The sequence below is a fragment of the Micromonospora sp. NPDC049051 genome (assembly GCF_043197575.1).
Lineage (GTDB): Bacteria > Actinomycetota > Actinomycetes > Mycobacteriales > Micromonosporaceae > Micromonospora.
In genome coordinates, this window is the sequence record NZ_JBICTL010000001.1 from 350162 (window position 1) to 406324 (window position 56163).

The 56163-nt window shown below is 73.5% G+C and carries 52 protein-coding genes and 2 pseudogenes (1 of these 54 running past the window's edge); 31 read left to right on the top strand and 23 right to left on the bottom strand.

Annotation, left to right across the window (positions count from 1 at the left end; genetic code table 11):
* The 6 genes and pseudogenes from ACGFIR_RS01675 to ACGFIR_RS01700 all read right to left on the bottom strand — a co-directional run.
* A pseudogene (locus ACGFIR_RS01675) lies at nt 1–421 on the bottom strand (hypothetical protein); the annotation flags it as partial.
* A gap of 342 nt (nt 422–763) precedes the next feature.
* A complete protein-coding gene (locus tag ACGFIR_RS01680) occupies nt 764–901 on the bottom strand; it encodes a hypothetical protein (protein WP_167180486.1) in 138 nt (45 codons plus the stop codon).
* 219 nt (nt 902–1120) lie between these two features.
* Complete coding sequence (locus ACGFIR_RS01685) at nt 1121–2581, bottom strand: dihydrolipoamide acetyltransferase family protein (protein WP_393143702.1); 1461 nt, start codon at nt 2579–2581, stop codon at nt 1121–1123.
* A 5-nt stretch (nt 2582–2586) separates the two neighbouring features.
* On the bottom strand, nt 2587–3576 hold the full coding sequence (locus tag ACGFIR_RS01690; protein ID WP_393142650.1) for an alpha-ketoacid dehydrogenase subunit beta: 990 nt from the start codon (nt 3574–3576) through the stop codon (nt 2587–2589).
* Nucleotides 3576–4751 (bottom strand): pyruvate dehydrogenase (acetyl-transferring) E1 component subunit alpha, encoded by a 1176-nt coding sequence (gene pdhA / locus ACGFIR_RS01695; RefSeq protein ID WP_393142652.1) that lies wholly within the window; start codon nt 4749–4751, stop codon nt 3576–3578. The genes ACGFIR_RS01690 and pdhA overlap by 1 nt, the downstream gene beginning before the upstream one ends.
* A 674-nt stretch (nt 4752–5425) precedes the next feature.
* Entirely contained in the window at nt 5426–5968 is a 543-nt protein-coding gene (locus ACGFIR_RS01700) for a hypothetical protein (RefSeq protein WP_393142654.1), read from the bottom strand.
* Nucleotides 5969–6374: 406 nt separating this feature from the next.
* On the opposite strand from ACGFIR_RS01700, the gene ACGFIR_RS01705 reads away from it, so the two are divergent.
* Nucleotides 6375–6929 (top strand): phosphatase PAP2 family protein, encoded by a 555-nt coding sequence (locus ACGFIR_RS01705; RefSeq protein WP_393004968.1) that lies wholly within the window; start codon nt 6375–6377, stop codon nt 6927–6929.
* 118 nt (nt 6930–7047) lie between these two features.
* Here the strand turns inward: ACGFIR_RS01705 and ACGFIR_RS01710 are convergent, their stop codons facing one another.
* The 3 genes from ACGFIR_RS01710 to ACGFIR_RS01720 all read right to left on the bottom strand — a co-directional run bounded on the left by ACGFIR_RS01710 (nt 7048) and on the right by ACGFIR_RS01720 (nt 11930).
* Nucleotides 7048–8271, bottom strand: a complete 1224-nt coding sequence (locus ACGFIR_RS01710) for a hypothetical protein (RefSeq protein ID WP_393004966.1) — start codon at nt 8269–8271, stop codon at nt 7048–7050.
* A gap of 135 nt (nt 8272–8406) precedes the next feature.
* Nucleotides 8407–10092 (bottom strand): GTPase, encoded by a 1686-nt coding sequence (locus ACGFIR_RS01715; RefSeq protein ID WP_393142656.1) that lies wholly within the window; start codon nt 10090–10092, stop codon nt 8407–8409.
* Entirely contained in the window at nt 10089–11930 is a 1842-nt protein-coding gene (locus ACGFIR_RS01720) for an ABC transporter (RefSeq protein ID WP_393142658.1), read from the bottom strand. The genes ACGFIR_RS01715 and ACGFIR_RS01720 overlap by 4 nt, the downstream gene beginning before the upstream one ends.
* 224 nt (nt 11931–12154) lie before the next feature.
* Between ACGFIR_RS01720 and dnaK the strand changes: the two genes are divergently transcribed.
* The 5 genes from dnaK (at nt 12155) to ACGFIR_RS01745 (ending at nt 17042) form a co-directional block, all read left to right on the top strand.
* On the top strand, nt 12155–14023 hold the full coding sequence (gene dnaK, locus ACGFIR_RS01725; protein WP_393142660.1) for a molecular chaperone DnaK: 1869 nt from the start codon (nt 12155–12157) through the stop codon (nt 14021–14023).
* 44 nt (nt 14024–14067) lie between these two features.
* On the top strand, nt 14068–14796 hold the full coding sequence (grpE, locus tag ACGFIR_RS01730) for a nucleotide exchange factor GrpE (protein ID WP_393142662.1): 729 nt from the start codon (nt 14068–14070) through the stop codon (nt 14794–14796).
* Between the two features lie 84 nt (nt 14797–14880).
* Entirely contained in the window at nt 14881–16074 is a 1194-nt protein-coding gene (dnaJ, locus tag ACGFIR_RS01735) for a molecular chaperone DnaJ (RefSeq protein WP_393142664.1), read from the top strand.
* Nucleotides 16075–16120: 46 nt separating this feature from the next.
* A complete protein-coding gene (locus ACGFIR_RS01740) occupies nt 16121–16558 on the top strand; it encodes a heat shock protein transcriptional repressor HspR (RefSeq protein ID WP_393004954.1) in 438 nt (145 codons plus the stop codon).
* A gap of 286 nt (nt 16559–16844) precedes the next feature.
* Entirely contained in the window at nt 16845–17042 is a 198-nt protein-coding gene (locus ACGFIR_RS01745; RefSeq protein WP_393004952.1) for a hypothetical protein, read from the top strand.
* A gap of 113 nt (nt 17043–17155) precedes the next feature.
* Here ACGFIR_RS01745 and ACGFIR_RS01750 read toward each other — a convergent pair whose 3' ends face one another.
* From ACGFIR_RS01750 to ACGFIR_RS01765, 4 genes are all read right to left on the bottom strand, one after another.
* A complete protein-coding gene (locus ACGFIR_RS01750) occupies nt 17156–17587 on the bottom strand; it encodes a hypothetical protein (protein WP_393004950.1) in 432 nt (143 codons plus the stop codon).
* Between the two features lie 174 nt (nt 17588–17761).
* Entirely contained in the window at nt 17762–18967 is a 1206-nt protein-coding gene (locus tag ACGFIR_RS01755) for a cation:proton antiporter (protein ID WP_393004948.1), read from the bottom strand.
* A gap of 7 nt (nt 18968–18974) precedes the next feature.
* Nucleotides 18975–19475 (bottom strand): cation:proton antiporter regulatory subunit, encoded by a 501-nt coding sequence (locus ACGFIR_RS01760; protein WP_121397280.1) that lies wholly within the window; start codon nt 19473–19475, stop codon nt 18975–18977.
* 69 nt (nt 19476–19544) lie between these two features.
* Nucleotides 19545–19763 carry a winged helix-turn-helix domain-containing protein gene (locus ACGFIR_RS01765; protein ID WP_393004946.1) on the bottom strand — a complete coding sequence of 73 codons (219 nt, stop codon included), beginning with the start codon at nt 19761–19763 and terminating at the stop codon, nt 19545–19547.
* Between the two features lie 325 nt (nt 19764–20088).
* On the opposite strand from ACGFIR_RS01765, the gene ACGFIR_RS01770 reads away from it, so the two are divergent.
* From ACGFIR_RS01770 to ACGFIR_RS01835, 14 genes are all read left to right on the top strand, one after another.
* On the top strand, nt 20089–20352 hold the full coding sequence (locus tag ACGFIR_RS01770; protein WP_393143704.1) for a hypothetical protein: 264 nt from the start codon (nt 20089–20091) through the stop codon (nt 20350–20352).
* Between the two features lie 105 nt (nt 20353–20457).
* Nucleotides 20458–23049, top strand: coding sequence for an ATP-dependent chaperone ClpB (gene clpB, locus ACGFIR_RS01775; protein ID WP_393142666.1), 2592 nt, complete (start codon nt 20458–20460; stop codon nt 23047–23049).
* 153 nt (nt 23050–23202) lie between these two features.
* The gene (locus ACGFIR_RS01780) at nt 23203–23583 is read left to right on the top strand and encodes a hypothetical protein (RefSeq protein WP_393142668.1); all 381 of its coding nucleotides are present in this window, start codon (nt 23203–23205) and stop codon (nt 23581–23583) included.
* A gap of 143 nt (nt 23584–23726) precedes the next feature.
* A complete protein-coding gene (locus tag ACGFIR_RS01785; RefSeq protein WP_393004940.1) occupies nt 23727–24353 on the top strand; it encodes a DUF4178 domain-containing protein in 627 nt (208 codons plus the stop codon).
* Nucleotides 24353–24859, top strand: coding sequence for a DUF2617 family protein (locus ACGFIR_RS01790; RefSeq protein WP_393142670.1), 507 nt, complete (start codon nt 24353–24355; stop codon nt 24857–24859). Before ACGFIR_RS01785 ends, ACGFIR_RS01790 begins: the two co-directional genes overlap by 1 nt.
* Complete coding sequence (locus ACGFIR_RS01795) at nt 24856–25281, top strand: DUF4247 domain-containing protein (RefSeq protein WP_393004936.1); 426 nt, start codon at nt 24856–24858, stop codon at nt 25279–25281. Before ACGFIR_RS01790 ends, ACGFIR_RS01795 begins: the two co-directional genes overlap by 4 nt.
* A 32-nt stretch (nt 25282–25313) precedes the next feature.
* On the top strand, nt 25314–25736 hold the full coding sequence (locus tag ACGFIR_RS01800) for a DUF350 domain-containing protein (protein WP_393142672.1): 423 nt from the start codon (nt 25314–25316) through the stop codon (nt 25734–25736).
* Entirely contained in the window at nt 25736–26539 is an 804-nt protein-coding gene (locus ACGFIR_RS01805) for a hypothetical protein (RefSeq protein ID WP_393142674.1), read from the top strand. Before ACGFIR_RS01800 ends, ACGFIR_RS01805 begins: the two co-directional genes overlap by 1 nt.
* On the top strand, nt 26536–28107 hold the full coding sequence (locus tag ACGFIR_RS01810; RefSeq protein WP_393142676.1) for a polyamine aminopropyltransferase: 1572 nt from the start codon (nt 26536–26538) through the stop codon (nt 28105–28107). Before ACGFIR_RS01805 ends, ACGFIR_RS01810 begins: the two co-directional genes overlap by 4 nt.
* Nucleotides 28108–28219: 112 nt before the next feature.
* Nucleotides 28220–29128, top strand: a complete 909-nt coding sequence (locus ACGFIR_RS01815; RefSeq protein ID WP_393142678.1) for a hypothetical protein — start codon at nt 28220–28222, stop codon at nt 29126–29128.
* Nucleotides 29129–29200: 72 nt separating this feature from the next.
* Complete coding sequence (locus ACGFIR_RS01820; protein ID WP_393142680.1) at nt 29201–29896, top strand: hypothetical protein; 696 nt, start codon at nt 29201–29203, stop codon at nt 29894–29896.
* A 9-nt stretch (nt 29897–29905) separates the two neighbouring features.
* Complete coding sequence (locus ACGFIR_RS01825; RefSeq protein WP_393142682.1) at nt 29906–30715, top strand: SDR family NAD(P)-dependent oxidoreductase; 810 nt, start codon at nt 29906–29908, stop codon at nt 30713–30715.
* Between the two features lie 169 nt (nt 30716–30884).
* Nucleotides 30885–31424, top strand: a complete 540-nt coding sequence (gene pyrE, locus ACGFIR_RS01830) for an orotate phosphoribosyltransferase (RefSeq protein WP_393004923.1) — start codon at nt 30885–30887, stop codon at nt 31422–31424.
* A gap of 57 nt (nt 31425–31481) precedes the next feature.
* Nucleotides 31482–31859: a helix-turn-helix transcriptional regulator gene (locus ACGFIR_RS01835; RefSeq protein WP_007073957.1), complete on the top strand. Its 378-nt coding sequence runs from the start codon at nt 31482–31484 to the stop codon at nt 31857–31859.
* Between the two features lie 58 nt (nt 31860–31917).
* Here ACGFIR_RS01835 and ACGFIR_RS01840 read toward each other — a convergent pair whose 3' ends face one another.
* The 5 genes from ACGFIR_RS01840 to ACGFIR_RS01860 form a co-directional block, all read right to left on the bottom strand.
* Nucleotides 31918–32631, bottom strand: a complete 714-nt coding sequence (locus ACGFIR_RS01840) for a DedA family protein (RefSeq protein ID WP_393142684.1) — start codon at nt 32629–32631, stop codon at nt 31918–31920.
* 150 nt (nt 32632–32781) lie between these two features.
* Complete coding sequence (locus ACGFIR_RS01845; RefSeq protein ID WP_393004919.1) at nt 32782–33567, bottom strand: thioesterase family protein; 786 nt, start codon at nt 33565–33567, stop codon at nt 32782–32784.
* A gap of 51 nt (nt 33568–33618) precedes the next feature.
* Nucleotides 33619–36144: a polynucleotide kinase-phosphatase gene (locus tag ACGFIR_RS01850; RefSeq protein WP_393142686.1), complete on the bottom strand. Its 2526-nt coding sequence runs from the start codon at nt 36142–36144 to the stop codon at nt 33619–33621.
* On the bottom strand, nt 36141–37625 hold the full coding sequence (locus ACGFIR_RS01855; RefSeq protein WP_393142688.1) for a 3' terminal RNA ribose 2'-O-methyltransferase Hen1: 1485 nt from the start codon (nt 37623–37625) through the stop codon (nt 36141–36143). Before ACGFIR_RS01855 ends, ACGFIR_RS01850 begins: the two co-directional genes overlap by 4 nt.
* Before the next feature lie 355 nt (nt 37626–37980).
* On the bottom strand, nt 37981–39540 hold the full coding sequence (locus ACGFIR_RS01860) for an LPXTG cell wall anchor domain-containing protein (protein WP_393142690.1): 1560 nt from the start codon (nt 39538–39540) through the stop codon (nt 37981–37983).
* A 177-nt stretch (nt 39541–39717) separates the two neighbouring features.
* On the opposite strand from ACGFIR_RS01860, the gene ACGFIR_RS01865 reads away from it, so the two are divergent.
* Nucleotides 39718–40203 carry a SigE family RNA polymerase sigma factor gene (locus ACGFIR_RS01865; protein ID WP_393142692.1) on the top strand — a complete coding sequence of 162 codons (486 nt, stop codon included), beginning with the start codon at nt 39718–39720 and terminating at the stop codon, nt 40201–40203.
* A complete protein-coding gene (locus tag ACGFIR_RS01870) occupies nt 40200–41261 on the top strand; it encodes an LCP family protein (RefSeq protein ID WP_393142694.1) in 1062 nt (353 codons plus the stop codon). The genes ACGFIR_RS01865 and ACGFIR_RS01870 overlap by 4 nt, the downstream gene beginning before the upstream one ends.
* 45 nt (nt 41262–41306) lie before the next feature.
* Here ACGFIR_RS01870 and ACGFIR_RS01875 read toward each other — a convergent pair whose 3' ends face one another.
* Nucleotides 41307–41519, bottom strand: coding sequence for a hypothetical protein (locus ACGFIR_RS01875; protein WP_393142696.1), 213 nt, complete (start codon nt 41517–41519; stop codon nt 41307–41309).
* 128 nt (nt 41520–41647) lie between these two features.
* Here ACGFIR_RS01875 and ACGFIR_RS01880 point away from each other — a divergent pair, with 128 nt between their 5' ends.
* Nucleotides 41648–42031, top strand: coding sequence for a phage holin family protein (locus ACGFIR_RS01880; RefSeq protein ID WP_393004905.1), 384 nt, complete (start codon nt 41648–41650; stop codon nt 42029–42031).
* A 151-nt stretch (nt 42032–42182) separates the two neighbouring features.
* Nucleotides 42183–43208 carry a class II fructose-bisphosphate aldolase gene (gene fbaA / locus ACGFIR_RS01885; protein ID WP_393004903.1) on the top strand — a complete coding sequence of 342 codons (1026 nt, stop codon included), beginning with the start codon at nt 42183–42185 and terminating at the stop codon, nt 43206–43208.
* A gap of 74 nt (nt 43209–43282) precedes the next feature.
* Here fbaA and ACGFIR_RS01890 read toward each other — a convergent pair whose 3' ends face one another.
* Entirely contained in the window at nt 43283–44536 is a 1254-nt protein-coding gene (locus tag ACGFIR_RS01890; RefSeq protein ID WP_393142698.1) for an LOG family protein, read from the bottom strand.
* 261 nt (nt 44537–44797) lie between these two features.
* Here ACGFIR_RS01890 and ACGFIR_RS01895 point away from each other — a divergent pair, with 261 nt between their 5' ends.
* On the top strand, nt 44798–45226 hold the full coding sequence (locus tag ACGFIR_RS01895) for a DUF3151 domain-containing protein (RefSeq protein ID WP_393004899.1): 429 nt from the start codon (nt 44798–44800) through the stop codon (nt 45224–45226).
* A gap of 72 nt (nt 45227–45298) precedes the next feature.
* Here the strand turns inward: ACGFIR_RS01895 and ACGFIR_RS01900 are convergent, their stop codons facing one another.
* Entirely contained in the window at nt 45299–46942 is a 1644-nt protein-coding gene (locus ACGFIR_RS01900; RefSeq protein WP_393142700.1) for a chromosome partitioning protein, read from the bottom strand.
* Nucleotides 46943–47084: 142 nt separating this feature from the next.
* On the opposite strand from ACGFIR_RS01900, the gene ACGFIR_RS01905 reads away from it, so the two are divergent.
* Entirely contained in the window at nt 47085–47294 is a 210-nt protein-coding gene (locus ACGFIR_RS01905) for a hypothetical protein (protein ID WP_393142702.1), read from the top strand.
* 894 nt (nt 47295–48188) lie between these two features.
* Here the strand turns inward: ACGFIR_RS01905 and ACGFIR_RS01910 are convergent.
* Nucleotides 48189–49280 carry a hypothetical protein gene (locus tag ACGFIR_RS01910; protein ID WP_393142704.1) on the bottom strand — a complete coding sequence of 364 codons (1092 nt, stop codon included), beginning with the start codon at nt 49278–49280 and terminating at the stop codon, nt 48189–48191.
* Between the two features lie 121 nt (nt 49281–49401).
* Between ACGFIR_RS01910 and ACGFIR_RS01915 the strand changes: the two genes are divergently transcribed.
* The 5 genes from ACGFIR_RS01915 (at nt 49402) to ACGFIR_RS01935 (ending at nt 54561) form a co-directional block, all read left to right on the top strand.
* Nucleotides 49402–50691 (top strand): adenylosuccinate synthase, encoded by a 1290-nt coding sequence (locus tag ACGFIR_RS01915; protein ID WP_393004895.1) that lies wholly within the window; start codon nt 49402–49404, stop codon nt 50689–50691.
* A 224-nt stretch (nt 50692–50915) separates the two neighbouring features.
* Complete coding sequence (locus ACGFIR_RS01920) at nt 50916–51881, top strand: type IV toxin-antitoxin system AbiEi family antitoxin domain-containing protein (RefSeq protein WP_393143706.1); 966 nt, start codon at nt 50916–50918, stop codon at nt 51879–51881.
* 9 nt (nt 51882–51890) lie between these two features.
* Nucleotides 51891–53138 carry a phosphoribosylamine--glycine ligase gene (purD, locus tag ACGFIR_RS01925; RefSeq protein WP_393142706.1) on the top strand — a complete coding sequence of 416 codons (1248 nt, stop codon included), beginning with the start codon at nt 51891–51893 and terminating at the stop codon, nt 53136–53138.
* 60 nt (nt 53139–53198) lie between these two features.
* A complete protein-coding gene (locus tag ACGFIR_RS01930) occupies nt 53199–53717 on the top strand; it encodes a SigE family RNA polymerase sigma factor (RefSeq protein ID WP_393004889.1) in 519 nt (172 codons plus the stop codon).
* Entirely contained in the window at nt 53710–54561 is an 852-nt protein-coding gene (locus tag ACGFIR_RS01935; protein WP_393142708.1) for a hypothetical protein, read from the top strand. Before ACGFIR_RS01930 ends, ACGFIR_RS01935 begins: the two co-directional genes overlap by 8 nt.
* A gap of 230 nt (nt 54562–54791) precedes the next feature.
* Here the strand turns inward: ACGFIR_RS01935 and ACGFIR_RS01940 are convergent.
* A pseudogene (locus ACGFIR_RS01940) lies at nt 54792–56163 on the bottom strand (MFS transporter); its annotated part runs 2 nt beyond the window's last position; the annotation flags it as partial.

Consider the following 56163-nt stretch of genomic DNA (forward strand, 5'->3'; position numbering starts at 1 on the left):
GTGCCCAGGCGGGCGACGCCTGCTCGGCCGGCCCCCAGTTGGGCTGCTCCGGGGCGGGGTGCGGCTGTTGCGGCGGCTGCGGGGCGGCGGCGGCCCAGGCCGGCCCGGACTGCTCCTGCGCACCCGGCCACGCCGGCTGCGGCGATCCGCCGGCCGGCCCCCACTGGCCAGGCTGGGCCGGGTCGGTCTGCTGCGGTGCCTGGGCGGCCCACGCGGGGGCCGGCTGCTCACCCTGCGCGCCCCAGGCGGGCGGGTTCGGTCGCGCCGGCGGGGGCGGGGGCGCCCAACCCAGGTCGGGGGCGCCGGTGCCGTATCCACTGTCCTGCTGCGCCGGGCGGTCGCCGTACGGCGCCGGTCCGCCGGCGCCCGGCGACACCTCGTCCGGCTGCTGGCCGGGGTGGTGCGTGCCCTCGGACGTCATGCGTGCGCCTCCTCCATCACCTGTCGGCCGCCGCTGCCGATCGGTCTGCTCGGCAGGGTGGCCGGCGTCGCCGGTGTACCCGCCGTGCCGGCTCCCCGCACCGTATCCGGTGACCGCCGGAGGGCGTCCGGGGAGCACAGTCGTCACTCCCCGTGGCCGGACGGTATCGAGCGGCTCTTGTCGACTCGATTGATCCGGCCGGTGGGCGACGACCGAAGCCCACCGTACCGGGCGCTGGAGCGAGGTGGAATCCCGGTGTCAGCCGCTGCGAAACGCCGATGACCCGCCCGGGGCAACCGGACGGGTCATCGATCTGGAGGAGTTGAGGAAGGCTTTGGGGCGTCAGCTCATGTGACGCTGGGCGATGGCGAGGATCTCGTCGCGGACCGCGGGCGAGTTGGCGGAGCGCAGCGCGTGCTCGATGGCACGGGCGCGGCGGTTGGCGTCGCGGCGGTTGCGGATTCGCTCGATCATGCTCATGGGTCTCTCCTCCTGGCTATTCGGTTGTCAGCCCCTTGATGTCTCTATTGAACACCAAGACGACCCGAACTTCCATCGATTGTTAGGTGAGCTGGGACACCAGCCTAACGATCGAAGGTGGAGGGTGTTGGTGACCGACGTTTCCTTCCCCAACGGAAACGGCCGGTGTGCCGGGCGTCAACCCGTGGCACACCGGCCGTTCGGCTGGCGTCAGGACCGTCAGGTCCAGGCGAGCAGAGCCGCCTCCGGATCGGCCAGGAACTCCCCGATGTCGCGCAGGAACTTCGAGCCGAGCTCACCGTCGATGATCCGGTGGTCGAAGGAGAGACCCAGCGTGGTGACCTGACGCGGCTTGACCTTGCCCTTGTGCACCCAGGGCATTTCGCGGACCGCGCCGAAGGCCAGGATCGCCGACTCGCCCGGGGGCAGGATCGGCGTACCGGTGTCCACTCCGAACACGCCGACGTTGGTGATCGTCAGCGTGCCGCCGGACATGTCGGCCGGCGAGGTCTTCCCGGCCTTGGCCGTCTGCACCAGGGCGGTCATCGCGTCCGCCAGCTCGCGCAGCGAGAGCCGGCCGGCGTCCTTGATGTTCGGCACGATCAGCCCGCGTCCGGTGGCCGCCGCGATGCCCAGGTTGACGTAGTCCTTGACGACGATCTCGTCGCCGGCCCAGGTCGAGTTGACCATCGGGTGGCGCTTGACCGCCAGCAGCACCGCCTTGGCCACCAACAGCAGCGGCGAGACCCGCACGTCGCGCCACTCCCGCCGGTTGCGGAGCCGCTCCAGGGCCTTCATCGCCCGGGTCACGTCGACGGTCAGGAACTCCGTGACGTGCGGCGCGGTGAACGCCGAGCGGGACATGTTCTCGGCGGTGAGCTTGCGTACCCCCTTGACGGGGATGCGCTGCTCGCGGTCCGCGCCGAAGCTCGCGGCCACCGTGGCCGGAGCCGACACCGCGAGCGGCTCGGCCGCCGCCGTGGCCGCGCTCGCCGCCCGCTGTACGTCCTCCCGGGTGACCGAGCCCAGCGGGCCCGACCCGGTCAGCGTGGACAGGTCGACGCCGAGATCCTTGGCGAGCTTGCGTACGGGCGGCTTGGCCAGCACCGGCCCGCCGGCCGGTGCGTGACCGTTCGACGGCGCGGCGACCACCGGGGCCGGCGGCGCCGGTGCGACCGGCGCAGCGGCCTGGGCCGGCACCTGGGCCGGCGCCGGGGTGTCGCCCCTGCGGGGGCGGCGCTTGGCCGTCGTGCTCCGCGGGCCGTAGCCGACCAGCACGGCGGTACGCCCACCCGGGGCAGGGCCGCCGATCAGGCCCGGCTCGACCGCACCCTCCGCCGGTGCCACCTGGACCGCGGCCAGCGACGCCGCCGACGGGGTGGGCAGGGCGGCGTCCGGGGCACCGGTCGTCGACGCCTCGATCGGGCCCGCGCCCGGGTCGGTGTCGATCGCGATGATCGGCGTGCCGACCTCGACCGTGCTCCCCTCCGGGTGGAAGATCGCCTGCACCTGGCCGGCCCACTTGGCCGGGATCTCGACGGCCGCCTTGGCCGTCTCCACCTCGACGATCGGCTGGTTCAGCTCGATGACGTCACCGACCTTGACCAGCCAGGCGAGGATCTCCCCCTCGGTCAGGCCCTCGCCCAGGTCGGGCAGGTTGAACTCCTTGATCCGCGACATGCCGCTCACCAGCCGAAGGTGCGGTCGACGGCGTCGAGCACCCGGTCGAGATCGGGCAGGTACTCCTCCTCCACCCGGGCGGCCGGGTAGGGGGTGTCGAAGCCGGTCACCCGCAGCACCGGGGACTCCAGGGAGTAGAAGCACTCCTCGGTGACCCGGGCCGCGATCTCCGAGCCCAGGCCCAGGTTGCCCGGGGCCTCGTGCACGACCACGCAGCGGCCGGTGCGCTTCACCGACCCGTACACGGCGGTCAGGTCCAACGGGGACAGCGAGCGCAGGTCGATGACCTCCAGCTCCCGGCCGTCCTCGGCGGCGGCGGTCGCCGCGTCCAGGCAGGTCCGCACCATCGGCCCGTACGCCAGGATCGTGGCGTCCGTGCCGGGCCGGACGACCCGGGAGGAGTGCAGCGGGTACGCGTCGGACAGCGGGGCGTCCAACTCGACCGGGCCCTTCTCCCAGTAGCGCCGCTTCGGCTCCAGGAAGACGATCGGGTCGTCCGAGGCGATGGCCTGCTGGATCATCGTGTACGCGTCCTGCGGGTTGGCGCACGACACGACCTTCAGGCCGGCGGTGTGGGCGAAGTACGCCTCCGGCGACTCCGAGTGGTGCTCGACCGCGCCGATGCCGCCGCCGAACGGGATCCGGATGACCATCGGGATCCGCACCTTGCCCTGCGAGCGGTAGTGCATCTTCGCCACCTGCGACACGATCTGGTCGTACGCGGGGTAGACGAAGCCGTCGAACTGGATCTCGCAGACCGGCCGGAAGCCGCGGATGGCCAGGCCGACCGCGGTGCCGATGATGCCGGACTCGGCGAGCGGGGTGTCGATCACCCGCTGGTCGCCGAAGTCCTTCTGGAGGCCGTCGGTGATCCGGAAGACGCCGCCGAGCTTGCCGACGTCCTCGCCCATGATGACGACCTTCGGGTCGTTCTCCAGGGCCTTGCGCAGACCGGTGTTGAGGGCCTTGCCGAGGGTGAGCGTCTCCGTGGCCATCAGTGCGCGCTCCCCTCGAACGACTCCAGGTAGCTGGTGAACTGCGCCCGCTGCTCGTCGAGCTCGGGGGAACCGTGCGGGTAGACGTGGTCGAACATCGTCACCGGCTCCGGGTCGGGCATGGCGAGCACCCGCTCGCGCAGGTGCACCGACTCCGTGCGGGCCTGCTCGTCGACGGCCGCGAAGAAGTCCGCGTCGGCGAGCTGCTGCCGGGTCAGGAACGCCTTCATCCGGGCGATCGGGTCCTTCGCCTGCCAGGCCTCGACCTCGCTGGCGATCCGGTAGCGGGTCGGGTCGTCGGAGGTGGTGTGCGCGCCCATCCGGTAGGTGTAGGCCTCGATCAGGCTGGGGCCCTGGCCGAGCCGGGCGTTGTCCAGCGCGTGCCGGGTCACCGCGTACGACGCGAGCACGTCGTTGCCGTCCACCCGGGTTCCGGGGAAGCCGAAGCCGCCCGCCCGCTGGTAGAGCGGCACCCGGGTCTGGCGCTCCAGCGGCTGCGAGATGGCGTACTGGTTGTTCTGGCAGAAGAACACCAGCGGGGCGTTGAAGACGCTGGCCCAGACGAACGACTCGTTGACGTCGCCCTGGCTGCTGGCGCCGTCGCCGAAGTAGGCGATCACCGCCTCGCCGTCCTCGGTCCCGGTCTTGCCGTCCATGTGGACGCCCATGGCGTACCCGGTCGCGTGCAGGGTCTGCGCCCCGATGACGATCGTGTACATGTTGAACTTGAACTCGTTCGGGTCCCAGCCGCCCTGGTCGACTCCCCGGAACAGGCCGAGCGGCATGATCGGGTCGATGCCCCGGCAGTAGAGGACGCCGTGCTCGCGGTAGGTCGGGAAGGCCATGTCCTGCGTACGCAGCGCGCGTCCCGAGCCCACCTGCGCGGCCTCCTGGCCCAGCAGGCTGGCCCACAGGCCCAGCTCGCCCTGGCGCTGCAGCGCGGTGGCCTCGGCGTCGAGCTTGCGGACCAGCACGAGGTCGCGGTAGAGCCCGCGGTACTCCTCGTCGGTGAAGTCGACGCGGTACTCGGTCCCGTCCGGGCCGGTCGCGCTCTCGATCCGCTCACCCTCCGGAGTGAGCAGCTGCACCAGCTGCGGGTCGCCGGTCGCACCCTTCTTGGAGCGGGGTGCGGCTCGTCGGCCGCGACTGGAGACCCCGGGGTCGCCCTTTGCCATCCGTCTCTCCCTGTCTGTCTGCGTCGGCGACGGGGGGTCACCCGGCCGCGCAACTCGTGCGCCTGCCCGGCTGGTGCCGGGCGGGTTCCTGGCGGCCGCGCCTAGCCCCGGTGGGGGTTGCCGCGCGGCGCGAGCCGGATTCTGGCCGAACCCGGTTCGGGAGCGCCGGCCCCCAGCCACGCCTGCCGCGAAGGGTGCGCGGAGGTCGTGGCTGCGTTGCCGTCGTGGTCCATATTCGCATCACACGTGAGCGCCCCCACAGTGCGCCTTCCCCGGGCCGTGGCGCGGACCCGCTTCGTCACCTGCGGCGCCCGGTGTCCGGTGCATCGACGCCCGGCCGATCCGGTGCTGGTTCGTCACTGTTCGGACACATACGCGTGTCGACACGCTGTGCAGGGTTGGCTGCCCAGCGTCACTGGTCCAGGCTGATTGGCGCGGGATCGCCCCGCGTCGGGCGGTTTGCCGCTTCCTCGTGTCCGGGCGGTGCCCCGGGTACTCGGGTCGGTCGCCGTACCGGGCCCGTCCGCCGTCCGAGCCGACGAAGGGAAGTGCGTGGTGTCCGAGCCAGGTCCAGATCCCGCCACCGCCCTGCTCGGCCGGCACCGCGCCGCCGGTGGCTACCGCCGGCTGGTCGGCGCGCACCGGGCCCCCGCGTCGGGCGGCCCGTCCCGGGGCTACCTGCTCACCGTGGCGCTGCTCGCTGGAACCGCGACGATGCCGGTCCTCGCCGCGATCAGCACCGGCTCCGCCACCGTCGGCAGCACCGCACTGCCCGACAGCGGCACCCCGTTCCTCCCGACCCCCTCGGTGGGCCCCGTGGTGATCCCGGCACCGGCGACGAGCCGGCCGCCGGCTGTCCCGTCGACCCCGTCCCCCTCCGTGGCGGCCCCGGACGTGTGGTGGACCCTCGCGCCCTTCCCGCGTACGCCGGTCGTCGCGGCGCCGGCCCCGCCACCGCCGCCGCACGGGCCGGTGGCGCGTCCGAAGCCGCCACCGCCGCCCCGGCCCGGCGGCCGACCGGTCCCGTCGCCGCCCCCGGCGACCCCGAGGCCGTCCCCGTCCCCGTCTCCCTCGCCCAGCCCCAGCCCGAGCCCGGCGCCCACGCCGACCGGCGAACCGACCTCGGCGGAGCCGACGAGCACCCGCTCGCCCGAGCCCACGGCGACCTCGGAGCCCAGCGACTCCCCGTCACCGGACGACCCGCCCGCCACCGCCACCAGCGACCCTGCCCCGACCGCCGCAGACCCCGATCCGACGACCGCCCACCCCGATCCGACCGCCAGCGACCGTGGCCCGGCAGGCGGGCCCGGCCGGAGCGGGCACCCGGACGGCCGGCCACGGGTACGGTGACGGTCGACGGCAGCGTGACGGCCGGGTGATCGAGTTCGTCGAGGTCCACCAGGTGATCCACGGCGGGGTCCCGGCCCCGGTCGGAGCGCCGGGGTACGGGCGGTTCCGGGCGGTGTCCCGGGGCGGAGCAGAGGCGGGGCGCTGAGCGGATCGGGCGGTTCGGGCGCTGGTGGCCGGCCGGCGCGGCGGGCAGGGTCAGCCCGGGGCGCGGGACCCCGGACCCCTCCGACCGCCGTACCGCGACCCGGCTGGACGCTGTGGCTCGCCCGGGTCGTGACCGAGCTGACCGCGCCCGCCATCCTGGTCTCGGGCCTGACGCTGACGGTCGGCTGGCACAGCACCCGGGGCGGCGCGCACGGGCTGGCCTGGGGACTGCTGGCCGCGCTCTTCGTCAGCGGCATCCCGTTCGCGTACATCCTCGGTGGGGTGTGGCGGGGTCGGCTCACCGACCATCACGTGGGGGTCCGTGAGCAGCGCCGCGTGCCGCTGCTGTTCGGGCTCTGCTCGGTCGCCGCCGGGCTGGCCCTGCTCGCGGTGCTCGGCGCGCCGCGCCCGGTGCTGGCCCTGGCCGCCGCCGGGCTCGTCGGCCTGGTGGTCGCCGTGACGGTGAGTCACTGGTGGAAGGTCTCCATCCACTCGGCCGTGGCCGCGGGGACGGTGGTCGTGCTGGTGCTCACGTTCGGTGCCGGGTTGCTGGCGACGGCGCCGCTGCTCGTGCTGGTCGGGTGGTCCCGGGTGCGCCTGCGCGACCACACGGTGCCCCAGGTGCTCGCGGGGCTGGCCCTGGGCGCCCTGGTCGCGGCCCTGACCATCGCCCCCCTCCGCTGACCACCCCACCCCGGACGCGGTCGATCATGCAGTTGTGGTGCCCCGCAAAGGGCATGGAAAGCCGCTTTCCGCCCACCACAACTGCATGATCGACACCAGCAGGGGGAGGGAGCGTGGGTCAGGCGGGGTCGTCCGTCAGGCGGTGGCGGTTGGCCTCGATCCAGGCGTCGAGGGCGGCCGGGTCGTCGGGGTCGACGCCGTCGGCCATCAGCTGCGCCACGGCGGCCGTGGCGGGGCTGCGGCGTTCGCCGGTGCTGTAGAGGCGGGCGAACTCCGGCACCATCTCCTCGATGGCCGTGTCGGTCTGGGCCACCGCGCGCTCGGGCAGGCCGCGTTTGCGGGCCGCGTACCCGGCCCAGGCGCGCAGCACCCGGGGCAGCAGGGCGGCGTCGTCCATGTCCAGCACCGCCCGCCGGTGCACCCAGTCGAGCAGGAACAGCCCGGCCACCGTGGGGCTCCACCGCAGCGGGTCGGCGTCCGGGAAACCGGCCGCGTGGTCCAGCAGCAGGCTGAGGCAGAAGTGCAGCGAGGCCAGTTCCGCCCCGTCGATGGCGTCCAGGCCGAAGCGGGCCGCCTCGGGCGAGGCGAGGAACCGGCGCACCAGTTCCGTACGCTCGGCGGCGGAGAGCGGCTCGGCGGCCGGCGCGGGGGTCGCGCCGAGCGCCCGGGGCAGCCGGGCCAGGCGGGCGCCGAGCAGGGCGCGGTCGGTGGCGAGCGAGCCCTCCCCGGGCAGCTCGGTCAGGCCGTCGGTGATCGCCAGGTGGCGGGTCACCTCGGCGCGCATCCGGGCCGGCTCCTCGTCGCGGAACCAGGTCAGTTCGTCCCCGGCGCACATCTGCCGCACCTGGTCGAGGATCCGGTCGGGCGGCCCACCGACGAAGACGTCCTTGGTGATGCCGATGTTGTGGTCGAGCAGCGTCACCACGGCGTGCGGCGAACCGCCGGCCGGGTCGTCGTAGGCGAAGGTCGCCAGGTAGGAGGTCTGGTCCCCGTACACGTCGCCGTAGGACCAGCAGCCGGTCAGGTGCACGCGGCCGAGGTGGGCGGCCCAGGCGGGGGTGGCGGCACCCGGGCGGACCCGGCCCGTGCCCTCGGCGTCGGGGACCAGCGCGGCGAAGACGGAGCGGATCGTGGTCGCCGCGGCCGAGCGGCGGCGGGAGGTGGCGGCCAGGAATCCGGCCACGAAGTCCCGGACGGCGGCGTCACGCTCGGTCTCGGCGACCGAGTAGACGCTGCCCAGCAGGGCCGCGCCGAGCATCTCCGCGTCGAGGGCGTTGTCCAGCTTGGCCACGTCGCGGGCGGCGTGCAGCACCGCGTCGTACGGGGTCTGAGGCGTTCCCATCCACCGACCCTACGCCGCCACCCGCCCCAGGGCGGTACGAGCCGACCCGAGCGGCGCGCCCGCGTCACGGCCCTGCGTCGCGCCTGCGGCGGCACGTGCCCGCCGAGCTTCGGTCGCCGGACACGGAGTCCCAGCTCAGCGGCCGGCGGCCTCTCGCAGGGCCGTGCGGGCCTCGGCATAGGAGGCGAGCACCTCCCGCACCGGCGTCAGCACGTGCTCCTCGCCCACCGTCGACACCGCCGCCGTCAGGCGCCGCTCGGCGCGGCGACGGGCCCGGCGGGCCGCCCAGCGCAGGATCGGTCTGGTCAGGGCGGCCACCAGCAGCCCGGCGAGCAGACCGCCCAGGAGCAGCAGAGTGGGCAGCGGCACCTCGCCCACCATCGGGTGCTCCAGCGCGGGCAGGCCCAGGGCGCGTAGCGCGTAGCCGAGCGCCAGCCAGCCCAGCCCGGCCAGCGCGGCCAGGGTCACCAGCCACTGGAGGCCCCCCACGAGCCGCCACCAGAACGGGCGCCGGTCCATGCCGAGGTCCGTGCCGGCCACCGCGCGGTCGAGCGCGTTCGGCAGGACATTGAGGCGGGAGCGGGCAGCGGCGGTCACCGCCGCGGGCCAGGAGGCGGGCAGGTCAGCCCCGGCCCGCTCGGCCACCGACCGGATCGCCAGCCCGAGCGCCGAGCGCTGGGCGGCGGTGGGGTCGGGCACCGAGGTCGCGGCGACGAGGCTCTCCGCCGGTTCGTCGCGGCCGGCGGCGGGACCGGGCAGGTGCAGCCGGCGCAGCGGGTCGGGCCGCAGTCGCCGCCAGCCCCGGACCAGTGGCCAACCGGTGGTGGCGGCGCCCCGGTGCCGGTACGCCTGCTCGACCGCCTCGGCGACCGCCGGCACCCCGGCCGCGCCGGCCAGCGCCCGATGCAGCGCGGTGACGGCGCTGTCGTCCGGCCCGCCGGCCGGCGAGGCGCCGCCGACCAGCTCGTCGAGCCCGGCCACCACCGCGTCCACGTCGCCCTGGAGCCGCCGCAGCGCGGCCTGCCGCTCGGCCACGGTGCGTTCCAGCGCCTCCCGCAGCCCGACCATGCCGGCCGGGTCGACGGCGGTGGTCGCCAGCAGCGGTACGCCGTCCAGGCCGTCGGTGTCGAGCAGCCGGCGCAGGTCGGCCAGCACCCGGGGCAGCTCGGCCGGCGGCAGCCGGTCGGCCTGGTTCAGCACGACCATGGTGACGTCCCGGTGCCGGTGGAACTCGCGCAGGTAGCTGGTGTGGATGACGCGGTCGGCGTACTTCTGCGGGTCGACCACCCAGATCACGAGGTCGACCAGGCCGAGCAGGCGGTCCACCTCCATCTGGTGGGACCGCTGCACCGAGTCGAAGTCGGGCAGGTCGAGCAGGATCAGCCCGTGCAGGGCGGACTCGTCGTCGGCGTCCAGCACGCTCTCCCGGACGAACCGGTGCCGGGGCAGCACGCCGACCCAGTCGAGCAGCCGGTTGCCGCCGTCGAGCGGCCCCCAGACGCAGGCGTGCGCGACACCGGTGGTGGGGCGGCGCACCCCGACGGCGGAGAGTTCCATCCGGGCCAGCGCGTTGAACAGGCTGGACTTGCCGCTGCCGGTCGCGCCGGCGAGGGCCACCACCGTGTGGTCGCGGGAGAGCGCGAGCCGGGTGCCGGCCCGCTCGACCAGGGTGTGGGCGGGCACGAGCTGCGTGTCCGGCAGGTGACCGTCGACGACCGTGAGGAACCGGCGTACGGCGTCGAGGCGGGCGACGAGCGCGTCGGCGTCCACCCGTTGGTCGCCGCGGAACGCGTCGCGCATCCGCCCGACGATGTTGGTCATGTCCCTCCACCCTCGGTGCCGGGCGGGCCGGCGACGGCCGCGTCGCCGAGGCCGCTGCGGTTGCGGGCGATCTCCACCCGGTTGGCGGCGCCGCGCAGGGCCTCCGCGGTGTCCGCCGCGGGGCGCGCCTGCGCCGTGCGGTCCAGGTAGCGGGCGGCCTCGTCGTCGAGCAGGGCCCGCACCCGGTCCAGCAGATCGGCCCGGGCCTTGGTGGCCAGCGTACGCACAGCCTGGTCGCCGAAGATCGCCTGGAGCACGGTCTGCGCGGCGACGGTGGTGCCGGCCCCGGTGGCCACCTCCAGTCCGGTGGGGATGAACGCCGTCGAGGCGAACACCGCGATCATCACGGCGAGCCCGGTGGCGTTGACCGCGTACGCGGCCGTCCGGGCCACGAAGCGGCGGTCGCCGCCCTCGGCACGGACCAGCTCCAGCACGCCACGCTGCCACTCCCGGACCAGCCGCTCGGCCCGCTCGGGCAGGTCGGCGGAGGGGTGGGCCAGCTCCGGTTCGAGCAGCGCCGCCCCGGCGGGATGGGCCTTCCACCCGGTGTACGCGTTCTCGGCGGCCTCGGCGGCGACGCCCCGCAGCAGGGTCACCAGCTGGGACTCGATCGCGTCGCGCAGCTCGGACGCGGGTGCGGGCCGGCCGGTGACCGCCGCCACCACCCGGTCGCGGAACCGCCCGATGCGGGCCTCCAGGGTGCGGAAGAACTCGCCGGTGCCGACGAACTCCTGCCAGCGGGCGAGCACCTCGCCGCGGAGCAGCCGGCCGTCCTTCAGCCCCTGCCCGACGGTCCGGTACGCCCCCCGGTACGCGGCCAGCACCCGCTCGTCGAGCGCGTCGGCGGCGGTGATCTGCTCCTCGGCGGCGGCGGCGAGCCCGTCGACCGCCGGGTGCAGCGCGGCGAGCGCGCCGTCGAGGGTCTGCCGCACCACGGCGGCGCGGGCGTCGGCGTCGGCGGCCAGCCGGGCGAACCAGGCGGCGAGCGGCGCGGTGACCCGCTCGGGCAGCAGGCCCTGCCCGTCGACCCAGGTCTCCGGCAGCACGAAGAGCGGGGCGGCCCCCAGATCCTGCGCGGCGAGCATCTCCGACAGGTGGGCGGCGATCTCGTCGGCCGCCTCCGCGGGCACCCGGTCCAGCACCATGGCGATGACCGCGCCCCGGGCACGGGCGCTGCGCAGCAGCTCCCAGGGGACGGCGTCGGCGTAGCGGGCGGCGGTGGTGACGAAGAGCCAGAGGTCGGCGGCGGCCAGGAGCTGACCGGCCAGGGCCCGGTTGGCGTCGACCACCGAGTCGATGTCGGGGGCGTCGAGGAAGGCCAGCCCGGCCGGCAGCGCCGGGGCGGTGACCAGTTGCAGGGTGCGCGAATCCTCGCTGGGCTCGGTGGTGCGGGTGAGGCCGGGCAGCAGCTCGCCCTGGCGGAACCAGCCCGAGTCGGCGGGGTTGCAGACCAGCACCGGGGAGCGGGTGGTCGGGCGGAGCACGCCGGCGGCACTCACCCGCGCCTGCACCAGGCTGTTCACGAGGGTGGACTTGCCCGCGCCGGTGGACCCGCCGACCACCACGAGCAGCGGCGCGTCGAGCCGGCGCAGCCGGGGCAGCAGGTAGTCGTCGAGCTGGTCGGTGAGGTTGCCGCCGGCCCGCCGGGCAGGCTCGGCGGAGGGAAGCGCGAGCGGGAACCGGGCCGCCCCGATCGCGGCACGCAGGCCGGCCAGTGCGGCGGGCAGGTTGTCGTCCCCCGTGGTTGCGGGCCGGTCCTCCCCGGCGTCGATGGGGCCGGTGCGGGCTGCGACGGTGGGCGTGCCGGACGGGATGGCGGAATCGCCGTGCGTCGTCACCGCTAAAGCGTGCCCGACCGACGCAAGGGAAGACAACCGGGCGGTACGAACCTGGGGTTGCGTCGGGTCCGCTCAACCTCGACTTGACGATTTCGCAGGGCGTGGCACTATTGAGTCAAGTTCACTCAACTTGTGGTGGGGTCGCTGCGGGCGACGCCCGCCGGGCAGCTCGGACGGGCCCCGCCCGTCACCTGCCCACGACGTGATGAAGCGAGGAAGCGAAGATGGCACGTGCGGTCGGTATCGACCTCGGCACGACGAACTCCTGCGTCAGCGTTCTGGAGGGCGGTGAGCCCACCGTCATCGCCAACGCTGAGGGCTCGCGGACGACCCCGTCGATCGTCGCGTTCGCCCGCAACGGCGAGGTGCTCGTCGGCGAGGTCGCCAAGCGCCAGGCGGTGACCAACCCGGACCGGACGATCCGCTCGGTCAAGCGGGAGATCGGCACCAACTGGTCCGTCGACATCGACGGCAAGAAGTACACCCCGCAGGAGATCTCGGCCCGCACGCTGATGAAGCTCAAGCGGGACGCCGAGGCGTACCTGGGCGAGCAGATCACCGACGCGGTGATCACCGTCCCGGCCTACTTCAACGACGGCCAGCGCCAGGCCACCAAGGAAGCGGGCGAGATCGCCGGCTTCAACGTGCTGCGGATCGTGAACGAGCCGACCGCGGCGGCCCTGGCGTACGGGCTGGACAAGGGCTCCAAGGAGCAGACCGTCCTGGTCTTCGACCTCGGTGGCGGCACCTTCGACGTGTCGCTGCTGGAGCTGGCCGAGGGCGTCGTCGAGGTCAAGTCGACCAGCGGTGACAACAACCTCGGTGGCGACGACTGGGACCAGCGGATCATCGACCACCTGGTGAAGACCTTCCGCGGCGAGCACGGCATCGACCTGAGCCAGGACAAGATGGCCCTCCAGCGGCTCCGCGAGGCGGCCGAGAAGGCCAAGATCGAGCTGTCCGCCGCCACCACCACCAACATCAACCTGCCGTACATCACGGCCGGCGCGGCGGGCCCGCTGCACCTGGACGTGACCCTCAGCCGGGCCGAGTTCCAGCGGATGACGCAGGACCTGCTGGACCGCTGCAAGGGCCCGTTCGAGCAGGCCGTGAAGGACGCCGGCATCAAGGTCTCCGACGTCGAGCACGTCATCATGGTCGGCGGCTCCACCCGGATGCCGGCCGTGACCGACCTGGTCAAGCAGCTCACCGGCAAGGAGCCCAACAAGGGCGTCAACCCGGACGAGGTCGTGGCCGTCGGCGCCGCCCTCCAGGCCGGTGTGCTCAAGGGTGAGGTCAAGGACGTCCTGCTGCTCGACGTGACCCCGCTGAGCCTGGGCATCGAGACCAAGGGCGGCATCTTCACCAAGCTGATCGAGCGCAACACCACCATCCCGACCAAGCGCTCCGAGGTCTTCACCACGGCGGACGACAACCAGCCGTCGGTGCTGATCCAGGTCTTCCAGGGCGAGCGGGAGATCGCGGCCTACAACAAGAAGCTCGGCACCTTCGAGCTGACCGGCCTCCCGCCGGCGCCGCGCGGCGTGCCGCAGATCGAGGTCACCTTCGACATCGACGCCAACGGCATCGTCAACGTCCACGCCAAGGACCTCGGCACCGGCAAGGAACAGAAGATGACGATCACCGGCGGCTCCTCGCTGCCGAAGGACGACATCGAGCGGATGCGCCGCGACGCCGAGGAGCACGCCGAGGACGACAAGCGTCGCCGCGAGGAGGCCGAGACCCGCAACCTGGCCGAGGCGCTCCAGTGGCAGACCGAGAAGTTCCTGGCCGAGAGCGGCGACAAGCTGCCGTCGGAGTCCCGTGACCAGATCAACGAGGCGCTCGGCGAGCTGCGCGGCGCGCTCGGCGGCCAGGACATCGAGAAGATCAAGTCGGCGCACGAGAAGCTGGCGCAGGTCTCCCAGCAGGCCGGCTCGCTGCTCTACAACCAGCAGGGCGAGCAGCCGGGCGAGGCCGGCCCGGGTGCCGCGGGCGCTGCCGGCGCGGGTGCGACCGGCGGTCCGCAGGCCGGCGGCGCGGACGACGTGGTCGACGCGGAGATCGTGGACGAGGACAAGGACAAGAAGTGACAGTCCCCGGACACGGAACCACGGCAGAGGGATGAGGTAGCCCCATGACGGAGAAGCCACGAGCTGCCGACCCGGGTGCGACCGGGTCGGCGCCGGGTGGCTCCGCGCCCGCCGAGCAGGCCGGCGACGGGCCGCGGGTCGTCATCCGCAACAACCGCAAGATCAGCGAGACGTCCGAGCCGGCCGCCGCCGACGCCGGCTCGGACGCCCCGGCCGAGGGCCTGGTCGAGGAGTCCGAGGTCGTCGTCGACGAGATCGAGGTCGAGGCGGCCGAGGTGACCGGGCCGCCGGTGGTGGACGCCCCGGCACAGCCGGTCGACGGTGCTCCGACCGCGCTCGGCGCCGAACTCGAGGCGCTGCGCAAGGACCTCGACGAGCGGACCCGGGACCTCCAGCGGGTGACGGCGGAGTACGCCAACTACCGCAAACGGGTGGACCGGGACAAGGGCCTGGTCACCGAGCAGGCGACCGGCGCGGTGCTCGCGGCGCTGCTGCCGATCCTCGACGATCTGGACCGGGCCCGCGAGCACGGCGACCTGGTCGGGCCGTTCGGCAGCGTGGCCGACCAGCTCGTCGCGGCGCTCGGCAAGTTCGGGCTGGCCCCGTTCGGCGAGCAGGGCGATCCGTTCGACCCGACCCGGCACGAGGCGGTCGCGCACCAGACCTCGGCCGACGTCACCGAGCCCACCTGCGTGCAGGTGATGCGCCGGGGCTACCAGGTCGGTGAGCGGCTGTTGCGGCCCGCGATGGTCGCGGTCGCCGACCCGGAGTAGTGCGGAACGACGACCGGACCGTCCCGCCCGCCCACCGAGGGCGGGCGGGACGGTCGGTCCCCAGCTAGGGAAGGGGGTGGACCGGTGAGTTCCAAGGACTGGATCGAGAAGGACTTCTACGCCGTGCTGGGCGTGGACAAGGCCGCCTCCGCCGACGACGTCAAGAAGGCGTACCGGAAGGTGGCCCGGGATTCGCACCCGGACCACAACCCCGGCGACCCGAAGGCCGAGGAGCGTTTCAAGGCGGCCTCCGAGGCGTACGCCGTGCTCGGCGACGACGCCAAGCGGCGGGAGTACGACGAGCTGCGGTCGCTGTTCGGCTCAGGGGCGTTCCGGCGCGGGGCCCGGGGCGCGGGCCAGCCCGGCGGCGTGCCGTTCGACGTCTCCGACCTGTTCGGGGGCGCTGCGGGCGGGGGCGGTGACCGTCGCTTCGGCGGGGCCGGCTTCCAGGACCTGTTCAGTTCGATCTTCACCGGCGGCGCGGGCGGTCCCGCCGGTGGTGCGGCGGCCCGTGGCCCGGCCCGGGGACGGGACGTCGAGGCCGAGGTGGCCCTCGACTTCGGCGACGCCGTACGCGGGGTGACGTTGCCGCTGACGCTGCGCGCCCCGGGCGTCTGCGACACCTGCCACGGCAACGGGGCCAAGCCCGGCACCTCGCCGCGTACCTGCCAGGTGTGCCACGGGGCCGGGGTGACCAACCGTAACCAGGGGTCGTTCAGCTTCTCAGAGCCGTGCCGCAACTGCCAGGGCGTGGGCACGGTCGTGGAGGAGAAGTGCCCCGAGTGCCAGGGCACCGGCGGGGTCACCAAGACCCGCACGCTGAACGTGCGCTTCCCGGCCGGGGTGGCGGACGGCCAGAAGATCCGGCTGGCCGGGCGGGGCGAGCCGGGCGCACGGGGTGGCCCGGCGGGCGACCTCTTCGTACACGTCAAGGTGCGACCGGACGAGCTGTTCGGGCGTACCGGCGACGACCTCACGCTGACGGTGCCGATCACCTTCGCGGAGGCCGTGCTCGGCACGGACCTGCGGGTGCCCACCCTCGACGGCGCGGTGACCCTGCGGGTGCCACCGGGCACGCCGAGCGGCCGGATCCTGCGGGCCCGGGGCAAGGGGGTCCTCCGCCGGGACGGCCAGGCGGGCGACCTGCTGGTGACGCTCGACGTGATCGTGCCCGCGAAGGTGTCCGACGAGGCGCGTGCGGCGCTGGAGAACTTCGCCGCGCAGACCCCGCCGGCCGCCCGGGAACATCTCGAGGCGCGGGTACGTCGATTCAGTTGACCCGGTGTTCAGTCGGCTCGGTGGAGCGCACGCGGAGGTGAGCGGGATGTCGGACCAGTACGTCGGCTCGGGTGACCCTGCCTACGAGGCCAAGGTGCTGATGATCTCGGTGGCGGCACGGATGGCGGGGATGCACCCGCAGACCCTGCGCCAGTACGACCGGCTGGGCCTGGTCCAGCCCGGCCGTGCCGCCGGCGGCGGGCGCCGGTACAGCGTCCGCGACGTGGTGCTGCTGCGCGAGGTGCAGCGGCTCAGCCAGGACGACGGCATCAACCTGGCCGGGGTCAAGCGCATCATCGGGCTGGAGCGGTTGCTGGAGGAGGCGCAGCAGCGGGTGGCCCGGCTGGAAGCGGAGCTGGACGCCGCGTACCGCCGGATCGCCGAGCTGGAAGCGCTGGCCCGCTTCCCCGGCAGCGACCTGGTGCCCACCAACCGCACCTCGACCGCGCTGGTGGTCTGGCGTCCCCGCCGCCCCGAACGCTGACGAAGCCACCTCACCAGACCGCGCCCGGCCGCTCCCCCGGCCGGGCGCGGTCGTCTCCGCCTCTCTGCCTCTTTGGCCTCCGTGCCTCTCCGCCTCCGTGCCTCTCTCCGCCCGGCCTGCCGGCCTGCCGGAGGTCTCGCCCGGCTTGCGCGGTGCCCTCGCGCCCGGCTTGCGTCAGGCCCTTGCGCGCGGGGTTGCCGGTTTGCCAGCGGGGGCGGGATGGGATCCGCTAACCTGCGAATCAGGTCCAACCCGCTCAATCCGGACTTCAATGGCAGGGGGAGCCATGACGGAAGCCGCGAAGAAGGTTGCCCAGCAGACGGAGGAACGGCTCCAAGAGGTGGCGAAGAACGTCCGGGAGAAATTCGACCGGGTCACCGAGAGCGGCTTCACCGACATGGCCAAGGGCGGCGCGTTCGCCGACCGGACCGACGATGGCAAGGACAAGGCGAGACGCCGGGAACAGGGCGGATCGGAACACTGACGATCCGCCGACGTGCGGGCCGGGACCCACGGGGGGCCCCGGCCCGTTCGCCGTCCGGAGGCGGGCCGGGACGTTGAGGTGCCGGCGAGGGCCCAGGTCTTCGCGTTGAGGCGTCAGGCGATGCGGCGGTTTTCCCGGACCAGGCCGCCCTCGCACCAGTCGCGGTAGACGAAGAGTTCCGGGCGGGCCAGCAGCACCCGACTGTTGTACGCCCAGGTGCGCATCAGGTCGTCGCCGGTGCGCTCGGCTTTCTCGACCAGCTTGCGGAAGCGTCGCTTCGGGTGGGCACGGAAGTTCGTCCGGATGCCGTCGGCGGCGTAGATGTAGAGGCAGTGCAGCGCGAACCGGCGCGCCGGGCAGGACGGGTCCATCGCCAGGTCGAAGAGCACCGCCACCAGCCGGTCGCCGGAGACCAGCAGGTCCCAGTCCGGCGGCATCGACGTCAGCGGTACGGAGTCAGGCTGGTAGGCCCACGCCCGCAACTCGACGGGGGTGGGGTCGACGGGGTTGGCGAAGCCGTGGAACGTCGACTCCTGCACGCTCAACGGTCAACCTTCCGCACTCGTCCGCAGGGGCGTCGCCGCCCACGGGCTCTGGCTGTTGGGGCGAAACGGTAACCCGGAGCGCTGATCGACGGTAGACCCTGAGGGGAGCAATTCGACATCCGTTGGCCAGGGGCGGGCCGACCGTACGGTCGATCCGCCCCCAGCCAACTCCGGTCAGTCCGGTACGACTGCCGGGCGGGCCTGTTGGGCCGCGACCCGCTGCCGCAGCCAGCGCTTGAACCACGCGAAGTCGGGCAGCCGCGCCAGCATCGGCCCGGTCACCACGGTGATCAGCACGTACGCCGTAGCGAGCGCCGCCAGTTTCGGTTCGACGCTGCCGGCTGCCACCGCGAGGCCCGCGATGACGATGGAGAACTCGCCCCGTGGCACGAGGCCCAGGCCGGCACGCCATCGACCTGGCTCGGCGATGCCGACCCGGCGGGCCGCCAGATAGCCGGTGAGGGTCTTCGTCGCCATGGTGACGATCGCCAGCGCGAGCGCGGGCAGCAGCACCGGCGGGATGTCCCGGGGGTCGGTGACCAGGCCGAAGAAGACGAAGAAGACCGCCGCGAACAGGTCACGCAGCGGCGTGAGCAGCTCTGTGGCGTTGTGCGCCACCGGCCCGGAGAGCGCGATGCCCACCAGGAACGCCCCGACCGCCGCCGACACCTGGAGCTTCGCCGCGATGCCGGCCACCAGCAGGGTCATCCCGAGTACGCCGAGCAGCAGCGCCTCCGGGTCCTTCGCCGACATCGCGGTGGAGATCAGGTTGCCGTACCGGATGGCGACCACCAGCACCAGGAGTACGGTGCCGACCGCCACGCCGAGCGCGATCCCGCCGCCGAGCAGGCCGGTGCCGGCGAGCACGGCCGTCAGCAGGGGCAGGTACAACGCCATGGCCAGGTCCTCGATCACCAGCACCGAGAGGATGACCGGCGTCTCCCGGTTACCGAGGCGGCCGAGGTCGGCGAGCACCTTGGCGATCACGCCCGAGGAGGAGACCCAGGTGATGCCGGCCAGCACCAGGGCGGCGACCCAGTCCCAGCCGAGCAGCAGCGCGAACGCGGCCCCCGGCAGTGCGTTGAGCAGCCCGTCGATCAGCCCGGCGGGGGCCGCGGCGCGCAGGTTGCCGACCAGCTCGTTGGCCGAATATTCCAGGCCGAGCATCACCAGCAGCAGGATCACGCCGATCTCGGCCCCGACCGCGAAGAACTCCTCGCTGGCGTTGAGCGGGAGCAGCCCGCCGTGCCCGAACGCGAGCCCGGCGAGCAGGTAGAGCGGAATGGGCGAGAGGCCGATCCGGCGGCTCAGCCGGCCGAGGAGACCGAGCAGGAACAGCAGCGCGCCGACTTCGATGAGCAGTGTTGTCGTGTGGTGCATCCGCGCCTCAGCCGTCCGGGTCGCTGTCGGCGAGGATGGCTGTCACGCCGTCGAGGCCCTTGCGGGTCCCGACGACGACCACCACGTCACCGGCCGCGAAGCGGAAGGACGGGTCCGGCGAGGCGATCACCTCGCCGTGGCGCAGCACCGCGACGATCGAGGCGCTCGTACGGGAGCGTGCCTGGGTGTCGCCGAGCTTCCGGTTGACGTACTTCGACCCGGCCGGAATGGCGATCTGCTCGGTGAGCAGCCCGGCGGCCTGGTCGCGCAGCCCGGAGAGCTGGCCCAGCATCAGGGACGCGCCGAGGATGTCGGCGAGCGCCTCCGCCTCGTCGTCGGTCAGCGGAATGTCGTGCTGACATGAGTCGGGATCGTCCGGGTCGTACAGGACGAGGTCACGGCGGCCATTGCGGTGGGAGACGACGCCGAGGCGGCGGCCGGATTCCGTCAGCAGATCGTGACGGACCCCGATGCCGGGCAGGGCGGTCTGTTCGACACGTACGCGCACGGCCGTCAGGCTACTCCCTGCCGTCACCTGGGAATCCGATCAGGAGTACGCCTTCCGCAGCGTTACCCGTCAGTGCTTCTCCGCCACGAACACGCCGACGCCCTCAAGCGTCTCGGTCAGCCCGGTGGCTCGCAGAATCATCATGGCCTTGCCCACGACGGTGTCCGAGACGCCGTACTCCTTGCAGAGTTGCGCCCTGCTCGGCAACTTCGCGCCGGGCGGCCACTCGCCGGATTCGATCTTGTTTCGTAGCTCGTCTGCGAGCATCTGGTACTGCTGCTTGGGCATGCACACTCCCCGGATGGCACGCCCATTCGATCACGCAGGTACCTCCAATCTCAAGCAATCGGTGGTTTGTCGTTGACCTACAACCGGTACCGATTGTAGGTTCCTCTCGAACGCTTCCGGATGGCACTGGAGCGCTCAATCGGCTGGGACGGGAACTTCCCCCGTGGCCCGTCCCGGCTCCATCGGCCCTGCTGCCGTACCGCCGAAGGAGGCTGCGGTGGTGGGGCGGAGCGGCCCGGCCGCCGGGACCTGGCCGGGCCGCTCCTTCCAGCGCGAAGGGGTGATGCGGCGTGTCCCGACCGATTCCCGACCCGGCCCGGCCGCGATGACCGGGCGTTACGTCATCCATCTGCCGGTCGCCGCCGCCGACCTGGCGCGGGCCAAGCTGCTCGCCCGCGCCGCCGGCCGGTCGCTGGCCTTCCTGGCTCGCGCGGACCTCGGCGGGATCACCGTGTCGACTGAGGACGACCAGGGCGTACGACACTGGGTCTTCTGCGACCGCAGGCTCGACGGCGGCCGTCGGTGCGCCCTGCGGGCCGACCACGACGCACCCTGCGCCGCACGCCCGCCGGGGCGGGCGCGCGGGTGACATCGTGGGCGTGAGTGATCCAGCTCACAGGGCTAGGGTTGAGCGGAATAGGCTCAACTCTGGGAACGTCACTTCCCAGTGGACACGCCGATCCCGGGGGAGCCCATGAACACGGAACGTCTCACCACCAAGAGCCGCGAGGCCATCACCGGTGCCGTCGCGCTGGCGAACCAGCGCGGCCACGCCACCGTGGAGCCCTGGCACCTGCTGCTGACACTGCTGGACACCGACGGCTCGACCGCCGCCGGCCTGCTGCGCGCCGTCGGGGCCGACCCCGCCGAGCTGCGCCGGGTGGCCCAGCGCTCGGTCGACAACCTGCCCGCCGCACGGGGCTCCAGCATCGCCGAGCCGACCCTGGCCCGGGAGTTCGTCAACGCCATCGGGGCCGCCGAGCAGATCGCCCGGCCGCTCGGCGACGAGTACACCTCCACCGAGCACCTCCTCGCCGGCCTGGCCCGTGTCGGCGGCGCGGTCTCCGTCGCGCTCAAGAACGCCGGCGCCACCGAGGAGAACCTGGTCGCCGCGTTCCCGACCGTGCGTGGCGGGGACCGGCGGGTCACCACCGCCGACCCCGAGCAGACCTACCAGGCCCTGGCCAAGTACGGCGTGGACCTCACCGCCAGCGCCCGCGACGGCAAGATCGACCCGGTCATCGGCCGGGACTCGGAGATCCGCCGGGTGATCCAGGTGCTGTCCCGGCGTACGAAGAACAACCCGGTGCTCATCGGCGAGCCGGGCGTCGGCAAGACCGCCATCGTCGAGGGCCTGGCCCAGCGGATCGTCGCCGGCGACGTGCCCGAGTCGCTGCGCGACAAGAAGCTCGTCTCGCTCGACCTCGGCGCGATGGTGGCCGGCGCGTCCTACCGGGGGCAGTTCGAGGAGCGGCTGAAGTCCGTCCTGGAGGAGATCAAGAACTCCGACGGGCAGGTCATCACCTTCCTCGACGAGCTGCACACCGTCGTCGGCGCCGGCAAGGGCGAGGGCTCGATGGACGCCGGCAACATGCTCAAGCCGATGCTGGCCCGCGGCGAGCTGCGGATGGTCGGCGCGACCACGCTCGACGAGTACCGCGAGCACATCGAGAAGGACCCGGCCCTGGAGCGGCGCTTCCAGCCGGTGCTGGTCGGCGAGCCGACCATCGAGGACACCATCGGCATCCTGCGCGGCCTGAAGGAGCGCTACGAGGTGCACCACGGCGTACGCATCACCGACGCCGCGCTGGTCGCCGCCGCCGCCCTGTCGGACCGCTACATCACCGACCGGTTCCTGCCGGACAAGGCCATCGACCTGGTCGACGAGTCCGCGTCCCGGCTCCGGATGGAGATCGACTCCCGGCCCGTCGAGGTGGACGAGATCGAGCGGGCGGTGCGCCGGCTGGAGATCGAGGAGATGGCGCTGGCCAAGGAGCCGGACGCCGCGTCCGCCGAGCGGCTGGAGCGGCTGCGCAAGGAACTGGCCGACAAGCGCGAGCAGCTCACCGCGCTGTCGGAGCGCTGGCAGTTGGAGAAGAGCCACATCACCAAGCTCTCCACGGCCAAGGAGGAGCTGGAGCGGCTCGGCGGCGAGGCCGAGCGGGCCGAACGCGACGGCGAGCTTGAGCGGGCGGCCGAGCTGCGGTACGGCCGCATCCCCGCCCTCAAGACCGAGCTGAAGCAGGCCGAGGAGGAGCTGGCCCGGCTCCAGGCCGAGGGCGCGATGCTCAAGGAGGAGGTCGGCGCCGACGACATCGCCGCCGTGGTCGCCTCCTGGACCGGCATCCCGGCCGGCCGGCTGCTGGAGGGCGAGACCGCCAAGCTGCTGCGGATGGAGGAGTCGCTCCGCGCCCGCGTGGTGGGCCAGGCCGAGGCGGTCGGATCCGTCTCCGACGCGGTACGCCGTGCCCGGGCCGGTGTCGCCGACCCGGACCGCCCGACCGGCAGCTTCCTCTTCCTCGGGCCGACCGGCGTGGGCAAGACCGAGCTGGCCAAGGCGCTCGCCGAGTTCCTCTTCGACGACGAGCGGGCCATGGTCCGCATCGACATGAGCGAGTACGGCGAGAAGCACTCCGTCGCCCGGCTCGTCGGCGCCCCGCCCGGCTACGTCGGCTACGAGGAGGGCGGCCAGCTCACCGAGGCGGTACGCCGCCGGCCGTACTCGGTGATCCTGCTCGACGAGGTCGAGAAGGCGCACCCGGACGTCTTCGACATCCTGCTCCAGGTGCTCGACGACGGCCGGCTCACCGACGGCCAGGGCCGTACGGTGGACTTCCGCAACGCGATCCTGATCCTCACCTCCAACCTGGGCTCGTCGGTGATCGGCGACCTGACGCTGGCCGAGGAGCAGCGCCGGGAGGGCGTCCTCGCGGTGGTCCGCTCGCACTTCAAGCCGGAGTTCCTCAACCGCCTCGACGACATCGTGGTCTTCGCCGCGCTGCACGGGGACGACCTGCGGGCCATCGTCGACATCCAGCTCGACCGGATGCGCAAGCGCCTCGCCGACCGCCGCCTCGGCCTGGAGATCACCGAGCCGGCCCGGGTGTGGCTCGCCGAACACGGATACGACCCGATCTACGGCGCTCGCCCGCTGCGTCGCCTCGTCCAGACGGCGATCGGCGACCAGCTCGCCAAGGCCCTCCTCGCCGGCCAGATCCGCGACGGCGACACGGTCAAGGTCGACCTGGCAGAAACCAAGGAATCCCTGACGGTGACCCCGGCCTGACCCCCACCCACCTATCCAGCCGTCCCGGTCGGGCCGCAGGCCGGGACGGATCCCTGTCGATCAAGAGGTTCGCGTCTGGGCGGCGCACAGTTGAGGGCGTAAACCTCTTGATCGACAGGGTGGGCGGCGCGCGGCGAGGGAAGGAGACAGGGCATGTTCGGGATCGGGAAGAGACGCGACCGGGAAGTGGCGGCGGCGCTGGACGAGTTGCGGCAGGCGGACACGGTGGCCTTCGGTGGGGTGGGCATCGCCGGGACGACGCTGCCGGTGACCGAGGCGTACCGGCGGGTGGAGGCGGCACTCGCCGAGGACCCCGAGGGCGTACGCGGCCAACTCGACCGGCTGCTCGCGGAGGCGACACCGGCGGGCCGCGTCTACGCCGCCACGCTGCTGGAGCACGTCGACCGGGCGGCCGGGCGGGCCGCCTGGACGGCGCTGGGCGACGACCGGGGTGAGGTCGGCACCTTCACCGGCTGCGTCATGGGCCGCACCACCGTGCGCGAGTACGCCGCCGAGCGCCTCTCCCGCGGCTGACCGGCACCGGTCGGGAGCGGGCCCACGGGCACGCCGAGAACGGGTACGCCGGGTGACTGTCCCTTCACTCAGCCGACAGCAGGTTTCCCCAGGTGCGCGGGGTTGTTACCGTCTCCGCCGACGTACCTGGGGAGGTGGTCGGGTTGAGCGGGACGCTCGCGTACCTGCTGGCGGCGGTGGGCTGCCTGGTCGGGGTGGCAGGTCTGGTGGTGGCGGCGGTGGCCTGGAACCGGTCGCAGTCGCGCCCGTCACAGCGGGCCGAGGGACCGGGTGACCCGTTGCGGGATCGGGACGCCGACGCGCTGCGCGGTGACCCGCGCCGCCTGAAGCCCGGCGACATCGTCGAGATCCGTGGCGTCTCGTACGCGGTGCGCGGCTCGATCCGCCTCGTCGAGGGTGGCTGGAGCTGGGTCGAGCACCTGCTCGACGACGCCGCCGGCGTACGGCGCTGGCTCTCCGTCGAGGAGGACCCGGAGCTGGAGCTGGTGCTCTGGGGGGCCGAGCAGGGCGCCACCCTCACCCCGGGCGCCCCGACCCTCGACTTCGCCGGCCGCCGCTACAACTGGAACGAGTCCGGCCAGGCCCGCTTCACCGCCGTCGGCAACACCGGCCTCGACCCGACCGGCACCATGCGGTACCACGACTACCAGGCGCCCGGCGGCGCCCGGCTCTCCTTCGAGGCGTACGGCGAGGCGGGCTGGGAGGTGGCGCTCGGCGAGCTGCTGCACCGCGGGGACGTGATGATCTACCCGCAGTCCGGGGTGAGCTGATGCTCGTCACCCTCGACGCCCCGTACGTCGACACCAGCGCCGCCGACCTCAGCCTGGCGCTGGACGACGTCGAGCGACCCGCGCTGCACGTGCTCGACCTCGACCTGCCCGGCGGCGTCCTGCTGCGGCTGCGCCTGCTCGGCGCCTCGCACCAGGTGGTCCTGCACGCGCCCGGCGCCGCGCTGACCGAGACGGTCGCCTGCCTGCCCGGCCGCCCGCCCGAGCTGCCGCCGGCGGTACGGGACGAGGCGAACGGCTACGACTTCACCGCGACGGTGCTGCGGCCCGCCGGCGCGGGGCTGAGCGAGCAGGTCGCCGCCCTCCGCGCCGACCTGGCCGACGACCCGTACGCGCTGGTGGGGGTGTTCCCCGGCGACGTCGACGCGGTGACCGCGCTGGCGGTCACCCCCGACCCGCCGGCCGGCACCCTCGCCTGGCGCACCTGGCACGCGTATCCCCAGACCAACGAGCTGGTCCTGACCGAGACGGTGGTGGCACTGCGATGACGTACCGACGCTGGTTCGTGGTGGGGGTCGCGTTCGCCGTCATCGGCGCGCTGGTCGCCGCCTTCGCGATCTTCTACGGCAGCTTCTCCGCGCGCGGCTTCGTGGAGGACCGGTACACGCGGGCGGCGAGCCGGGACATCGGCGGCAACGCCGTGGCCTACACCTCGCCCCGTTCGCCGAGCCAGGTGGCGAAGGAGGTCACCGACGCGTGGCAGCCGGCCGACCAGTACGTCGACGGCAGCGGCGTCTACCTGCGCTACGACGACGACTCGGTGGTGATCCTGCCGATCGCCGCAGGCTCGGTGATCCTGCTGGAGCACATGCGCACCGCCTATCCCCGCTACCACTCCACGGTCGGCTCCCACTGGGGCTGGGGCCGTGGCAACACCGTCCGGGGCGGCGGCCCCGGCAGCGGCAAGTGACGCACCGACCCCCCCTCACCCTGGAGCCTCCTGTGCAGACCCTCGTCACCGATCTGCTGGTCACCCTCGCCTACGGGGCGGTCGGCGTCCTGCTGATGGGCATCGGCTACGTCCTGGTGGACCTCGCCACCCCTGGCAAGCTCAACCACCTGATCTGGACCGAGCGCAACCGCAACGCCGCGCTGCTGCTCGCCTCCAACCTGGCCGGCGTGGGCATCATCGTGGTCGCCGCGATCGCCGCCAGCGACGACGACTTCGTGCTCGGCATCATCGGCGCGTCCGCGTACGGGATCCTCGGCCTGGTGATCATGTCGGCGGCGTTCGTGCTGCTGGATGTGGCCACGCCGGGCAAGCTCGGCGAGATCCTGGTCGACCAGCAGCCGCACCCGGCGGTCTGGGTCTCCGCCACCGTGCACCTCGCCACCGGCGCGATCATCGCCGCCGCCATCAGTTGATGACGACGGCGAAGCAGCCCGGCGGGCCGGCGGGCGGAGGCCCGACCAAGAGTGGTAGCTGGGCCGTCTGGGTGGTCGTCGGCGTGGTCGTCCTGTGCTGCGTGGGCGTCGGCGTGTTCAACAGCCGCGACGGAGGCGACGACGTGCTGCCGCCGACCTCGCAGGAACGCCGCGACACCGTGCCGATTCTGCAACGCTCCAGCGCCAGCCAGGGCATCTGCTACGGCTGGGTGCTCCAGGACTACTACGAATACGCCGACCTCAGCGTCGGGTCGAACCTCGGCGACGGGGTGGCGGTCGAGGAGAACGCGGCCTGTCCGCGCTGGGTGCAGGTGGTCGCGCGCGTCGCGTACACCCCGGAGAGCAGCGAGAGCAACGACTTCGCCCGCGTCCGGGTGGAGACGTCCGACGACGTCCCCGCCAGCACCCGCCTTAGGATGGAGAACGGGCTGGAACGGCTCGGGCTGACCGAGGACGCCTTCGTCGACGAGCCCGGCTGGGCCGTCACCCGGGCGGCCGTCTCCCTGCCGCTGCTCGCCGCCGAGGCGGGGCTGGTCGATCCGGCACCGACCCCGACGGCGGCGACCGCCGAGCCGGCGCCGCTGCCCGAGGCCGGTAGCGACCTCTGGCGCGACCGCTGGGGCTACCTGCTCGCCGCGGTCGGCCTGCTGCTGTTCGCCGCGCTGCTGTTCGCCGCCGGGTTCTGGCAGCGCAGCCGCCAGCGCCGCAAGGGCGCCGGGGGGCAGGGGAAGGCATCGGCGACGGCCGTCCCGGCTCGCGGGCGTACGCCGGAGGGCCGGTGACCGTCGACGCGCCGGCACCGCCCGCGCGGTGGCGGCTGGCCCGCGCGGCGGTGCTCGTCGCCGTCTTCGTCTGCGCCGCCTGCGGCCTGGTCTACGAGCTGGCCCTGGTCGCCCTCGGCAGCTACCTGATCGGGGACACGGTCGGGCAGGCCTCGATCGTCCTCGGCGTGATGGTGTTCGCGATGGGCGTGGGGGCACTCGCCGCCAAGCCGTTGCAGCCCCGGTCCGCCCCCGCGTTCGCCGCGATCGAGCTGGCCCTGGCCCTGCTCGGCGGCCTCTCCGTGCTCGGCCTCTACGCGGCATTCGCCTGGCTGGACCTCTACGGCCCGGCGCTGGTCGCCACCGCCTTCGTGCTCGGCCTGCTGATCGGCGCGGAGATCCCGCTGCTGATGGTGCTGCTGCAACGGATCCGGGAGCAGGCCGCCGGCAGCGCGGTGGCGGACCTGTTCGCCGCCGACTACGTCGGCGCGCTGCTCGGCGGGCTGGCCTTCCCGTTCCTGCTGCTGCCGGTCTTCGGCCTGCTCAAGGGCGCGCTGGTGGTCGGCGCCGTCAACGCCGTCGCCGGGCTCGCCCTGGTCTGCACGGTCTTCCGACAGGAGCTGAGCCGCCGGGCGCGCGTCGCGCTCGGCGCCGGCAGCGTCGTGGTCTTCCTCAGCCTCGGGTACGCGTGGGTGACCGCGCACGACTTCGAGCTGACCGCCCGCCAGCAGCTCTACCGGGACCCGGTGGTGCACGCCGAGCGCAGCCGGTACCAGGAGATCGTGCTCACCCGCTCGGTCGCCGAGACCGGGCACACCGGCACCGACCTGCGGCTCTTCCTCAACGGCGACCTCCAGTTCAGCTCCGTCGACGAGTACCGCTACCACGAGGCGCTGGTGCATCCGGTGCTGAACGGCCCGCGCGGCGAGGTGCTGGTGCTCGGCGCCGGGGACGGTCTCGCCGTACGCGAGCTGCTGCGCTATCCGGACGTCCGGCGGATCACGGTGGTGGACCTGGACCCGGCGGTGGTGGCGCTGGCCCGCAGCGAGCCGCAGCTGCGCCGGCTCAACGGCGGGGCGCTCGACGACCCCCGGGTGCGGGTGGTGCACGCCGACGCGTTCGCCTGGCTGCGTACCGCCGCCGACCGGTTCGACGCGGTGGTGGCCGACCTGCCCGACCCCGACGAGACGGCCACCGCCAAGCTCTACACGGTCGAGTTCTACGCGCTGGTGCGGGCGGTGCTCGCCGACGGCGCCCGGCTGGTGGTGCAGTCCGGCTCGCCGTACTTCGCGCCCCGGTCGTACTGGTCGATCGAGGCGTCGCTGCGCGAGGCGGGCTTCGCGACCACGCCGTACCACGTCGACGTGCCGTCGTTCGGCGACTGGGGATTCCTGCTGGCCGCCGCCGGCCCGACCGCGCCGGCCCTGGCCCTGCCACCGGACGCGCCCGCGCTGCGTTTCCTCGACGCGGCGACGCTCTCCGCCGCCGGCAACTTCCCGGCCGACCGCCGCCGGGTGGACGTGCCGGCCTCCACCCTGCTCCAGCCGCACGTGCTGGAGTACGCCCGCGCGGAGTGGCGCGGCTACTGAGGCCCCCGGCGTGGCCCGCGATCGCCGCCGTCTCGGCGGGTCAACGTCGTTCTGACGTGCCGGACTGGCCCGACCTGGATACGGTGTGACCGCGATCTAGGGAAGGAGAATCATGGTCGATTCCCACAACACGCCGGCCCGCACCCGGCCGGGTGTGGTGACCATATCCACGTACCTGCTGTGGCTGTTCGCGCTCACCCAGCTGATCGGCCTCATCATCACGCTCTCCACCATCGGCACCATCTCGAAGACGCTCGACGACGCGTACCGGGGCACCGACGCCAACGGCGCGCAGAACCTGGCGGACATCACCACGATGATCGCCGTCGGTGGGGCCATCTTCGTGCTCCTGCTCGCGGTCGTGCTGGCCGTGCTCGGCGTGTTCAACAACAAGGGCAGCAACGGATCGCGGATCACCACCTGGGTGCTCGGCGGCATCATGGTCTGCTGCACGGGCGGTGGCCTGGTCAGCGGGCTGGGCGGCGGTGTCGGCACCGGTCAGACGACCGGCAACGGGCCGAGCCCGGAGGAGATCCAGCGTCGCCTCGACGAGGCGCTGCCCGGCTGGGTCAACCCGGTCACCACCCTCCTCGGCGTGCTCGGGCTGCTCGCGCTGCTCGCCGCGCTCATCCTGCTGGCGCTGCCGAAGGCCAACGAGTTCTTCCGCAAGCCGAAGCAGGCCTGGGAGCCGCCCGTCCCCGGTGCGGCCTACCCGCAGACCGGGCAGCCCGGCTACCCGCCCACGCCCGGTTACCCGCAGCCGGGCCAGCCGGGTCAGCCCGGTTACCCGCAGCCCGGTCAGCAGGGTTACCCGCAGACCGGCCAGCCCGGCTACCCGTCCACGCCGGGGTATCCGTCCGCGCCGGGGCAGCCGCAGGCCCCCGACCAGCCGGGCCACCCGCCGGCCCCGGGCAGCCAGCCGCCGTCCGCGCCGTCCGGCGGGGACCAGCCGGGAACGAACCCGGGCGGCGATCAGCCCGGCTCGGACCGTCCCGGTCCGACCCCGCCGCCGGTGAGTTGACCGATCGATAACAGCGACGCCGACGGTCCCTCCGAGTAGGTTGCAACCCGACACCTACCGGAGGGACTCGTCGTGTCGTACCCCGATCGGGCACCGGCCCGCCGTCCGGCCGTGGTCATGGTGGCCGTGGCGGTGCTGGCGCTGATGGCGGTCGCCGCCCTCGCGTACGCCGCCGCCGGTGTGGCGACACGCCCCGGCACCGTCGACCGGTTCCGCGCCGCCGCGGCGGGCACCTCGGCACTCCCGGACCAGATCGACCGGACGGTCACCCTGCTGGGCGCGTCGACCGTGCTGACGGCGGTGGTGAGCCTGCTCGCGGGACTGCTCCTCGCCGGTCTCGCCCTCGGCCTGTGGGCCGGCCGGGACGGCGCCCGCACCGGGACCTGGGTGGTCTCGGGGCTGGGGCTGATCGCCGGGTGCTGCGGGCTCGCGCTGCTGGTCGGCCAGCGAGTCACCCCGCTGGGATCGGGCGGGAACGACCGCGCGACGGCGGAGCTCTTCGGCCTCCTCGCCGAGGCGTACCCGTCCTGGTGGATCCCGCTGGGGGCGGGGCTTTCCGTCGGCCAGGTGCTCGGTTACCTTGTGGTAGCCGTGCTGCTGGCACTGCCGGCGGCGAAGGCATGGTTCCGCCGGCACCCCGTTCCGCCCCCGCACCACCACCCGCCGTCCGCCCCGCACCATCCCCCGGCGTCGCCCGCGTCGCCGCCCGCTCCGCCCCCGTACCAGCCGCCCGGGGCGCCTCCCGCGCCCCCGTACCCGCCGAGGTGAGGACAGCCCGTGACGCTCGATGAGTCGACCGGCGAGCGGCGGGCCCTGATCACCGGGGCGACCGCGGGCATCGGTGCCGCCTTCGCCCGCCGGCTGGCCGCCGACGGCTGGCACCTGGTGCTGGTGGCGCGGGACGCGGCCCGGCTGGCCGCGACGGCCGACGAGCTGACCGGGCGGTACGGCCGGGAGGTCGAGACGATCCCGGCCGACCTGTCCACGGACGACGGTTGCGCGACGGTGGAGCGGCGGCTGGCCGAGGGGTCGCCCGTCGAGTTGCTGGTGAACAACGCCGGGATCAGCCTGAACACCCCGTTCCTGCGGTCGTCCGCCGAGGACGAGGTGCGGTTGCTGCGGCTCAACGTGCACGCCGTGCTGCGGTTGACCCTCGCGGCCCTGCGTCCGATGAGCGAGCGGCGCTCCGGGGCAGTGATAAATGTCTCTTCGGTGGCGGGCTTCGGCGCGGTCATGCCGGGTTCGACATACTCCGCCAGCAAGGCGTGGGTCACCAACTTCAGCGAGTCCGTCGGCCAGTCCGCCCGGCCCTTCGGCGTACGCGTGATGGCGCTCTGCCCCGGCTACACGCGTACGGAGTTCCACGAGCGCGCCGGCATCAACATGTCGAAGACACCGGAGTGGATGTGGCTGCGGGCCGACGACGTGGTCGACGAATCCCTTCGTGACCTGCGGAAAGGCAAGCTGGTCAGCGTTCCGGCGTGGAAGTACAAGCTCGCCGTGGCGGGGCTGCGGCACGCGCCCCGGCGGCTGCTGGAGGCGGTGTCCCGGGACACCCGGGGCCGGATCGGCCGCGACAACGGCTGAGCGCCGGAGCGGAGTCGACGCGATCCGTCGGCCCTCGTCAATAGTCCGCTATGTCCGGCTGAACGGTCGCTCAGCGTAGCCGGTTCTCGCCGCCCGCCGGTCGCTCCCAGGGCTGATCCGGGTGGACCCGACACCCGGCTCCCAGACTTGAGCAGTACCCTCTATCGGCATGGGGGACCACGACGACCTGCGTAAATTCATCACTGACCTGGCAGTGGTCCACGGCCGGGTGGTGCTCTCCTCCGGCCGCGAGGCCGACTGGTATGTCGATCTCCGTCGCGTCACGCTCCATCACCAGGCCGCTCCGTTGGTGGGGCGCGTGATGCGCGACCTGACGGCCGACTGGGAGTACGACGCGGTGGGCGGGCTGACTCTCGGCGCCGATCCGGTGGCGATGTCGATGCTGCACGCCGCGTCCCGGGTCGGTCGCCCGCTGGACGCGTTCGTGGTCCGCAAGGCGGGCAAGGCGCACGGGCTCCAGCGCCGGATCGAAGGGCCGGACGTGGCCGGTCGGCGGGTGTTGGCGGTCGAGGACACCTCCACGACCGGAGGAAGTGTGTTGACGGCGATCGAGGCCCTTCGCGAGGTCGGGGCCGAGATCGTGGGTGTGGCGGTTATTGTTGATCGAGGCGCCGGCGACGCGGTGCGAGCCGCCGGATTGCCGTATCGGGCGGCCTTTACGTTGGCTGACCTCGGCCTTGTGGCGTGAAAGTCTGCCGATTCGGATCCGCCGATATGCAGGCGGATCGATGCTGCTGGTGGAAGGATGGAATACGTGGGAACTGCGTTGGCTGAAATGACTATGCCTCAGATCTCGCCGCTTGCCGGCGAGCCGATCGAACGTGCCGATGCCGAGCGGCTCGCGGGGGTTCTCAAGGCCCTCGCCGACCCTGCTCGTCTTCGGCTGCTCAGCCTGATCCAGTCGGCCCCCGAGGGCGAGGCGTGCGTGTGCGACCTGACCGCGCCTCTCGGCCTCTCGCAGCCGACGGTCAGTCACCACCTGCGTATCCTCACCGAGGCCGGCTTGCTGGAGCGGGAGAAGCGCGGTGTCTGGGCCTACTACCGGCTGGTGCCGACGGCGATCGCCACGATCGCCGATCTGCTGACCCCGCCTCGCAAGCGCGCCACCAAGAAGGCGCGCTGACCTTCACCGGTCGTCCGGTGCCCTCCCCGACCAGGGACGGCACCGGACGGTCGGTCGGTCAGTGCTTGCCGTAGTGCTCGCGGGTCTCCCGGATCGCCTCCTCGGCGGCGGCCTGCTCCTGCGGCGTGGTGCCGCGCCTGGCCGCCATCCGCGCCCGGAGCAGCTCGAAGGCGATCGGCACGACCGAGACCAGCACGATGCCGATCAGGATCATCTCGATGTTCGCCTTGACGAACGGGATCTGGCCGAGGAAGTAGCCGAGCACGGTGACGCCCGTGCCCCAGAGCACTCCGCCGATCACGTTGTAGATGACGAACGTGCGGTAGTTCATCCGGCTGACCCCCGCCACGATCGGCGTGAACGTCCGCACGATCGGCACGAACCGGGCCAGCACGATGGAGCGCGCGCCGTACTTCTCGAAGAAGTCGTGCGCCTTGAGCACGTTCTCCTGCTTGAACAGTCTCGAGTTCGGGCGGCGGAACAGCGCCGGGCCGACCTTGCGGCCGAACGCGTACCCGACCTGGTCGCCGGCGATCGCCGCGATGGTGATGAGCAGGCAGACCAGCCACAGCGGGTAGGTGATGTACTTCCCGTCCGCGGTGAGCAGCCCCGCCGTGAACAGCAGCGAGTCGCCCGGCAGGAAGAACCCGATCAGCAGGCCGGACTCGGCGAAGACGATCACCAGGATGCCGATCAGCCCGAACGTCGAGATCAACACCTCTGGATCGAGCCAGCTCGGCCCCAGGGCCAGGGTGGTGGTGGGCGTCGGCACGAGGCGACCTCCGATGTATGCCGGTCGGTGACGGAACGTCCGTAGTCTAGGTGGCTGGCCTGCCCGCCCGGTGCTCGACGTCACAGCGCGCGAGGCGGAGCCGGCCTGTCCGGGCGGCGTGGGCGGAACCAGCCCGGCCCGCCCGCCGCCTCAGCGGGGTGCGACGAGGAGCGTCTGTACCGCGCCGCCCACGGTGCCGTCGGCGTCTGCCAGCCGGCTCGCCGCGACACCGGAACCGTGCGGCCCGATCGTGGTGGCCGAATCGAGCAGGAGCCACTCGCCGCGCGGCGGCCGGTGCAGGGTCACCGTCAGGTCGACGTTCACGAACAGCCAACGGGCCAGGTCCAGGCGCGCGCTGACCCCGCTGCCCGAATCCGCCACCAGCAGCGCCAGCTCCGCCGGGCGGACGGGCTCGCCGGGCAGCAACGGGATCCGGGGCCGTGCCCACACCCGGGCCGGCCCCGGTTCGGCGAACCCGCCGGAGACGAAACGCCACTGCATGGCCGACAGGTAACCGGCGGAGTGCGCGGCGGCCCAGTACTCCGGCTCGGTGCCCGCGTCCGGCCCCGGCACCGGCGGCCCGTCGTCGGCCGTCGCGGGCGTCGGCTCGGCCGAAGCCAGGATGCGCCAGCCCCGGGCGTGCAGCACCTCCTGCCCACCGGCCTCCGCGACCCCCTCCACGAGGGTGATCCGCCGGCCCGCCCGGACCGTACGCACCCGCAGCGTCAGCTCCGCCACCGGCACCGGGCGCAGGATGTCCACCGACACCCGGGTGAGGAGCTGGCCGTCGACCGGGTCGTGCCCGGCGAGCGCGCGGGCGAGCAGTGCCGACGGCGGGCCGGCGTGCTGGGCGGCCGCATCCCACGGGCCGGCGGTCGCCGGGGTGGCAACGAACCGGCCGTCGCCGGCCGGCTCGTAGAACGCCTCGTACGTCATGGCCGGCGACCCTACCCGCGACCACCGACGGCCGGCACCCGCCGGGCGGTGTCACAGCCGGGGATCGACCGGCTCCGACTCACAGGCCAGGATCGCGAAGACCAGCTCGTGCCGGCGCCACACCGGAGCACCGGCGACCAGCGCGTCCAACGCCGCCAGCCCCAGCCCGTGCTCGCGCAGCGCCAGCCCCCGCTTGCGCCCCAGCGACCGGCGGCGCAGGACGTCGAGCTGCTCCGGCTCGTCGTACCCCGGACCGTAGATGATCCGCAGGTACTCCCGTCCCCGGCACTTGATGCCCGGCTGGAGCAGCGAACCCCGCTCGCTGCGGGCGGCAGGGCCGGCGTACGGCTTCACGACCATGCCCTCGCCGCCGGCCGCCGTCAGCGCCAGCCACCACTGCGTGGCCTCCGCCTCGGCGGCCGGATCGGCCAGGTCGACGACCTGCCTGCGGGTCGGTGTGAAGAACTCCGGGTCGGCGGCGCAGAGCCGGTCGGCCAGCCCCAGGTGCCAGCCGTGGTCCCGGTCGGCGTAGCTGGCCTTCGCGCCGGCCAGCACCGCGAACGGGGCCAGGGTCACCCCGCGCAGCCCGTCGGTCGGCCCCACGTACGCCCGGTAGGCGTCCGAGTAGGCCAGGATCTCGTCGCGGCGGCGGGCCATCCGGTCCCGCAGCCCGTCCACCGGCAGGCCCCGACCGGCCGCCGCCTCCAGCGCCGCCAACGCCGCCGGGAGCGCGGCCCGGCCGGCGGCGCCGACGCCAGCGTACTGCTCGCGGATCAGCCCGCCCGCCTTCGCCGACCAGGGCAGCAGCTCGCAGTCGAGCAGCAGCCAGTCGGTCTCCAGCTCGGCCCAGAGCCCCGCCCCGCCGACCGCCGCGCGCACCCGGTCGAGCAGTTCGGTGTCGAGCGGCGCGCCGAAGAACGGCCGCCCGGTACGCGTGTGCACCACGCCGCCGCCCGGACCGAACGGCCCGCCGTCGGAGTCCCGGCAGACCAGCACCACCGCCCGCGACCCCATGTGCTTCTCCTCGCAGACCACCCGGTCCACGCCCGCCGCGCGGTAGTCGGCGAACGCCTGCGCCGGGTGCTCCAGGAAGCCGTCCGCCCTGGCCGTCGAGCAGGGCGCCATCGTCGGCGGCAGCCAGGCCAGCCAGCGCGGGTCGACCGCGAAGCGGCTCATCACCTCCAGCGCGGCGGCGGCGTTCTCCGCCGGCACGGTCAGCGACCCGTACGCGTGCTCGACGTGCCGCCGGCCGACCACGTCGGTCAGCTCCAGCACCTCGTCGGGTCGGGACGGCGCGGCGGTCAACGGGCGGGACGGCGCGTACCACTCCCGCTCCGCCGGCACCGAGACCAGCTCCCGCTCCGGGTAGCGCAGCGCGGTGAGTCGGCCGCCGAAGACGCAGCCGGTGTCGATGCAGATGGTGTTGTTCACCCACGTCGGCGTCGGGGTGGGCGTGTGCCCGTAGACCACCGTCGCCGAACCCCGGTAGTCCTGCGCCCACGGGTAGCGCACCGGCAGCCCGTACTCGTCGGTCTCGCCCGTCGTCTCGCCGTAGAGCGCGAACGCGCGGACCCGGCCCGACGCGCGGCCCTGGTAGGCCTCCTTCAACCCGGCGTGCGCGACCACCAGCCGCCCGCCGTCCAGCACGTAGTGGCTGGTCAGGCCGTCGATGAAGGTCGCCACCCCGGCCACGAAGGCGTCCGGCTCCGCGGCCAGCTGCTCCATCGTCTCGGCCAGCCCGTAGGTGAGCCGCACGTTCTGCCCGCGCAGCCGGCGCAGCAGCTTCTGCTCGTGGTTGCCCGGCACGCAGATCGCGTGCCCGGCGGCCACCATGCCCATCACCAGGCGGAGCACGCCGGGGGAGTCCGGGCCGCGGTCCACCAGGTCACCGACGAAGACGGCGGTACGCCCCGACGGGTGCGTCGCGTCCACCGGCCGGCCCCGCTCGTCGCGGCGCAGCTCCCAACCGAGCCGGAGGAGCAGCGTCTCCAACTCGGCGCGGCAGCCGTGCACGTCGCCGACGATGTCGAACGGCCCGGTCAGCTCCCGCCGGTCGTTGAACAGCTTCTCGTAGCGGATCTCGGCCGCGTCGATCTCCTCGACGCCGCGCAGCACGTGCACCTTGCGGAAGCCCTCCCGGGCCAACAGCTTGTACGACCGGCGCAGGTCGCGCTGCATCCGGGCGAGCACCTGCCGGCCGAAGGTGCGGTCGGCGCGGCCCTCGGTGCGTTCCCAGGCCAGCGCCTCGGGCACGTCCAGCACGACGGCCACCGGCAGCACGTCGTGCTCGCGGGCCACCCGCACCAGAGCGGCCCGGGCGTGCGGCTGGAGGTTGGTCGCGTCGACCACCGTCAGCCGGCCCCGGCGCAGCCGTGTCGCGGCGACGTGGTGCAGCGCCTCGAACGCGTCGGCGGAGGCGGACTGGTCGTTCTCGTCGTCGGCCACCATCGCCCGGAACGCGTCCGAGGAGAGCACCTGGCTGGGCGCGAAGTGCCGGCTCGCGAAGGTGGACTTGCCGGAACCGGAGACGCCGACGAGTGCGACCAGGGCCAGCTCGGGGATGTCGAGGACGGTCACGGGGTCTCCTTCCGGGTCAGCACGACGAGCTGGGTGGGGGTGCCGACCTCGGGATCGTCGTCGCCGACGCCGCCGAGCGCGGCCGTGTAGCCGTACGTGGTGGACACCCGGTCGACCCAGGCGGCGAACTCCGCGCGGGTCCACTCGAAGCGGTGGTCGGCGTGCCGGAACCGCCCGGCGGGCAGCCCCTCGTAGCGCACGTTGTACTCGACGTTCGGCGTGGTCACCACGACGGTCGCCGGCCGGGCGTGACCGAGTACGGCGTCCTCCAGCGCCGGCAGCCGGGACGGGTCCACGTGCTCGATCACCTCCATCAGCACCGCCGCGTCGTAACCGCGCAGCCGGTCGTCCCGGTAGGTGAGCGCCGACTGCCAGAGCCGGATGCGGTCCCGCTGCCGCTCGGGCAGCCGGTCCAGCCCCAGCCGCCGGGCGGCCAGGGTCAGCGCGTGCGCCGACACGTCGGTGCCCACGATCTCGTTGAACCGGCGGTCGCCGACCAGCGCGGCGAGCAGGGCCCCGCCGCCGCAGCCGAGGTCCAGCACCCGGCTCGCACCCGCCTCGACCAGCGCGCCGAGCACCGCCTCCCGCCGTCGCGCGGCCAGCGACGCCCGGCGCGCAACCAGCTCCCCGTCGGTACCGTCGACACCCCCGTCGACCTGCGTTCCGTCGCCGGGCTCCTCCCCGTCGCCGGCCGGCCCGTCCGCGGCGGGTTCGTCGGTGGGCTGCCGCTCGGCGAGACGGGCCAGGGCCAGCCCGGCCAGCGCCCGCCGGTGCGCCAGGTAGCGGCGGACGATCACGCCGCGCTCCGGGTGGTCGGCCAGCCAGCCCTCGCCGGCCCGGATCAGCTTGTCGACCTCGTCCGGGGCCACCCAGTAGTGCTTCGCGTCGTCCAGCACCGGCAGCAGGACGTAGAGATGGTTGAGCGCGTCGGCGACCCGCAGCGTGCCGGTCAGCGTCAGGTCGACGTACCGGCTGTCGCCCCACTCCGGGTGTCGCTCGTCGAGCGGGATTCCGGTGGCGGTCACCGTCCAGCCGAGGGGGCCGAACAGCCGGCCCGCCACGTCCGCGCCGCCCCGGCAGCGCAGCACCGGCACCCGCACCTCCAGCGGGATCGGCGTACGGGCCAGCTCGGGGCGCTCGCGGGACTCGCCGCGCAGGGCCGAGCGGTACACCCGCGACAGCGCGGAGGAGAGCAGGCTCGACGCCGCGTAGGGCCGGTCGTTGACGTACCGCCCGAGGGTGAAGCTGTCGGGGGTCGGGGCCTGCTGCCGGCCTCCGCCCTTGCCCCGCGCGCCGGCCAGCCGCAGCGGATCGACGTCGAGCAGCAGGGCGGCGGTGCAGCGCTGCTCGTCCGCCTCCGGGTAGAACACGTGCGCGGTGCCGACCGGCACGTCGAAGGAGTGCGCCCGGTCGGGATGCTTGACCAGCAGATGCCCGAGGTCGGTCGCCGGCCGGTGCGTGGTGGTCAGGGTGAGCAGCACGCGCCCAATGGTGTCAGCTGCGTCGATCTTGCGTCGTCCCGTTTTTCTCGGTTGCGGGTGGGGTTTCCGGGGAGCCCCGCCCGCTCCGGGCGGTCAGGCTTGATCCCTGCGCGGGCGGGGCTCCCCGGAAACCCGTCGTGGTTTCGGTTCGTCCGGGATCTCGGCCCTAGGTGGGTGGGGCGCGTGCCGTCTGGTGGGGCGGGTGCCGTCTGGGTGGGTGTCTGGTGGGGCGCGTGCCGTCTGGGTGGGTGTCTGGTGGGGTGCTTGTGCAGGTGGTTTTGGGGTGGTGTGGGGGGCTGGATGTGGCGGTGCCCCGCCGGCCTGGGGTCGGCGGGGCACCGGTGGTGCGGGTGGATCAGGCGACGAAGCGGGTCCTGCGGCGCTTGGCCACCAGGTAGCCGCCGACGCCGACGACGAGCAGCAGCCCGCCGATGCCGGCGATCAGGCCGGTGGACTCACCGGTGATCGGCAGCGTGCCGCCGTCACCGTCACCGCCTCCGTTGCCGCCTCCGTCGCCGGACGCGTTCACCAGGATCTTGGCGGTGTCGTTGGCCGGCTTCAGGTCCTCGTAGAAGCCCCCGTCGCACTGGCACGGGATGTTGATGTCGACGGTGCCCGTCGCGTTGGCGACGACCTTGTCGATCCGGAGTCCGAACTCGAAAGTCTCCGCGTCGCCGGCCTTGAGGAGCGGCTGGGCGTAGCAGAAGTAGGTACGGGCGCCCGGCTCGCCCGGCTCGCCCCGATCCTCGCCCTTCACGGGCATGCACTCGTCGGGGGCGTCGACCACGGTGGTGCCCTCGGGAACCGCGACCTCCATGTAGGTCACGGAGGACCCGCCGCGCTGGTAGTCGAGGGTGGCGGGACCGTTGTTGCGGAATCCGACGGTTGCGGTGACCCGCTCGCCCGCCTTCCCCTTCACCGAGTCGCCGACGGCGCCGAGGTCGGTGCCGTTCTTGCCGGTGGCGGTGACCACCATGCTCGACCAGTTGTTCTCCGGGTTGATGTCGACCTGGGACGAGCGGGCCCGGACGTTCGGGGCCGAGAGGCTCAGGGCCGCACCGTCGCCGGGCTCACCGACCGAGTAACCGTTGTCGGTGAGGTACTTGCTGAAGTCCTCGAACTCGGCGACGGTCATCCAGTTGTAGTAGCCGTAGTCCCTTCCCGGGGCGTAGGTGTCCGCGCCCAGTTGGTACGCCATCGAGCCGGAGTGGATGGCCCCCGGGGCCACGTTGTCCGAGAACCGGCAGGTGCGGAGGTATCCGTCCTCGTAGGTGCAGTTGCTGTGACGCTTGTCGGCGCGGATTGCGTGGTCGTTGTCGAAGACGGCGACGGCACCCTCGGCGGTGGTCTGACCGGCGTTGCCGAGCACGATCGGGGCGGTGAACCGACTGCCCGGCGCCGCGGAGACCTTCACCTCCGGCCCGCCGGCGAGGTCGACGCCCTCACCGATGCGGATCTGCGACGTGTGGCTCGTCGGCGCCAGACCGTCGGCGCTCACCGTCACCTTGAGCTTGCCGGCGTCACCGTCCTTCGCCTCCGCCGTGGGCACGACCGCCACGTTGAAGTAGCCGGAGACCCAGTCGTACAGGTCGTGCTCGAAGGGGTCCGTGCAGACGAGGACGCCCGCCTCCGGCGAGGTGCACTCGGAGTCGAACTCAGACTTGACCTGCACCTTGTCCGCGAAGTCGCGGTAGTCGAACCGGGCCGTCAGGCCGAACACGGTGACGGGCTCGGAGGCGAACATGAGGGGCGATTCGAACTTGCCCTCGGATCCGGCCGCGATGGTCAGGTCGCTGAAGTAGACGCCGAGCTTGACGTCGGTGTCCTCGGCGGACGCGGGACTGGCGGAGGCGGCGACGAGCGCGCCTGCGACGCCCAGCCCGGCCAGCCAGCGCCGAGTGGAGTGCTTGAGCATTGGGGGGTTCCTCCCGTGGGATTGCCAGGAGTGGCCAGCGGATCTTAAGGATTCCTAAAGACTCGTGCTGCCCGGTCCGCCTCCGGCGGCCAAACATCGACCGAATGGCTGACCAGGATCGCCGCAATGTTCCGGCCGCCCGCATCCGTCATCAGGAGCAGGAGTCCGGGAGGTGCAGTGACGTACGAGGAGTTCGCCGACTCACGGCTGGCCGCGCTGCTGCGGTACGCGGTCATGCTGACCGGCGACCCGCACCAGGCACAGGACCTGGTGCAGGACACCATGGTCCGGGTCCAGCTCAACTGGCGTCGGGTGGTTCGCGCCGACTCGCCTGAGCGTTACGTCCGCCGGATGCTGACCAACCAGTACGTCGACTGGCGGCGGGGCTCCTGGATGCGTCGGGTGCTGCTACGCGCCGACCCCGACGAGGCGGTGCCGGTGCCGGTCGACCACGCCCAGCACGCCGTGGAGCGGGACCAGATCTGGTCCTGGCTGTCGCGGCTGCCACGCCGGCAGCGGGCCACGCTGGTGCTGCGCTACTACGAGGACCTGCCCGACGCGGAGATCGCCGACATCCTCGGCTGCGCTGTCGGGACCGTCCGCTCGTCCATCTCCCGCGCCCTGACCACGCTGCGCGCCGAATACGTGGAGGCCCGATCGTGATCGAGGACGACCTTCGCGCCGCCTTCGCCCGGCACGAAGCCCTGGCCCCGCCCGCCGGCCCGCTGCGGTCCGCCATCGACCGGCTCGCGGCTGCCCGTCGCCGTCGCCGGCTGCGGATCCAGGCCGGTGGTGCCGCCCTGGCCCTGCTCGGCGTGCTGGGAATCGGGGTAGCGCAGCTCACGCCCGACCGGGTCGCCGACGATGCCACCCTGCTCGCCGAGCCCGTAGAGCCGGCACCGACGGACGCGTTGAACATCCTGCTGCTCGGCGCGGACGGCTCGGCGAAGGAGCCTGCCCGGATGGCAGACTCCGTACTGCTGCTGCACGTCCCGGCGGACCGCAGCCGGCCGTACCTCATCTCACTGCCCCGCGACCTGACGGTGCCGATTCCCGGTCACGGGACCGACAAGCTCACCGCCGCCTTCGGGTACGGAGCCGGCGCCGGCCGGCCCGACCTGAAGCGTGGCTACGAGCTGACCCGCCGGGTGGTCACCGACCTGACCGGCGTACGCGTGGACGCCGGCGCGGTGCTCACCTACCCGGTGCTGCGTCGGCTCACCGACGAGGTCCACGGCGTGGAGGTCTGCCTGCCGGGTGAGGTGCGCTCCATCCACACCGAGCGGGTCTTCCCGACCGGCTGCCAGCGGCTCGACGGCGCCGCCTCGGTCGACCTGTTGCGGCAGCGGCGGGGACTGCCCGAGGGCGGGCTCGACCGGGACCGGCACGCGCAGCTCTTCGCCGCCGGGCTGATCCGTCGGGCCGGTGAACAGGGCGTGCTGACCAGTCCCGGCAGACTCTTCGCCCTGGCTGACATCGTCGGCGCGGACCTGATGACGGGCGGCGATGGCACATCTCTCGTGGACCTGCTGAGGGTGCTTCCGGCGCTGAAGTCCGTCGACCCGGTCGGGCTCAGCCTTCCGGTCGGGCCGCCGGAGGGCGTCGGTTGGCGGCTGTCCCCGGATCCGGAGCAAGCCCCGGCGTTCCTCGCGGCGTTGCGGGAGGACCGGTTGGCGCAGTGGGCGGCGCGGCATCCGGACCAGGTCAACCGCACCCGCTGACGCACGGCCGGACGGATCGGGCGAGCCGTCCGGCCCGCGTACGGATCAGCGGTACTCGTCCTCGTCGACGGCGGCCACCCGGGCCTGCTCCATCGCGTCCCAGTCGCCGACCTCCAGGCCACGGTGCGGCTCGGTGTCGGCGTCGCCGGGGGTGACCACGGCTGCCTGCTCGACCGCGTCGGCCGGCTCCGCCTCCATGTCGCGCTCCTCGGGGCTGAGGTGGTCGCTGGGTGCGAAGTCCTCTTCGGGCTGACCCATATCAGTCCCTCCCGGGATCTCGGCGGACAGTTCCCCACACACCGTACGGGCTGCGACCGCCGGCCGCTCGGAAGCCGAGTCGACCGAATCGCCCCACCGGCCGGTGCCCCCGGTGCCAGGATGGGGCCGTGGGCTTCCTGATCCGGTTGGCGATCACCGCCGTCGCGCTGTGGATAACCACGCTGATCGTGCCCGGGGTGGAGGTGAGCGGCCGGTCCGGTGCCGACAACGCCCTCACGCTCGTCGTCGTGGCGTTGATCTTCGGCGTGGTGAACGCGGTGCTCAAGCCGCTGATCAAGGTCTTCGGCTGCGTCTTCTACCTGCTCACCCTCGGCCTGTTCGCCCTGGTCGTCAACGCCCTGCTGTTCCTGCTGACCGACTGGATCGCCCGGGCGCTGAGCCTGCCGTTCCACGTGGACGGTTTCTGGGCCGCGTTCTGGGGAGCCATCGTGATGGCCGTGGTGACCTGGCTGATCAGCGTCGCCGTGCCCGACAGGTGGGAGGGGCGGTGAAGCGGCGGCCACGGACCGGGCGCGTACCGGGTCGGTTGTGCCGGCAGCGCTCTTCTACGGGATACTGCCGACGGTGGACAGCGCGGTCCGGCGCACCCAGGGACAACAGCGGCCGGTGACGGCCGAGAGCGGTAAGTAAGGAGCGTTCGACATGCCCATCGCTTCCCCGGAGACCTACGCGGAGATGCTGGACCGTGCCAAGGCCGGCCGGTACGCGTACCCCGCGATCAACGTGACGTCCTCGCAGACCCTGAACGCGGCGCTGAAGGGCTTCGCCGACGCGGAGAGCGACGGCATCATCCAGGTCTCGACCGGTGGCGCCGAATACCTCTCCGGCCCCTCGGTGAAGGACATGGTCACCGGCGCGGTGGCGTTCGCCGCGTACGCGCACGAGGTCGCGAAGAAGTACCCGGTCAACATCGCCCTGCACACCGACCACTGCCCGCAGGAGAAGCTGGACAAGTTCGTCCGGCCGCTCATGCAGATCTCCAAGGAGCGGGTGGCCGCCGGCCAGGAGCCGCTGTTCCAGTCGCACATGTGGGACGGCTCGGCCGTACCGGTGGCGGAGAACCTGCAGATCGCGGCCGAGCTGCTGGACCGGGCCGCCGAGGCCAAGATCGTCCTCGAGATCGAGGTCGGCGTGGTCGGCGGCGAGGAGGACGGCGTCGAGAACGCCATCAACGACAAGCTCTACACCACCGTCGAGGACGGCCTGGCCATGGTCGAGGCGCTCGGCCTGGGCGAGAAGGGCCGCTACATGGCGGCGCTGACCTTCGGCAACGTGCACGGCGTCTACAAGCCTGGCAACGTGAAGCTCCGCCCCGAGATCCTCAACCAGATCCAGGAGGCCGTCGGCGCCAAGTACGGCAAGGAGAAGCCGCTCAGCCTGGTCTTCCACGGCGGTTCCGGCTCGCTGCTCTCCGAGATCCGCGAGGCGCTGGACTACGGCGTGGTGAAGATGAACATCGACACCGACACCCAGTACACCTTCTCCCGGCCCGTCGCGGACCACATGTTCCGCAACTACGACGGCGTGCTCAAGGTGGACGGCGAGGTCGGCAACAAGAAGATGTACGACCCGCGGGTCTGGGGCAAGGCCGCCGAGGCCGGCATGGCCGCCCGGGTCGCGGAGGCCTGTGAGCACCTGCGCTCGACGGGCACCACGCTCGCGAAGTGACGCCCTGACGCGTACCGCCGACGGCCGGCTCCCCACCCGGGGGCCGGCCGTCGTCCGGTTGGTGGGCCCCTCGCCTACCCGGCGGTGAGCACCCGGACGGCCTCGTGGACGTCGTCGGTGAGGTGCACGGAGTTCGACAGGTCGCCGAACGGCGAGGTGCCCAGCAACGGCCGCAGCAGCGACTCCACCGGAAGCTCCTCGGTCCAGTACGCGCGGTCCAGGAAGACGTACGCGCCGCTGGCCCCGTCGGTGCCGTAGTAGGTCTTGGTGGCGGCCTGGAACACCTCCTGCACGGTGCCCGCCCGCCCCGGGGCGAAGACGATCCCGCCCCGGGCCAGCCGCAGGATGGTGTCCTCGCGGATGGCGTTGGAGAAGTACTTGGCGATCCGACCGGCGAACAGGTTCGCCGGCTCGTGCCCGTACAGCCAGGTCGGGATGGCCAGCCCGCCGGCGCGGGCCCAGTCCACGTCGCCGCCGGCCAACTGCGCCGAGTCGGCCCGGGAGACGCTGCCGGGGTCCGCGCCCCGGGGCTGCGGCAACGCGACCGGCCGGCCGTAGAGCTCGCGGACCCGCAGCGCCACCGCCGTGTAGCGGTCGTGGTCGGTGAAGTCCGGCGCCGTGGCGAGCAGGTCGATCGCGGCGTCCAGGTCCTCGGCCGGCCGCAGCGCGAGGTGGGCGCCCAGGTTGGCGGCCTCCATAACCCCCGGGCCCCCGCCGGTCACCACCAGCCGGTCGGCCCGGGCCAGCTCCCAGCCCAGCACCGCCGCCGTCCGGTACGGCGCGCTGCCGCGCGGCACCGCGTGCCCGCCCATGATGCCGACCACCGACTGCGGCCCGTGGGTGGCCAGCCAGGCGCGGGTGGCGTCGGCCAGCGCGTTGTCCACGCCGTGGTCGTGCAGCCGCTGCCCGAGCGCCTCCCGGACGTCCGGCAGCGCCCCGCCGTGCGACCGGAAGTGCTCGTAGACGCGGGTGTCGTACATCCCGGCGAACCCGCCCTCGGCGAAGCCCGCGGCGAGGTCCTCCGGCGTGTAGAGGTGGGACGGCTGGGTCGGGTAGGGCAGCCCGGAGAACGGCGGCACCACGTTCGCGCCGCGCCGGACCAGGTCGGCACCGACCTCGCGGGAGGCGAAACGGCAGCCCACGAAGAGGGTGCCGGTCACCACGACGTCGGTGAGGTCGGGGACGGGGTCGAGGTCGAGCCGCAGCCCCTGCACGGTCAGCCCGACCAGGCTGCCGGTGGTCAACCGCCGGTCGAACTCGGCGCGCGTCTCGATCTCGTCTGTGCAGGTGTGCGGCTCGATGACGTCCGCGGGAGGTGGGGTCGGCACCCTGGCCATCCTGCCCCGCCGGGTCAACCGGCCAAACCCGCGCAACCCGCCACGCCCGGCGCCGGACCGACGGAAGCCCGGCGGCCGTGGCCACCGGGCTTCCGCAGTACCCGGTCCTGGGGAGGCTCCGGACCAATAGTTGTAGTCGAAAGTATCGGCCGGGGGCATGGGCCGCAGGCGTGACCAACTCCTCAGCCGTTCAGCCAGCCGGCTCACCCAACCCCCTCGCGCGCCCAGGAGCGAAGCGGGTTGAATGGGGCGATGCAGAACCTGTTGCCAGAACCACCGGCCACCCTCCTCCCCGCGCACGACGAGGCCGACGCCGCGCTGGCCGCCGCTGAGAAGGCGAGCAGCGACGAGGCGTACGCCGAGGTCGCGGCGCGCTTCCCGACCTACAGCGCCGGCTGGGGTGCGCTGGCCGCGCGGGCTCTCGCCGCCGGTCAGGTCATTCCGGCGTACGCCTACGCCCGCACCGGCTACCACCGGGGCCTGGACCAGCTGCGCCGCAGCGGCTGGAAGGGCTTCGGTCCGGTGCCGTGGTCGCACGAGCCGAACCAGGGCTTCCTGCGCTGCCTCTACGTGCTCTCCCGGGCCGCCGACGAGATCGGCGAGGCCGACGAGGCGGCCCGCTGCGCGCAGTTCCTCCGCGACTGCGACCCGGCCGCCGCAGACGCGCTCGCGAGCAACTGACGTCCGGGCCGACGGCCGGCGCGGCGTCAGTCCCGCCCGGCGGTCGGCCCGTCGGAGCCACGAGCCGCGCGCCTACAACCCCTCCGCGACGGAGGCGGCGATCTTCAGCCAGGCGTCGCGGGTGGCTGCGGAGAGCCCGCCGTACCGGATCGGCTCGCCGGTGTCGATGAGCCGCTCGTACGGCGCGAGCAGCACCGCCCGCGTACGGGCCGCGAAGTGCTCCTGGATCGCCGGCAGGTCGATCTCCTTGCGCGACGGCGGCATGGAGACCACGGTGACCGCCTGCCGGACCAGCCGCTGCCGGCCGCTCTGCTCCAGGTGGTCCAGCATCCGGGCGGCCGTCTCCGCCGAGTCGTTCCTGGCCGACATGGTGACCACCAGCTGGTCGGTGGCGTCCATTGCGGCCTGCCAGTTCTGGGCCCGGACGTTGTTGCCGGTGTCCACGAAGATCAGCTTGTAGAACCGGCTGACCACCTCGCGGATCTCGGCGAACGCGGCGGCGGTGAGCATCTCGCCGCCGGTGGCCGACTCGTCCGAGGCGAGGACGTCGAACATCCCCTCGCCCTGCGAGCGCACGTACTGCGACAGGTCGCCCACCCGGCCGTGCGCGCCCTGGAACTGCCCGAGGTCCCGCAGCATGTCGCGCACCGTACGGGAGTGGAAGTCCTGCTGGGCGCGCATCCCGAGGGTGCCCTGGGTCTCGTTGTTGTCCCAGGCCAGCACGTAGCCGCCGCGCTTCTGGCCGAACGTCATCGCCAGCAGCAGGATGGCCACCGTCTTGCCCGCGCCACCCTTCGGGTTCACCACGGTCACCTGGCGCAGCCCGCCGAAGTTGCGGCGTACCGTCTCGATGTCGCGCCGCAGCTCCTGCTCGTGCCGCCCCGGCGGCAGTCGCAGCCCCATCCGGTTCGCCACCGCCCGTACGCCCATCGTGGCCACCGGGTCGGCGGGCCGGACCTGCCGGCGGCGGGCGAAGTCCTCCGCCGTCGGCGGATCGGTGATCGCCGGGTGCCAGTGCGGGTCGGGCTGTGCCGGCGGCACCGCGGTGACCCCCTCCGCCGGTTGGTACGCCTGCGGCGGGGTCGGGGCGGGGCCTCCCGGTGCGGCCTGCTGCCAGGGCGGTGGATACCAACCGGGCGGGTACGGGCCGGCCGGCGGCGCCGGAACGCCCGGCTGCGGGGGATACGGCCCAGCCTGCTGCGCCGGATACGGCCCAACCTGCTGCGCCGGATACTGCCCGGCCTGCGGCGGGTACGGTCCCGCCTGCTGCGGCGGGTACGGCCCGGGGGGCGCGGCCTGCTGGGCCGTCGCCGGGTCGGGCCCGAGCTCCTGCCCGGGTGCCGCCGGGTCGGGCCCGATGTCCTGCCCGGGTACCGCCGGGCCGGGCCCGATGTCCTGCTGGGCCGGCGCCGGGTCGGCCCGGAGGTCCGTCGCTGGCGCGACGGGCGCGTCCTGCCCGGCCGGGTCCTGCGGGAACGGGTCCCGGTCGGCGGGATCAGGCTGGGCAGTGCCAGGCCGAACGACGTGCTGGAGGCGGTCCTGCCGAGGGTCGACGGGCTGGGGCGTGGGCACCTCGTCGGCGGCGCCGGGCCCGGGGCCGCCGGCTGCTGCGGCGGGTCGCTGCGGCGGCTGCGCCCACGGCGACGTCGCGGGCACCCGCGCCCCACCCTGGGCCGGGCCACCGCTGGTCACCGCGCTACCGGCACCCCCGTTCACGCGGCGGGCGGCACTGCCGTTCGTCGGACCACCGGCATGCTCCGTCGCCGCGCCGCCAGCACCGCCGCCTGCGGATCCGCCGACCCCACCACTCGCGGAACTGTCAGCACTCCCGTTCGCCGCGCCACCGTTGGCCGCACTGATGTCTGCCGTGCCGCCGTTGGTCGCGTCGCCGTTCGCCGTGCTGATGCCTGTCGTGCCGCCGTTCGCCGGGCTGATGTCTGTCGTGCCGCTGTTCGTCGGGCCGCTGTTCGTCGGGCCGGCGGCAGCGACGCCGCCCGTGGACGGGTCCGCCGGTTCCGCCGGGTCGTCGACCTTCGCGGCGTCGGCGTCGGGGTCGGCGATCGGGTGAGGGGCGTCAGTCCGCCCGACGGATCCGCCGTGGCCGGGCGCCGGGTCGTGGGCCGACGTCCGGTCAGCGGAGGAGGAGCCAGCCGCGGCCGCCGGCGCGCCGTCCCGCCGCCCGGTGGGATCCGCGCCCGGTCCGCCCAGGCCCACGCCGGTCCGGGCGCTGGCCAGGGGGCGTGGGGACGCGACCGGGATGGGCGCGGCCGGCTGATCGAGGCTGAAGGGCATGTCGAGGTCCACGCGGCCGGGCCCGGTCTGCGGAGTCCGGGGAACCGGTACCCCGCCGGCACCGGCTCCCGGCGGACTTCCGCCCGTCCCGGTCGGGACCGGCGGACCAACCGGTGCGCCCGGTGCGGCCTGCGCGGCGGGCGGCGGCGGTGCCCAGGCCGAGGCGTCCGGCGCCCACCCCGAGCCCGTGCCCGCTGGGGCCCCCGGGGCGGTGCCCGGCGGAGGGCCCGGGACCGTGCCCGGTGGGGGTCCCGAGGCGGTGCCCGGTGGGAAGCCCGGAGGCCCCGAGGCGGTGCCCGGCGGTGGCGACCAGCCGGTGTCAGCGCTTTGCGGAGCGGTGGTTCCGGTGCCGGGGTGCGGCACTCCGGCTGTCAGGGAGGGATAGTCGGCCGGCGAGGGCGGGTGCCCCGGCCGGCCCTGGGGCGGGACGGGGTGCGGGGGCGAGGCGGCCGACGCCCAGGGCGGTGTGCCGCTGCCGTCGATCTGGTCCGGCGGCCAGAGCGGCTCGATGTCCCGCTCCGGCATCGGCTGCTGGCCGGGCGCATAAACCCGGTCGACGTTCTCGTCCACCACGGTTCCTCCCCATTCCTCCTGCCGAGGATAGGCCCAGTGGCCGTGTCCGGCCGGCCGTCGCGGGCCGGCCGCGCCGGTCGGACCGGAGACGCCGAGGTCAGCTCGCCCAGACTGCCCAGGCGCCCGGTTCGGTCCACCAGGACCGCTTCCGGCCCAGCTCGCCCTCGGCTCCGTCGTCGAGGAACGGGACCTTGCCCTCCCGGGGCAGCACGGCCACGGCCCGCCCCCGCGCACGTCGTACCTCCAGGCGCACCCGCTTGCGGCCCCACTTCGAGCAGGTCACCACGGGGACGGCCACCGCCACCTCGACCAGCCCGTCCGTCGGGTCGGGGCCGGCCAGCAGGGCCACGTCGTCGAGCTTCGCGTACCCGCCGGCGTTGCCGATCGCGCAGGCCAGCAGCGGGTCGTCGCCGTTCGAGAGCACGGCGTCGTCCACCTCCACCCGGGCCCGCCAGTGCAGCGGCCGGCCGCTGTCGTCGGCGGCGCCGAACAGCGCGCCGTCCAGGGTCACCGAGCCACCGTCGTTGCGCAGCAGGTCGAGCCGGCGGGGCTCGCCGTCCAGCACCGCGGCGACCACCGCCGCCGGGTCCCGGGGCAGCCCGAGCTGCGCCGCGAGGTCACGGTGCGTCGTGCTCCGGGCCGGATCGAGCGGGAGTACGCCGAGGGGCGGCAGGTCCGGCACCGTACGGTTGTCGGGCAGGTCGTCGGGGCGGCGACTGGGCGGCGGAGCGTACCGCCGGACGAGCCGGCGCACGACGGCGCGCAACTGGGCGTCACTTGCCGAGGCGACCACGAGCCGGACCTTGGAGTCCGGATCGGGCCAGGTGAGGCCGTCCGGGCGGGGCGGGCCGTCGAACCGGGCCAGCACCTCGTCGATCTCGGCGTCCGAGCGGGCGGTGACCATCTCGACCCGGGCACCCCGGGCGGTCAGCGCGTCCGCGCAGGCCAGCACCGGCACCCGTGGAGTGTCGCAGCGCCCGTCGGCGGGGGCGCAGGCGTCGGTGGTCGTGCCGTCGGCGTCTGCCGTCGCGCAGGCGTCGGTGGCGGTGCCGTCGGCGTCTGCCGTCGCGCGGGCGTCGGCCGGGCCGTTCCCCTTCTGAGGCGCCGCGCCGCAGCAGCCGCCACTGCCGCAGGCCCCGCCGGGCGCGTCACGCTCCGAGCCGAGGGTGAGCAGCACCACGTCGTACACGGAAGGGCCTCCTACCTCCTACGCGACCCCTGCCGGCCGCGCCACCACTACTTGTTAGCCTGACACCCCGGGCTCGCTGACCGGTCGCCACCTGGCACCCGAGCCTTCTGGAGGCGAGAAGATGCCAGCGATCGTGCTCCTCGGTGCCCAGTGGGGCGACGAGGGCAAGGGCAAGGTTACCGACCTGCTGGGTGAGCGGGTCGACTACGTCGTGCGCTACTCCGGCGGCAACAACGCCGGCCACACCGTGATCACCCCGGACGGCCAGAAGTACGCGCTGCACCTGATGCCGTCCGGCGCGCTCTCCCCGAGCGCGATGATCGTCATCGGCAACGGCGTCGTGGTGGACCCGAAGGTGCTGCTGGCCGAGATCGACGGGCTCGCCGAGCGCGGGGTCGACGTCAGCCGGCTGCGGATCTCCGGCGACGCGCACCTGATCATGCCGCACCACCGGGCCCTGGACCGCGTCGTCGAGCGCTACCTCGGCAGCTCCCGGATCGGCACCACCGGCCGGGGCATCGGCCCGGCGTACGGGGACAAGGTCGCCCGGATGGGCATCCGGTTGCAGGACTTGCTCGACCCCGGCATCCTGCGCAAGAAGCTGGAACTGGCGCTGCGCGAGAAGAACCAGCTGCTGTTCAAGGTCTACAACCGCAAGGCGATCGACGTCGAGGAGACCGTCGAGGAATACCTGCGGTACGCGGAGCGGCTCAAGCCGTACATCGCCGAGACCCGGGTCATGCTCTGGGACGCGCTGGACCGTGGCGAGACCGTCCTGCTGGAGGGCGCCCAGGCCACCATGCTCGACATGGACCACGGCACGTACCCCTTCGTGACCTCGTCGAACCCGACGGCCGGCGGGGCCTGCGTGGGCGCCGGCATCCCGCCGACGGCGATCAGCAAGGTGATCGCGGTCAGCAAGGCTTACACGACGCGCGTCGGCAGCGGGCCGTTCCCGACGGAACTCTTCGACGACAACGGCCAGCACCTGCGCAAGATCGGCCACGAGTACGGCACCACCACCGGCCGGGAGCGTCGCTGCGGCTGGTTCGACGCGGTCGTCGCCCGGTACGCCTGCCGCCTCAACGGCGTCACCGACCTGGTGGTCACCAAGCTCGACGTGCTCACTGGCCTGCCGAAGGTGCCGATCTGCGTCGGGTACGAGATCAACGGCGAGCGCTTCGACGACATGCCGATGACCCAGACCGACTTCCACCACGCGACTCCGATCTACGAGGAGCTCGACGGCTGGTGGGAGGACATCACCAAGGCGCGCACCGAGGACGAGCTCCCCGAGAACGCCCGCCGCTACATCGCCCGCATCGAGGAACTCTGCGGCACCAGGGTGAGCGTGGTCGGCGTAGGCCCGGGCCGCGAGGAAAACGTGGTCCGCCACCCCCTCCTCCCCTAACCCACCCCCTCCGGGCCCCCGCCCACTGGCGACTCACGCGTTGATCAAGAGGTTTGTGTCCGTGTCCGGCCTGGATTCGGACGCAAACCTCTTGATCAACGCGGACCGGTTGGGAACAGGGTGGGAGTTGTCCACAGGGACGGTGCGGAGCGCGGGCGGGCCGTCATCGTGGTGGGGTGAGTGTCGATGTTCTCCGCCGCATCGCCGGTCGCCAGGACGGGGTGGTGACGGCCGCCCAGGCGTTGTCCGCCGGCTTCAGTCGGAGCCAGATCCGGCACCTGTGTCGCTCGGGTCGTTGGCTACGGGTGGCGAGGGGTTGCTTCGTGCCGACCCCCGAGTTGAGCCCGGCCGCGCTCCGCAGAGCCCGCATTCGGGCCGTTGTCGCCAGCCTGGGGCCGGGCTCGGTCGTCGTTCTCGGCACCGCAGCCGAGCTGCATCGGATAGCCGGGCTCCGGCCGGCGTCCGCCATCCACGTGTCGCTGCCGCCGAACCGGCCACGACCACAGCGGATCACCGACCCTGACGTCGTGGTGCACCAGCTCACCATCCAACCGCACGCCGTCGGCGAGGTCGCCGGAATGCCCGTGACCACCCCGCTACGGACGCTGGCCGATGTCATTCTCCGGAAGGACCGTTACTCGGCGGTGTGCGTACTCGACTCCGCGCTGAACCGGCAGGTCGTCACCGAGCCCGACCTGGCTCGGATACCGGCTCTTCTCGTGGGCCGTAGGGGAGCCGTCGCGGCCCGCCGTCACCTGACTGAGGCCGACGGGCGCGCACAGTCCCCGCTCGAGACCCGGACGAGGCTGCGGTGTGTCGACGGCGGCGTACCGCCCGACGCACTTCAGTTGGAGGTCCGCGACGGGGACGGTTGCCTGCTCGGCATCGGCGACCTCGGTTGGCGGGCGGCGCGGGTGATCGCCGAGGCGGACGGACAGGCACCCCACCGCACGCCCGGGGCGGTCTTCGAGGACCGGACGCGCAGAACCGGCTGGTCAACGCCGGTTGGCGGATCCTCCGCTTCACCTGGGCCGACACGCTGCGCCCCGACTACATCCCCTACACGGTCAGAGCGGCCCTACGCCCCGACTGACCCACCCGCTCACGGTGATCAAGAGGTTCTGGTCCGTCCTGGGGCGGAATTGGGACGCAAACTTCATGATCAACGGGGTCGGGGTGGGGGTCAGTAGGATGCGGGTGTGCGCGTACTTCTTCTTGGTGGTGGGGGGCGGGAGCATGCGCTCGCGCTCGGGCTGGCTGCGGATCCGGCCGTCGAGCAGCTGGTCGCGGCGCCCGGTAATCCCGGCATCGCCTCGGTCGCCTCGCTGCGGGCCGTCGATCCGTGCGACCCGGCGGCCGTCGCCGCGTTGGCGGTGGAGAGCGGGGCCGACCTGGTGGTGATCGGGCCGGAGGCGCCGCTGGTGGCGGGCGTCGCCGACGCCGTACGCGCCAAGGGGATCCCCGCCTTCGGGCCGTCCTCGGCGGCGGCCCGGCTGGAGGGCTCGAAGGCGTTCGCCAAGGACGTGATGACCGCCGCCGGCGTGCCGACCGCCCGCGCGTACACCTGCACGGACGCGGAGAGCACCGGCAGGGCGCTGGACGAGTTCGGCGCGCCGTACGTGGTGAAGAACGACGGGCTCGCCGCCGGCAAGGGTGTCGTGGTGACCGACGACCGCGCCGCCGCGCTGCGGCACGCCGAGGAGTGCGGCCGGGTCGTCGTCGAGGAATACCTCGCCGGCCCGGAGGTCTCCCTCTTCGTGGTCACCGACGGCGAGGCGGCGGTGCCGCTGCTGCCCGCGCAGGACTTCAAGCGGGTCGGCGACGGCGACACCGGCCCCAACACCGGCGGCATGGGGGCGTACGCGCCGCTGCCCTGGGTGCCGTCCGGCCTGGTCGACGAGGTCATGCGCGACGTCGTCCACCCCACCCTGGCGGAGATGGCCCGGCGGGCTACGCCGTTCGCGGGCCTGCTCTACGTCGGGCTGGCGATCACCGCCGAGGGCCCCCGGGTGATCGAGTTCAACGCCCGCTTCGGCGACCCCGAGACGCAGGTGGTGCTCGCGCTGCTGGAGACGCCCCTGGCCGGGCTGCTGCACGCCGCCGCGACCGGCACGCTGGCCGGGCACCCGCCCCTGCGCTGGCGCGACGGTGCCGCCGTCACGGTGGTGCTCGCCGCCGACGGCTACCCGGCCGCCCCGCGTACCGGCGACGTGATCACCGGTGCCGACGAGCCGGGGATCATCCACGCCGGCACCCGCCGGGACGCCGACGGGGCACTTCGCTCCGCCGGTGGTCGGGTCCTGTGCGCCACCGCCACCGGCGCCGACCTGGCCGCCGCCCGCGACGCCGCGTACGCGCTGGTGGGCGGCGTGGAGCTGGCCGGCGCGCACCACCGCACCGACATCGCCTCGGCGGCCGTCGAGGGGCGGATCAGCATTCCGGGCTGACCGGGCAACCTCCCCCCTCCCCGCCTCCGTTTGAGCGGTGAGGCGAGGAGGTGGCGGGATTTGCCTGCCGACATCGAGGGCTACCGCGAGTACGTCGTGGCGCGGCTGGAGCCGCTGCGCCGCACGGCGTACCTGCTCTGCGGCGACTGGCACACGGCCGACGACCTGGTGTCGACGGCACTGGTCAAGCTGCTGCGGCACTGGCGGCGCGTGTCGCGGATGGACAGTCCCGACGCGTACGTCCGGCGCACCCTGCTGCGGGTCTGGCTGGACGAGCGGCGCCGGCCGTGGCGGCGCGAGGCGTCCTGGGCCGAGGTTCCCGACGCCGCCGTCGGTTCCGCGACCGACGGTGCCGCGGAACGGCTGACCGTCCTCGCCCTGCTGGCCGAGCTGCCGCCGCGCCGCCGCGCGGTCCTGGTGCTGCGCTACTTCTGCGACCTCTCGGTGGAGGAGACCGCCCGGGAACTCGGCTGCACCACCGGCACCGTCAAGAGCCAGTCGGCGCGCGCGATCGAGGCGTTGCGGGGCCGCCTCGTGGGCGCGCCGGCCCGAGCCGAGGAGAGCCGCACCGATGGATGAGATCGCCGAGCAGATGCGCAGCGCGGTGGCGTCGCCGCCGCCCACCCGGATCGACGTGGACCGGCTGATCGCCGCCGACCGGCAGCGCCGCCGTCAGCGGGCCTGGGCGGCGGCGGGCACCGGGGTCGCGCTGGTGGCCGCCGTCGCGGTGACACCGGCGCTGCTCGGCGGACCGGCCGCCGGTCCCGGTGGGTTCGCCGCGCCGCCGGCCGGCGCCGGATCCCCGACCGTCGACGCGTCGCTCTGCCCGGTGGCGGAACCGGCGCCGAGTGGGCCGCCGGCGCCCCAGCAGTCGTACGACACGGTGCGCGACCGGCCGACCGAGCGCCCCGACGACGGCGTGGCCCGGCTGACCCTCGTGTTGCGTCCGGCGCTGGGGGCCGTCGTGCCGGCGGGGCTGGCGATCGACGGCACGATCCCCGGCTGCGACTCGGTCCAGTTCACCTACGAGAAGAGCCACTGGCACTACTACGCCCGCGCCCAGCTGACGCGGAGTGGACAGGCCGACAACCTGACGGTGAGTCTGATCCCGACGGCCGCCGACGAGCCCGTCGGGTGCGCCGCCGCTCCCGATCCCGGCTCCTGTACGGGCAGCAGCCGACTGCCGGACGGCGGGACCCTCGCCTACGGCTCGTCCAGGCCCGGTAAGGATGGCTTCGAGCAGCGTTGGGCGCAGGTGCAACGGGCGGACGGCACGACCGTGTTGGTGACGACGGACAACCATCACGTCGACGGCGGTACGGACGGCGCGCCGCCGACGTTCAGGTTCGGCCCACCGCCGGTGCTCACCGTGGCGCAGTTGACCGCCATCGCCACCACGGGCGGGTTGACGCTCTACCCCTGACACCGGGTGCCCCAGCAACCCGGAACCCGGCGGGGCAGCACCGCTGACCGAGGGCCTCAGCGCCTCGCCTGGCCTCAGCACCTCCGGCCTCAGCACCCCCGGTCGCAGCACCCACGACCGGGACGTCAGCTCCGGGTGGACATCCGGTGCTGGCCGGGCGGGTCGCCGGCCCGGCTGCCGGCCAGCCCGTCGTGGGGATGCGCGGCTCGGTGTGGGAGGGGAGCGGTGCCCCTGGCGCGGGGCGCGTCCGGGTGCGCCGCCGAGGCGTACTGGCCGTTGAGCGGGACGGGCTCCGCCACCCGGTCCGGCTGCTGGGGGCGGGGCGGGGCGGGCGGGTAGCGGGGTGGCTCGTCCAGCGCCCGCAGCGCCGGCAGCGGTGCGGCGGTCAGCGTCGCCGCCAGCAGCGCCCCGGCCAGCACCAGGAAGGCGGTACGCAGCCCGAGCCACTCCACCAGCGGCCCGGCGAGCAGGTAGCCGGCCGGTCCGGCGGCGTACGCGAACGAGGTCATCACCCCGACCACGCGCCCGCGCAACCGTTCCGGCGTGCGGGTCTGCATCGCGTAGTTGGACAGCGGGTTGACCGGCCCGTACGCGAGACCCATCGCGACGGCGAAGCCGATCATGGCCGGGAACGGCGGCAGGGTGGCCAGCCCGACGAGGGCCACGCCGATGACGACGAGGGAGATCGCCAGCAGGTTACGGCGGCGGATCCGTCGGCCCGCCACGCCGGAGGCGAGCGCCCCGACGACTCCGCCGGCGCTCGTCGCCATCAGGACCGCGCCGAGCCGGGCCGGCTCACCCCGGTCGACGAACCACGCCGGCAGGAGCACGCCCTCGACCGGCAGGTAGAGCGCGGCCAGCACCAGCGTGAGCAGCGCGATGGTCCGCAGCAGCCGGTCCCGCCAGACGAACCGCAGCCCTTCGACGGTGCCGTGCCACAACCCGGCCGGGGGGCGTTCGGGGCGGCCGGCGCCGGGCAGCCGTACGGCCGCGATCATGGCGACGGCCAGCACGAATCCGGCGGCGGTCACCCAGAGCGTCGAGCCGGCGCCGATCGTGGCGATGAGCACGCCGCCGACGCCGGGCCCGATGAGGAACGCGAGTCCCCACACCGCCTCGTGGACCCCGTTGGCCCGTTCGATCCGCCAGCCGGCGGCCTGCGCGGCTTCGGGCAGCAGCGTCTCCCGGGCGGTCAGGCCGGCCGGGTCGAACACCGCGCCGAGCACGGCCAGCGCCACGATCCAGCCGAGGTTCAGCCCGAGCAGCGCGTCGACCACCGGGATCGCGGCGACCGAGACGGCGGAGAGCGTGTCCGAGACCAGCGCCGTACGCCGCCGGCCGAGCAGGTCCACGACGGTGCCGGAGAGGAGGCCGGACAGCAGCAGCGGCAGGGCGGTGGCCGCCGCGACCACGCCGGCGGCGGTGGGGCTGCCGGTGCGTTCCAGCACCAGCCAGGGCAGGGCCACGTTGGCCACCCCGTTGCCGGTGTTGGAGAGCAGCGTCGCCGCCTCGACCAGCAGCAGCGGGGTGCGCCGCGGTCCTGGCTGGCGGTGCCGGGCACGGTGGCGGTGCCGGGCACGGCGACGCGGTCCGGAGCCGATC

Excerpts from the sequence above, each read along its gene's own strand:
- dnaK (WP_393142660.1), top strand. The coding sequence starts at position 12,155 with ATGGCACGTGCGGTCGGTATCGACCTCGGCACGACGAACTCCTGCGTC.
- ACGFIR_RS01915 (WP_393004895.1), top strand. The coding sequence starts at position 49,402 with ATGCCAGCGATCGTGCTCCTCGGTGCCCAGTGGGGCGACGAGGGCAAG.
- ACGFIR_RS01905 (WP_393142702.1), top strand. The coding sequence starts at position 47,085 with ATGTCTGCCGTGCCGCCGTTGGTCGCGTCGCCGTTCGCCGTGCTGATG.
- ACGFIR_RS01690 (WP_393142650.1), bottom strand. The coding sequence starts at position 3,576 with ATGGCCACGGAGACGCTCACCCTCGGCAAGGCCCTCAACACCGGTCTG.
- ACGFIR_RS01875 (WP_393142696.1), bottom strand. The coding sequence starts at position 41,519 with ATGGGTCAGCCCGAAGAGGACTTCGCACCCAGCGACCACCTCAGCCCC.
- ACGFIR_RS01680 (WP_167180486.1), bottom strand. The coding sequence starts at position 901 with ATGAGCATGATCGAGCGAATCCGCAACCGCCGCGACGCCAACCGCCGC.
- clpB (WP_393142666.1), top strand. The coding sequence starts at position 20,458 with ATGAACACGGAACGTCTCACCACCAAGAGCCGCGAGGCCATCACCGGT.
- ACGFIR_RS01805 (WP_393142674.1), top strand. The coding sequence starts at position 25,736 with ATGACGACGGCGAAGCAGCCCGGCGGGCCGGCGGGCGGAGGCCCGACC.
- ACGFIR_RS01860 (WP_393142690.1), bottom strand. The coding sequence starts at position 39,540 with ATGCTCAAGCACTCCACTCGGCGCTGGCTGGCCGGGCTGGGCGTCGCA.
- pyrE (WP_393004923.1), top strand. The coding sequence starts at position 30,885 with ATGGGGGACCACGACGACCTGCGTAAATTCATCACTGACCTGGCAGTG.
- ACGFIR_RS01685 (WP_393143702.1), bottom strand. The coding sequence starts at position 2,581 with ATGTCGCGGATCAAGGAGTTCAACCTGCCCGACCTGGGCGAGGGCCTG.
- ACGFIR_RS01835 (WP_007073957.1), top strand. The coding sequence starts at position 31,482 with ATGGAATACGTGGGAACTGCGTTGGCTGAAATGACTATGCCTCAGATC.
- pdhA (WP_393142652.1), bottom strand. The coding sequence starts at position 4,751 with ATGGCAAAGGGCGACCCCGGGGTCTCCAGTCGCGGCCGACGAGCCGCA.
- ACGFIR_RS01845 (WP_393004919.1), bottom strand. The coding sequence starts at position 33,567 with ATGACGTACGAGGCGTTCTACGAGCCGGCCGGCGACGGCCGGTTCGTT.
- ACGFIR_RS01780 (WP_393142668.1), top strand. The coding sequence starts at position 23,203 with ATGTTCGGGATCGGGAAGAGACGCGACCGGGAAGTGGCGGCGGCGCTG.
- ACGFIR_RS01895 (WP_393004899.1), top strand. The coding sequence starts at position 44,798 with ATGCAGAACCTGTTGCCAGAACCACCGGCCACCCTCCTCCCCGCGCAC.
- ACGFIR_RS01710 (WP_393004966.1), bottom strand. The coding sequence starts at position 8,271 with ATGGGAACGCCTCAGACCCCGTACGACGCGGTGCTGCACGCCGCCCGC.
- ACGFIR_RS01745 (WP_393004952.1), top strand. The coding sequence starts at position 16,845 with ATGACGGAAGCCGCGAAGAAGGTTGCCCAGCAGACGGAGGAACGGCTC.
- ACGFIR_RS01765 (WP_393004946.1), bottom strand. The coding sequence starts at position 19,763 with ATGCCCAAGCAGCAGTACCAGATGCTCGCAGACGAGCTACGAAACAAG.
- grpE (WP_393142662.1), top strand. The coding sequence starts at position 14,068 with ATGACGGAGAAGCCACGAGCTGCCGACCCGGGTGCGACCGGGTCGGCG.
- ACGFIR_RS01935 (WP_393142708.1), top strand. The coding sequence starts at position 53,710 with ATGGATGAGATCGCCGAGCAGATGCGCAGCGCGGTGGCGTCGCCGCCG.
- ACGFIR_RS01770 (WP_393143704.1), top strand. The coding sequence starts at position 20,089 with ATGACCGGGCGTTACGTCATCCATCTGCCGGTCGCCGCCGCCGACCTG.
- ACGFIR_RS01715 (WP_393142656.1), bottom strand. The coding sequence starts at position 10,092 with ATGACCAACATCGTCGGGCGGATGCGCGACGCGTTCCGCGGCGACCAA.
- ACGFIR_RS01795 (WP_393004936.1), top strand. The coding sequence starts at position 24,856 with ATGACGTACCGACGCTGGTTCGTGGTGGGGGTCGCGTTCGCCGTCATC.
- ACGFIR_RS01815 (WP_393142678.1), top strand. The coding sequence starts at position 28,220 with ATGGTCGATTCCCACAACACGCCGGCCCGCACCCGGCCGGGTGTGGTG.
- ACGFIR_RS01755 (WP_393004948.1), bottom strand. The coding sequence starts at position 18,967 with ATGCACCACACGACAACACTGCTCATCGAAGTCGGCGCGCTGCTGTTC.
- ACGFIR_RS01740 (WP_393004954.1), top strand. The coding sequence starts at position 16,121 with ATGTCGGACCAGTACGTCGGCTCGGGTGACCCTGCCTACGAGGCCAAG.
- fbaA (WP_393004903.1), top strand. The coding sequence starts at position 42,183 with ATGCCCATCGCTTCCCCGGAGACCTACGCGGAGATGCTGGACCGTGCC.
- ACGFIR_RS01790 (WP_393142670.1), top strand. The coding sequence starts at position 24,353 with ATGCTCGTCACCCTCGACGCCCCGTACGTCGACACCAGCGCCGCCGAC.